We start from the raw sequence: 57,470 nt of genomic DNA on the forward strand, positions 1-57,470 counted from the left end.
ACAAGAAAGCCCGATTCGAAAGAGTCGGGCTTTTTTACGTCTGCAGGAAAGTGAAAGTATTAGCCGTCAGTCGTCAGCTATCAGCTGCACAGCGTTAACCTGACCATCGTAGCGTGGGTTGAGTATCACGAAGCCCATGGGCAAAGTAGCGCAACGACTCTAAATACAAGCAAGCCCGATTCAAGAGTCGGGCTTTTACGGGTGTAAAGGAAGCATCCTTAAAACAGTCCATAGGCTTCAGTTTCTTGCTCTTGAGCGCTGCTAGATGGTTCAAGCTCTTTGGGCTTAAATATTGCGCTAGGATCAATAAGTACACTATGTTTATCAGCGAGTTTGATCAGTCCATACATCATGCTTCTTGTTTGGGGGTCAATATCAAAACCAACTTCGGTAAGCTTATCTAGTGGTTTAATATCTTCTTGTTTATATTCAATATTATCTTCAACCTTATCAACTAATAGGCCTACATGAGGGGTCATGCCATCTTTAGTGGTAAACACAATAATAGGTTTATAATCTAAAGTGATTTGTTCTATTGCAGAGTCGAATAAACGCTCTAGGTGAATAAGATCATGTCGCCTTATAATCTCAAGTTGAGTACTAACTTGTTTGCTGTTGCCTTTTTTATATGCATCTATTGCACTGGTCAATTTGTGTAGAAGCGATTTAAACGGGTCATCAAAGCGTGACATAGTATTTTTTAATTCATCGTTATCTGTTTTAAACTCTGTATAAAACTGTTCAAAATCAGTAAGCTCATACTGATTCGCCTTTAACGAGCTTTGCGAAACGAGTAGTTCTTGCTCTAATTTATTAAACCAAGCAATTAGTTGTTTTTGCCAAGATTTAAGTTGCTTTAAAGCATCTAAATTACTGCGCTCAGTAGATACTCCATTTAAAATGATTCCAAGATCAAATACAGGGGTTGGGATCCCCATATAATCTTTAACGCCCAAAAAGCTTTTATTATCGTTAGGTAACACCGTGAGGTTATTATTAAATTGTTCCGTTAATAAGATATCAAGAATCTTAAGTGAAATGGTTTTATAACCCACTTTAAAGTTAATTAAGTCCATAGTTTCCTCACATACTTAGTTTGTATATTAAGGATAGAACAATATTTGGAAGGTACTTATTTATTCACATAATAAGAGCGATATACATTACGCTTATTTTTATTTTTTGTATCAATAAAAAACTTTTTGATTATTTTATCATTTATTAACAGTGAATTAAGCTCTTTCAATAGGCACGAGTGTTGAAGCGGTAATTTGCAGTTTGCTGCAGCCCTACTAAATGCCATTGCATTAATATAACCTTCAAAATGAAGACGGTTGGGTTTTGTAATCTTGTTTGCTTGCATATCGGCCAAAAATTCATTACAAAAATTATCATTACATGTGAGTGGATTAGGAACAATTTCTGTAACCATAATATGTGAGGGTGTGGTTACTTCACCAAATAAGTCAAAGCTAGGTACAAAAGAAACACTGGTATAGTCTGGGGCAAAATTCTTCGCATGTGCACTGTTTATAAATTCACCAAGTGGTGCGTAGGTGCCAACTAAACAGATAGCTGTCACCCCACTGGTTTGTAAGGCATTAAGCGCTGATGCTACATCATGACTATTACGTTGATAACGCGCTACTTTTATAGGCGACAGATCATATTTTGCTAGTTCTTTCCTTAGTCCCGATTCTACGTACAAGCCAAACTCATCTGCTTGAATAAATAGCCCTATCTTTGTATGTTTGCGCTCCTCTACTAAGTATTTAATTTGCTCTGCGGCTTCGTCATTGTAGCTTGCTCTTAAATTAAATATGTTAGCTCGTGATTTATCATGTAGGAAGCTCGCCCCACTAAAAGGCATTAAGAACGGAATTTTTGATTGCTCTAGTAAAGGTATAATAGCATGGCTGGTTGGGGTGCCCATGGCACCAAACAATGCATCGACTTTGTCGGAATAAATAAAAGTACGGGTATTATTAACAGTTTGTTTTGGTTCGTAATTATCGTTAGCAACTAGAAGCTGTATTTCTGCGCCATTTATTCCGCCGGCATTATTAACCTTGTTAAAGTAAATGCTACTGCCTTTATACAATTGTTGACCAATATTTTGAGCCGGTCCGCTAAGCGCTGTAGACATGCCAAGTTTAATAACTTTGCTATTATCTTGCTCTGCAAAAGCTAAAGGCTGCCCTAGGGCTATTGCAATGAGGGCAATACTAAGGTGTATTATTATGCGAAGTGCGTTCATACCAGTTATTTACAGCCTTTTTTAATAATATATTAAACGGCTTTATGCCATTCACACCTAACTCGGTTTGGATATTTTTAGGTTTCCAATTTTGTAATACTAGCCTAATAAAAACAGATTGGAAATTATCCTCATCATTTGGCAAGCTAGAAGGAGATGCCCAAAAGCTTCGCCATAGTAAAGGTTTAATATTAAATAGCTGATAGTCACTTGTTAACATAGATTTTAATCTTGATTGATCAGCTATGCTATTGGTATGAGTATTAAAGCGTGAAACAATTTTTGCTACCAGTTTATAATCTAGCTGACTAAAATGGCTGGGCAATTGCAAAGGAAAATCAGCTTCGAACTGGGCTGTTAATTGTTCTAGTAGTTGGTCATTTTTAGTTAAGCTCTTAATAACTAATGCGCTATGTTCACCCGTTGCCTTATCTTTTTGAAAACCCAGCTTAACCAAATTAAAGTCATTATTTTGCCAAAAACTAAGTAATTGCGCATTAGCACCAAAGCTAGCACCAAACCAATCACACTCGTTCTGTAATTGCTGTTCACAGTAATGAAGTAATTGTGTTCCTAGGTGCTTATTGTGCTGCTCTGGGTCAATGGCAATTCGCACCACGCGAGCGCAGTATTGTTTTAATACCTCAGGGTTAAAGCTTAATTGTGCAAGGCTTTGCGCCATTAAGTGCCCTTGAGGGCGGCGCTTACCTTGCACTACTTCATCACTCAACGATGTAGTAAAGCCACCTTCTATCGCTACTAAACACACACCAAGAATATTATCACCTTGTTGACAAACAAATAGGCGTTGCCCAGCGGCATCTAGTAAGTGACGTAAGTCATTCACACTGGTTTGATAATGTGCGAGTGTTAGTAAGCCAACAACTTGATGAAGCAGTGGCTCGTCGTTAGTAAGTTGATTTGCTTGCAGATGCTTAAATTGTAGGGGAGCAGTATTCAAACTAGCGCTGTGATGTTCTGCATCCAAAGCTAAGAGTGTACGAAGGTGCAGCTCTAAAGGATCGTGCTTTGCAAAACGGATTGGCTGCTCAAGACTGATGCTACGCATGTTTTTAAAATGCGTTTTGAGGTAACGAGTAAACTTTAAAATATAACCGCGACCATTACCTTCATAGCCAATCATAGTGCTTGAAAAGACCACGCGAGGATAAAGGTGAAGAATTTTTATGAGAATTGGAACAGGGATTGCTGCTGCTTCATCAATTAATAGCAAATCGCACTGCGGTTGTTCGTTCAGTAGTTGATCAGGCGCCACATAGTGCATGTTTGCAATGTGTTTATCGCCAGCTCGATAATCTATATCAAGCTCACTCGCTAAGTGCTTAAAACTACTGTGCAAAGCACGAAATTGCATAGAGCAAATAAGTATGTTTTTATCGCTGAGTTTACTTGCTGCAATACCTAATGCGGCTGATTTTCCTCTTCCCCGATCTGCATTAATTAATAATGGTCGATTTGCTCGTCCGTTTGCCGTTTTTATTATTAATTCAATACACTGTTGTTGCTCGGTAAAGTCAATTTCACCAGTTGATAGATTCGTATCGGTAATACACTGCCAACCATTTTGCTGGCTAAAATGCAGTAAAGTAGTTTTGCTTAGTAAGTGAGCTAAGCGTTGATTAAAAAAGCTGTAAGGGTGCATTTGCCCAAAAGATTGAAATAAGGGAAGGGCATCATCACACCAGTGTTCAAGTTCTTTAAGTTCGGGTAGCAATATAATTAAAAAACCACCTGCTTGCACAACGCCACTGAGCGCGGCTAGTTTATCTGGCACCAGTCCACTGTAGCCGTCATAAACAGCATGGGCGCACTCTTGCCCTAAAATTTGGTGGGTATGCTCTGGCCAATGTGCATTAATTAAATGAGTGCTTTTAGACAGCACAAAAGAAGGGTGCTGCAAATGAGCAAGCAACTGAGTACATTGCTCATAACACCAATTTTTATCGCCTGTAAGCAGCAGTAACTGGCGATGTTTCGCATACGCAAGTTGTTGCTGTACACGCTCTACAACGTGGTTAAACGGCTTGTAATCTTGCATAAGCTGTTACTAACCACTTACTGCCTAAGTCGTCAAAGTTAACTTGTACGCGAGATTGTGCGCCACTGCCTTCGTAGTTGAGTACGGTGCCAATACCAAACTTTGCATGCAGCACGCGTTGACCTAAGTTAAATCCGCTTTCTTCAAATGCAGCATGGCTAACCGATGCGCTAAAGCGACCGGCTGCAGGCGGGCGAGACACTTGTGTTTTAATACGAATTTCTTCTACGCAGTCTTCGGGTATTTCACGTAAAAAGCGCGATGGGCTGTGATATTTCTCTTGGCCATATAAACGGCGGCTTTCGGCATGGCTTATATACAGCTTATCCATAGCGCGGGTCATACCCACATAACAAAGGCGGCGCTCTTCTTCTAAACGGCCGGTTTCTTCATTACTTTGCTGAGATGGAAACATACCTTCTTCAACACCGACCATAAACACTAAAGGAAACTCCAAACCTTTAGCTGAGTGAAGCGTCATCATTTGTACGGCGTCTTCATGCTCATCGGCTTGGCCTTCGCCAGACTCAAGTGAGGTGTAAGCTAAAAAGCCTTGTAGTGGCGAGCTAAACTCTTCCTCTTCAGGGAGTTCATACTGATCGCAGGCACTAATTAATTCTTCTAAGTTTTCTACTCGAGCGCGGCCTTTTTCGCCTTTTTCAGCCTGATACATAGCCATTAACCCTGAGGTTTGAATCGCGTATTTAGCTTGCTCATGCAGCGTTAAGTCACTAATTTTATCTTCAATATGCTCAATAAGTTCGACAAACTTGGCAACTGCTCCAGATGCTCGACCCGATAAATGCTGTTGTTCTACAATGGCTTTAGCAGCATACCAAAGCGGCAAAGATTCAGCGCGAGCGCAGTCACGTATATGGCTTAATGTTTTGTCGCCAATCCCACGGGCTGGGGTATTAATTACACGCTCAAATGCGGCATCATCTTGGCGGTTACCCACTAAGCGTAAGTATGAGAGGGCATCTTTAATTTCTTGACGTTCGAAGAATCGCATACCACCATAAATTCGGTATTTTAAACCTTCTTGTAGCATCGCTTCTTCAAGTACCCGCGATTGCGCATTACTACGATACAAAATAGCCGCATCCTGTAGCGCATTTCCGGCATTTAGCCAGCTGCGTAATTTGCTACTCACAAAGCGCGCTTCATCTAGCTCGTTAAAGGCGGCATAAATAGAAATTGGTTCGCCGTCGTTACCGTCAGTCCACAAGCTTTTACCCATACGCTCGGAGTTATTTTGTATAAGTGCATTAGACGCTTTAAGAATAGTGGCAGTCGAGCGATAGTTTTGCTCAAGGCGAATCGTCTCTGCATCAAAGTCTGTTAAAAAGCGTTTGATATTTTCAATTTTAGCGCCACGCCAACCGTAAATACTTTGGTCATCATCACCTACAATCATGATGCTACTAGTGTCGCCCGCAAGTAGTTTTAACCATGCATACTGAATAGTATTGGTATCTTGAAACTCGTCTACTAGCATGTGTGCGAAGCGCTGCTGATAATGACGAAGCAGGGTTGGGTTGTTTTTAAGAACCTCATAGCTACGTAGTAATATTTCAGCAAAATCAACGAGGCCTGCTCTATCGCAAGCTTCTTGATAGGCTGCGTAAACGCGCAGCATCATTTGCTCGTTAATATCGTATGCCTGAATATCTTTAGGGCGTAAAGCTTCATCTTTTTTAGCGCTTATGTACCAACCAAACTGTTTGGCTGGCCATTTTTTATCATCAATATTCATCGATTTTAACAAACGCTTGATCATACGAAGCTGATCGTCAGAGTCTAAAATTTGAAAGGCTTCAGGTAAATTTGCTTCACGGTGATGTGCCCGTAAAATTCGGTGCGATAAACCATGGAAAGTACCAATCCACATGCCGCCAACAGGGGCTTTTAGAGTTTCTTCAACCCTTGAGCGCATCTCTTTAGCGGCTTTATTGGTAAAGGTTACCGCAAAAATACTGTAGGCAGAGGCTTGCTCTACTTGCATTAACCAGGCAATACGATGAACCAATACTCGAGTTTTACCTGAACCTGCTCCTGCTAATACCAGCATGTTTTGTAATGGCGCTGCAACGGCATCGCGTTGTTTATCATTTAAGCCATCGAGTAATTCTGAAACGTCCATCGTTACGCCTTTTTAATCAATAATGAGAGCAGTATAACAGGTGTTTTTGTTAGGCTAAATAAAATACTGTTTTTATAAACAGCTATTTATAAAATAGGTATTTAAGTTGTTGAATAGTGAACAGTATAAACTGAGCAAGTAACTAAAATAGCTATTTAAAATTGCTAATTTGACTTATTTTTGGCAAAAAATACTAAAGCGATAAATTCGTAATAATTTAACTGTATGATTTGTAAGCCTTAATAAATTGGCATAAAGTGTGTAGTATAAATAATAAGTACAAATACAAAATTAATTAAACTACAGAGGTTAGTATGTCTCAACAAGGTTCTGGCGGAAATGTAATAGCCGCTCTATGTAATATTTTTTTCCCGGGTTTAGGGCAGTTGGTGCAGGGTCGTATTTTACCGGCGCTGGTGTTTGCCATTTTGGTTTTTGGCGGTTACGCGTTATGGTTCTTAGTTGTTCCTGCTATTGTTGGAGCCGTATTCCATTTATGGGCAATTATTGATGCTGCCCGCTATCGCTCAGGCGGTTAGCTATATTGATGATACTGAAATAGCGCCTTGCGGCGCTATTTTTGTATCTGGCTTGCGTTATTCATAACTGACTAGGTTATAATCTGTTGTAATTAGCAGTACTGGAATAAAGTTATGGAATACCAATTTATTCGCGACCCTATTAGTGGGTTAAGAATTAAAATAAGCAGCGAGCATGCGATTATAGGCCGTTGGTTAAATGAAGAAATAGGCAAAGACAAAGTGGCTATGGTGCTGGCGCTTATTAGCTCGGTGAGTTCAAGCTTTGAACCGTTAACACTTAAAGGCCAAGAAATTGACCTGATCCTTTCTAAAGATGAAGCGTTATTTGAAGCGCATGCGCTGCATCAAGATAACGAAGATATATTAGCCTACCAAGATGACGAATTAATGCTTGAAGAGAATGATTTAAGCAGTGGTTGTGGTTTTGAAGACTTTGTTGACCTGATCAACTCATGGCATGAGTTTTCGGCTGGTCGTTAAGTTATATTATCTGTATTATTACCCTAATTATAAATCCAACAGTGGAACCAATATGTCTGCGAATTTAAACAAGCTAGTTGTTATGCTAGAAATGCAAAATGCCATGAATACTAAAGTACATGAGCAATGGTTTAGCCAAGGCTTCGAATGGTACAGAGCTATTTGGGTTGAATGTGCAGAAATGTTAGACCATTACGGTTGGAAATGGTGGAAAAAACAAACACCAGATACTGAACAGGTGATTTTAGAGCTGGTTGATATTTTTCATTTTGGCTTATCGTTGCGTATTGACGGTGAGACTAGCTACGAGCAAATAGCAACAAAACTACAAGCCGAAATGAGTGCACCACAACAAGGTGATGACTTTAAACAAACGCTTGAATTACTAGCGGCCAGTGCTGTTGCCAATAAAACCTTTGATGCAGCCGCCTTTGCTGGTTGTATGGCGCAAATAGGCATGGATATTGATGATTTATACCGTGGTTATGTAGGTAAAAATACGCTTAACTTTTTCCGCCAAGATCATGGTTACAAAGATGGCAGCTACATTAAAGTATGGCATGGTCAAGAAGATAACGAACACTTAGTAGAAGTAGTTAAAAGCCTTGATACTGAACATGCAGATTTTGCAAAACAGGTATATCAAGGCTTAGTAGCGCGTTACCCAAAAAGCTAATTATATAATAGCGCGGTAGTCGGTTACGCTTAAGTAATCGCTTATATCGTTATGTGGTTGCTGGCTATTAGGGTTAGCAACCGCAAGTAAATGCTCAATGCCGTATTCTCGTGCGGCATGTAATACCGGTAAACTGTCATCTACAAATAAAGTGCGGCGTTTATCAAACCCTAAGTCCTCTTGCACTTTATGCCACAAGCTTTGTTGCTCTTTACTTACTCCATATTCATGAGTCGATACCACCCCGTCTAAATAGTTATCAATAGCGGTATGTTCAAATTTAAGCATTACGCATTCAGGATGGGCATTGGTAAGTAAAATGAGCTCTTTACCTGCTCGTCTAAGTTCAGTTAAAAAATGCGGAACGTCTTCACGAATTTTGATTAAGTGGGCAGACTGGCGCTTTAGTTCGAGAATAGGTAAGTTTAGCTGTGCTTCCCAATAGTCAGAGCAGTACCACTGAATTTTGCCACTCACAGCCTGATAGCGTTTTAAGATATCTGCGCGGGCTTCCTCAAAACTGATATTTTGAGCCAGAGCATGTTGTTGGGGTACAACATTGAGCCAAAAGTCAGTGTCGTAATGTAAATCAAGTAAAGTTCCATCCATGTCGAGTAATACAGTATCGATTTTTGACCAGTTGAGCATGATGTATCCTTGTGAAAACTACTTTTTGAAATGAATAAGTTGCGATGAAGTAGATTAATGAACTTTGTTAATTGAGTTATTAAGGTATAAATCCGACAATATTATATTAAGAGCGTATTCGTGGCCTAAAATAAAGAATTAACCTTAGCTAAACCCGAGAATTATTTGCTCAATTAAATTGCTTTTAATTCAAACTGAAACTCGCATCTTATACTCATTTGGGTATATGATTAGTATAACTGCAATGATAGCAAATTGATGCCCATGACACAGAAAAAGCACCCAACACCACCACAAATTCTCAGTAATAATGTTGTCGCTAAAAGTCGCTTATTTACTGTGGAGTCTTTAGAACTAAAATTTTCAAATGACGAAGAGCGTCAGTATGAACGAATTCGCGGCGGTGGCCGTGGAGCCGTTATGATTGTACCTATGACCACTGAAAATGAGTTATTACTGGTTCGTGAGTATTGTGCAGGCACCAATGACTATCAGTTAGGGTTTCCCAAAGGGCTGATTGACCCAGGTGAAACGCCTGAACAGGCTGCAAACAGAGAGCTCAAAGAAGAAATTGGCTTTGGCGCTGAATACTTTAAACCGCTTAAAACGGTCACTATGGCACCGAGCTATTTTAACGCAACCATGCATATTTTGTTTGCTAAAAATTTATATCCTGAAACCTTATTAGGCGATGAGCCTGAGCCCTTAGTGGTGGTGAAATGGCCACTTTCACAGTGGCAGTCGTTATTAGAACAACCTGACTTTACTGAAGCACGTAGTGTTGCGGCTCTGCTATTATTAGATAAGTATTTAGCCTCAGGAGACATTAATGAATAAACTTCTAGAGCCATGTATTGAGCTTGCGCAAAGTGCAGGGGATGCCATTATGTCTTTGTATAAAAAAGACGATATTGGTCAGCAAGAAAAATCAGATAATACGCCAGTAACAAAAGCAGATTTAGCTGCAAATGATGTGCTCGTGGCGGGTTTAAATGCGCTTGCTCCTGACATTCCAATTATGTCAGAAGAAACCCCCATTCCAGCGTTGCAAGATAGACAACACTGGCAACGTTATTGGTTGCTTGACCCAATGGATGGCACCGGTGAATTTATACTCGAAAGTGGTGACTTTGCCGTTAATATTGCATTGATAGAAAATAATCACCCAGTGTTGGGGGTTATTCATTGGCCAGCAAAGGGCGTGACCTATTATGCAACGGCTAAAAATGGGGCATTTAAGCGTGAAGGTGAGCACGATAAACAAATATTTGTAGCACCGCCCGAGAGTTTAACTTTGGCTGTAAGCCGCCGGCAAAAAATAGAAGCAGTTAGTCAGTATCTAAATGCGCAATTTGCAACGGTGGCTTTAGGTTCGTGTTCACTTAAGGCGTGTATTGTTGCTGAGGGTAAAGCAGATTGTTTTTTAAGAATAGGTCCTACAGGTGAATGGGATACGGGTGCATCGCAGGTTATTGTTGAAGAAGCAGGTGGCTGTATTACCGACGCTGAATTTAATCCTTTAACGTATAACCAAAGAGAAAGTACAGAAAATCCAGATTTTATTGTTATGGGTCATCCCGACTGGGAGTGGCAAAAAATGATAAATCCACATCAGCGATTACTGTAACATCACTGTTTGATGGGTTTTTGTTCACTTAAACGTTTTTAATTAGTAAAACCTTGCATTATAGGTTTATTCCTATATTATAGCGCTCTCTTCGAAACAGGCTTGTGAATAACACAATACTGTTACTAAGAAATTACAGGCGCGGGATGGAGCAGTCTGGTAGCTCGTCGGGCTCATAACCCGAAGGTCGTTGGTTCAAATCCGGCTCCCGCAACCATTTTTATTGAAATTTGGTTTTTGTAAAACTCTAACTTAAGAGCATAAATTAAGTAGTCGATAGACTTTAAATATACAGGCGCGGGATGGAGCAGCCTGGTAGCTCGTCGGGCTCATAACCCGAAGGTCGTCGGTTCAAATCCGGCTCCCGCAACCAATTTTCTTTAGAGGATTGGAAGCCAAGTTGTAATGTAAGCAACTATAAATAAATCTGCAATTTCAGGCGCGGGATGGAGCAGTCTGGTAGCTCGTCGGGCTCATAACCCGAAGGTCGTCGGTTCAAATCCGGCTCCCGCAACCACTGAAATAAACAGTTATAGTAAAGCAACACGCCTAAAGCGTGTTTTTTTATGCCTAAAATTCAGTGAAATGGATAGCTCGTCGGTCTCAGCTCTCCATTAGCCAGCAAAGGTCGTCTATTAAATTCCGGCTCCCGCAACCACTGAAATAAACAGCTATATTAAAGCAACACGCCTAAAGCGTGTTTTTTTATGCCTGAAATTCAGTGAAGTAAATAGCTCGTCGGTCTCAGCTCTTCATTAGCCAGCAAAGGTTGTCGGTTCAAATCCGGCTCCCGCAACCACTGAAATAAATTGTAAGAATGAATCGACACTCTATACGAGTGTTTTTTTATGCCTAAAATTCAGTGAAATGGATAGCTCGTCGGTCTCAGCTCTCCATTAGCCAGCAAAGGTCGTCTATTAAATTCCGGCTCCCGCAACCACTGAAATAAACAGCTATATTAAAGCAACACGCCTAAAGCGTGTTTTTTTATGCCTAAAATTCATATTCCCTCACGCTATTTTTAACACGTATACCTGCTGTTCTTTTCTAATTCTACTTTTTGAAAGTGTTATTGCTGAATATTTAGTATGCTATGCACTAAACTCTTTAAAACTTTTTGTAATCAAAATTATGACTGAACTTTATCACTGGTTTGATTTAATAGGTGTGGCGGTATTTGCTATCTCAGGCACCTTGGTAGCCTATGAAAAGAAAATGGATGGCTTTGGTGTAGTTGTACTTGCAACTGTTACGGCTATTGGCGGCGGTACCGTTCGCGATGTGATACTCGACCAGCCCGTATTTTGGTTACACGACCAAAGCTACTTCTACGCTATTTTGGTGGCGGTTCTGGTTACTACACGACTGATCAATAAGCAAAAATCCATTCCATACTATGTATTGCAAACCGCTGACGCGTTTGGCTTAGCCTTTTTTGCGGTCATGGGAGCGCAAAAAGCGCAATTGGCTGGTATGCCAGATATGACGGTTGTGATTATGGCTGTAATAACCCCCTGTTTTGGTGGGCTTATTCGCGACGTGCTTGCCCGCGATATTCCAATGCTGCTTAAAGGTGAGCTGTATGCTATTACCTGTATTGCTGGTGGCATTGTCTATACATTAAGTATCAACCTATCGTTAACGGTGGAAGTGGCAATGATTCTGAGTATGCTAATGACCTTATTGCTACGCTTTTCGGCGATTAAATGGAAGATTATATTACATGTTTTTAAATATCCTGACTAAACTGGGTTAATACAGCTGTTAACTAGGGCCTGTTGACCTTTGCGGATTAAAGTTTGTTCAAACTAGGGGCGATTTAATCGCGGCGCGAGGTTTGTAACCTAGTGGACTAAGTGAAAACCGAGCAACAAAGAGTAAATCGCCCCTAGGCAGAACCCTTCGGGCAGCGCCTGTTTGGCATTAATGCTGTGTTATCGCCTATTTATGGGGAGTAACCACACGACATAGGCTCTGCCTTGCCTAAATACCAAACAGACTGCTGCAAATTTAACCTTGAAAGGTCAGCAGACCCTAGGATAAGGAATGTCGTTAGCCCGTATATTTTCTCGCGCGCAGGTGGGGATAAACGCCCCCGAGGTGATGGTTGAAGTACATTTAGGGAATGGTTTACCCGCCTTTCATATCGTCGGCTTACCCGAAGCATCGGTTAAAGAGGCCAAGGATAGAGTGCGTAGTGCTCTTGAAAACTCGCAATTTGGATTTCCCGATCAACGTATTACCGTTAATTTAGCGCCTGCCGATCTTCCTAAAGATGGTGGGCGATTTGACCTTGCGATTGCGGTAGGTATTTTGGTCGCATCGGGGCAAATAGTCTGCCCTGATATTCATAAGTATGAATTTTACGGTGAGCTTGCACTTAATGGTGAAATACGTGCTGTAAATGCCATTTTGCCTTCAGTGCTTGGTGCCAAAGAGCAAAATCGTTGCTGTTTTTTGCCTCTTGAAAATGACAGTTTGGCCAGCCTTGTCAGTGGTGTAAAGCGAAAAGCCGTCAGTTCTATACAAGAGGTGTGGGGAGACTTACTCAATCAACAACCTTTACCACTCAATATTGCCTACCCTGATTGCACCCAAGCGCCAGATTTTTTACTCGATTTAAGCGATGTAAAGGGCCAGCCTGGTGCAAAGCGTGTATTAGAAATTGCCGCTGCTGGTGGGCATAACTTATTGTTTTTAGGTCCACCAGGAACCGGAAAATCAATGCTTGCACAACGAATGGCCACCATAATGCCAACCATGTCTGATGATGAAGCCATTGATACTGCTGCTTTATATTCAATTATTGGCCACTCAATTGATTTAACCAATTGGCGTCAGCGACCGTTTCGTAACCCGCACCACACTTGTTCTGCAGTAGCGCTGGTGGGTGGCTCGTCTAACCCTAAACCCGGTGAAATATCGTTAGCGCATAATGGTGTGTTGTTTTTAGATGAGCTCCCTGAATTTGAGCGTAAAGTGCTAGACTCGCTACGCGAGCCAATGGAAACCGGAACAGTGACGATTTCGCGCGCGGCCAGACAAATGGAATTTCCAGCGCAGTTTCAGCTTATTGCAGCACTTAATCCCAGTCCGACAGGGTGTCATCATGATAAACGGGCGACACCCGATCAGGTGATGCGCTATTTATCGCGAGTATCGGGGCCGTTTATTGACAGAATTGATTTGCAAATTGAACTACCAAGGTTGAGCAGCGTGGAGCTACAAGGTACAACTACAGAAGAAACCAGTGCTGAGGTGAGGGCACGAGTAGAAGCAGCTTATGCAGTTCAGCTTAAACGCCAAGGTAAAGTAAATGCGCGGTTAAATAACAAAGAGATGAACTTGCACTGTGAGTTACCACCTGCAGAGCTGCAGTTTTTAGCCAGAGCCAGTGAAAAGCTGGCGCTATCGCCGCGCTCTTATCATAGAGTAATCAAAGTGGCGCGAACTATTAGTGATTTAAAAGGTGCGCCACAAATCAGTTTAAATGAGCTTAAAGAAGCGCTTAATTATCGGGCATTTGAGCGTTTATTATCGCAGTTAACCCAACACTAAGGCTTTAAATTGAAAGCATATAGCCTTTACCGCGAACAGTGACAATACGTTTTTGATCTTTCTCATCGTTCAGCTTTTTACGTAAACGACCCACTAACACGTCTACTGTGCGATCGTTGGGGCTCCAATCGGGCTGGCCAATTTCTTCTGATATTTTTTCACGGGAAGTCGCTTTACCAGCATTACCAATCAAACAAATAAGCACTTTGTGTTCTGCTTCAGTCAGTCGTGATTCAATCCCACTGGCTGTAATAAGGGTGCGATTATCTGGATGAAGCTTAAAATCGGCGTATTCAATAAACTCTTCACTGTCATCGTCGCTGTGATTATTGGCAACTCGTTTGTATAGGGCGCGCATTCTTAGCTCAAGCTCAAGTAAATCTACCGGCTTGCAAATATAGTCATCGGCACCTTGAGCAAGGCCTGCAATTCGATCGGCTTGTGAGTCACGACTCGATAATAAGATAACGCCAATATCGGTGAGCGTATTTAGCTCTTTGGCAAGTTGTAAACCGTCGCGTTTTGGTAGCACAATATCAATTATTGCCAAGGAAATAGTATTGCGCTGACTTACGCGGCTTTTAACAACATTTAACGCATCGGCCCCGGTGGGGTCAACGTCAATAGAAAACTCGGTATTTATAAAATGATTTTGGATGCGCTTTACGAGTAGTTCGTCATCTTCAACCAATAAAACATTAATTGCCATAGTCTGTTATTTTTTTAGTTTCAGCTTTACATATTAGCATCATTGATGGCCTGTATAACACAGAGATCGTTGTTTTTCGGTAACATTATATTACGAATTGGTCTAATAACATTACTTTTGTAATGCGCACTTTTCACTTGAGCGACAAAGTGCGCATTATGGTTACTAATCTTTATACATTGAATCCCACCATTGTGGTTCATTTTTTAAGTTTTTGTCAAAGTAAGCCAACATGGTGTTCCACCAATTAAATCGCTTATCGCGCGCAAATATTTGGTGATCCGCTCCTTTGTACTCTATCATTTCAACGTCTTTATTAAGCAGTTTTAGTGCGGTATACATAGTTAAGCTTTCGCCCACAGGCACATTGGTATCACTGTCACCATGAATAAGCAGTAATGGTGTGGTTACTTTATCAGCATGGAATACAGGGCTATGCTGGCTGTAAAGTTGAGGACTATTCCACGGAAAGCTATTTTTTGAGGCTTCGCCTGAGTATAAATAACCCCACCATCCTTCACCCCAGTATGACGTTAAGTTTGAAATACCGGCATGCGCAATAGATGCGCTAAACATATCGGTTTTGGTGGCAAGCAGCATAGTCATAAAGCCACCATAAGATGCACCAAGATTACCTACTTTACTACTGTCTACAAAATCATATTTAGCTAAAAATGCCTCTGTGCCTTGCATAATGTCATCGGCGGTATAGTCGCCCCAAGCATTTACATGTTGTGCTGAAAAAGTTTGCCCAAAACCCGTTGCGCCGGTTGGTTGTACAACATAAACCACATACCCGTTTGCTGCCCATAAGTTAAAAGGGTAGCGGCCCGTAAACCCGCGTGTTACTGGTGAGGTGCCACCATAATAATAAACAAGAGCAGGGTACTTCTTGGCTTTATCAAAATTGCTTGGCAGATAAACACGGCCAGAGATTTCTACGCCACGCTTATTGGTAAAGTTAAATTCTTCAAGCGCAGGAATAGTCGTATTGGCATATGCAATCTGGTTTGAGTCCCAAATGATCTCTACCTTGTTTTTACTTACGTCTAAGCGCTTGAGTTGTTGAGCGCTCGACGCATTGCTGCCACTAATTAATAACTGGGCATTGCGTGTATTTGAAAAGCTAAATTGCTGCACAATATCAAAGCCTGTATTTAACTTTTTAAAGCGCTGTTTACTCAGGTCAAATAAATACAGTGGTTGGGTATCTTTTTCTGTCACTTTGATTAGCGCATCACCATTGCTTAGTACTTCTAATGTGCCAATTGCGGGGTCAAACTGTTTGCTTAACGCCGTTACTTTTTTGGCATTATCAGTTAGTAAGTACAGCTGGCCATCGTAATTATTAGCCAGCATGTTCTTTGGTAATGTTCTGCCTGCACCATTCTTAAAATCAGGGCCTGCAACAACATAAATATTGTTTGCGGCATATTTAGCTTGATTAAAGGTTTTAAACTTACCTAATGATTTTATGCTGTTGGATTTTAATGTAAGTTCAACCAACTCAGTCTCTGGGTGAGTTGAGGCTTGCATCGCCATTACTGGACGGCTTATTAATAGTTTTCCACGGTTGCTGTTAGCATCTTCAAGTTGATGGCTCAATACGCCTTCAGTTAGGGCTTTGGTTAAACCACTGTTGGTATCGAGTAAATATAATTGGCTAACCGTACGGGCATATGACCAACGATCTTGAAGACCTTTATGGTGCTTGGTTAGGCTGTTATTTTCTTCTAGCGATTTTGACCAACTAAATATAATACTGCTGTCGTTATAAAAGTTGAAATTACTTGCGCCTTCAAGGCCAGAGGCTAAGGTTTTAATTGTTAAGTTTTTACGGTTTAGTTGCTTTAATTCACCGTTTAGTAAATAAACTAAAAATTGGTTATTAGGGCTCCAAATGAACTGACTTGGCTGGGCTGCTTCAAATCGGTATACCGTTTGGTTATTAGTATTTTTAAGCTCGGTTGTGGTAATGGCGTCGTTGCCGGTTTTGTCACTATAGTGCTTGGTTGTACTTAAGTAATGTTTGGCATCAGGCGACAAAGAGAGGGCACTAATAGTTGGGGCGTCAAACAATTGCTTAGCCGATAAGCGCTTGGTTTTATTTGTCGTTAGGGTCACGACGTCAGTTTCTGCTTTTGGCACAAACTCTAAGCTAACATCATTCCAATTAGCAACCTGTTGAGCGATGACGACCACGGTATGTGAGCCGTTATTTAAAGCAAGCTGATAGCGTTGGTTTTCACCAGTTTGCTTCTCACCATTGATAAAAACCTGGCCTTGCTCTATTCCTTTAATGTTTAAGGAGCCTTGAGTAAATCGGTTAGTTTCCAAATTAAATTTAAGTGCTTGTAAACCGCCTAAAGTAAGCGCGTTAATTTTATCAAGTGGTTGCCACTTGTGTTTTTTACCAAATACAACAAAGCTTTCTGTATTTAATTTAAGTTGTGCAATTAGATTATTTATAATCACATCGCTATGGGGTGTGTGAAATGGCTTAGCTTGCATATCTTCTGCAAGAGGACCAATAAATTGGATTTTTGATTGATCGAGTGGGGCGGCTAAGGTCGTTAAACTCAGACTACTTAATGTTAGTAGGGTTGCTAAGTAAGTAAAACGTTTTGCGTAACGATGCCAAGGTGCGCTTAAATTCATTGTTATGCCTATTATTATTGGGTATTTGGCCAAATATAGCATGTATTGTTATGATGCTCATATATCCAATATAGAGGAAAAAAAGTGACACTATTAATCATTTACATGGTTACAGCGATTGTGATTTCGTTTTTGTGTTCAATAATGGAGGCGGTGCTATTAAGCATTTCGCCTAGTTATGTTGCATTGCTGCGCAAAGAGCGTCCAGTGCTGGCGAAGCAGCTTGAAAAGCTAAAAAGTAATATTGATCAGTCATTAGCGGCTATTTTAACGCTTAATACAGTTGCCCATACTGCTGGTGCCGCAGGGGTAGGTGCACAAGCCGCCGTTGTATTCTCAGATGCTGCAGTGGGGATTGCATCTGCAATTATGACTTTATTGGTACTGGTGTTATCTGAGATTATTCCAAAAACCTTGGGTGCCAATTATTGGCGTGCTTTAACACCGAGTGTGACTTATGGTTTACGTATTTTGGTGTTAGTACTTAAGCCGTTTGTATGGGCTGCACAAAAGCTAACCAATTTGATGGGGCAAAAGCATAATGAGGCCTATTATATTCGCCAAGAAATAGAAGCGATGGCCGATATTGGCAGTGAGTCAGGGGCACTTCATGCTGATGAATCAGAGATCATCCGCAACTTACTGCACTTTAGACATGCAAAACTAACCGATTTAATGACTCCGCGTACGGTTATTTTTAAAATTCATAAAGACCTTACTGTTAATCAGTACTTAAGTGAACATGGCTCTTCCTCATTCTCTCGAGTGCTAATTTACGACAAAGATGCTGACGATATCATAGGGTTTGTTCATAAAAACGATATCATGTTGGCATACCACCGCTTAGGTACAGACTACAAAATTAGTAAACTGGTTAAGCCTATTTATACCGTACCGAGTACGCAAAACGTGTCGTCGTTATTACAAACATTACTCACCAAGCGAACCCATATTTGTTTAGTGATTGATGAATACGGTGATGTACAAGGCATTGTAACCCTAGAAGATATGATCGAAGCGTTAATGGGTTTAGAAATTGTTGATGAGCGAGATCAATCTACCAACATGCGTGCCGTGGCTAAACAACGTTGGCATCAACGTTTAGCTGATAGTGAACATATCGTCAGCGCCGACGATAACGAACCTCGTTAGGAGGTCTGTAAATATCAACAGACAAAGGTCAGCAGGCCCTAGTTATTATTTGTTTTAGTGGCTGTTTTTATCCAGTGCTGTGCCCATGAGATAAATTCAGCTTTTGCTTTTGGGCAGCTAAACAAAAATCCTTGTATAGTTAAGTCTGTTTGATAGTGCTTTAGGTAGGCAAGTTCTTCTGGGCGCTCAACACCCTCAGCAACAAGTTGTAGCTGCTCTTGGTTAGTCATATTAATTAATGAGCTGACCACCACTTGCGAAAACTTATCGGTTTCAATATGGCTTATAAAAGAGCGGTCTATTTTAACTTCAGTGAAAGGAAGTTGTTTTAGTTGATTAATATTAGTAAAGCCAGTACCAAAGTCATCCAGCGAAATACCAAAACCAAATATTCTGAATCTATTTAAGGTTTCAAGTTGGGTATAGCTTGAAAGCGCATGTTGTTCGGTTATTTCAACAACCACATCACTGGGAAGCACGCCGTACTTTTGTAATAGCAGCAATAACTTATTAGGGCAGTTCAAATCATTTAACTGGCATGGCGACATATTAAATGACAATTTTAAGCTTTCTCCTAATTGCTCTTTAAGCTGCTTTAAGTCATTGCAGGCTTTTTCAAACAGCGTAAAAGTAATGTCATTGATTAAATCACATTGCTCTGCAAGGCTTATAAAGCGGCTTGGTAAAATAACGCGTTCGTTTTTATTTGAAACAATGCGAGCCAATACTTCAACACTTTGTATTTGGTTATTGTTTATATTTATTTTAGGTTGGTAATACGGTGTTATTTCATTATTTTTTAATGCGTTAATCAGCTTAGCTTTAGTAATTGGGCGCTCTTTTACAAGTGTGTGGCTGTTTAACTGCGCTATTTTGGCAAGTAACGTATTTACCTGATTTAATTGCACAGGCTTGGTAAGGTTACCAATTAAATGCACATTGTGCTGCTTGGCTAGGTCAGCTGCTAGGCTGATTATTTTAGGGTCCATTTCAGAAATAATAACAATCGCACCGCAATAGCCTATTTCACCTAAATTACGGATTAACTCCATACCATCCATTTCTGGCATATTCAGATCAGTAAATATGGCGTCATAAAAGTTTATATCAGGCTTTACTTTCTCTAATGCTGTAACTGCGCTTAAGCAAGTGGTGACTTCTGGCATTTCGAGCTCATTAAAAATCGCTTTCATAACAATTAAAATGGCTTTTGAGTCATCAACAACGAGTATATTTGGCAATTGAGTTCGCATTGGTGTCCTTGGTAGTTGTAGCTTACTTCCTGTAATACTAAAAATAGTCGCTTGAATTGTTTTTGTCAGTATTTCAGGCATTTTTACCTTAAATTGTTGCTAATAAAATGATGCTAGCTCACTCGTGTTTTTTTGGTGGAAAGGTATACTAGCGGCATAATTTATAATGGTTAGAATAATGATAAAAGTCGAACTCTCTCTGGCAGAGCAACCGTTTACGCTAATGATAGCAGAGCAGCAAGTTGTAAAAATATTTCATGATCAGCAAGCGATTGCATTTGAAAACCCACGTGAAAATTATGTCGAGTTTATGCTTGATGAGCAGTTAATTGGTATTGATAGCAGCGAAGTAAGCCAGCAAAGCTTGGCGCTATATGTAAATAATCAGTTTGCAACTCAGTTAGCTTTACCTGCAGCAGCACAAGGCGAACCTAAAAAAGGGTTTTTAGGGCTCGCGGCGCTTGGCTTTAAATTATTTAAAAGTGCTAAAGTTGTTAAAGTGGCGCTTGCCAGTGCATCGGTAGCGGGTTATGCGTGGCTGTTTACCATTGAATTTGCGTTAATGCTGATTGCTTGCCTGGTGGTACACGAATATGGCCACGTACGAGCTATGAAGTATTTTGGCATTAAAACCAAAGGCATTTATTTAATTCCTTTTGTAGGCGGGTTAGCCGTTAGCGACGATAAAATAACTACGCGCTGGCAAGATGTGGTTATATCACTAATGGGGCCTGCCTTTGGTTTGTTTACTTCTGTACTTGGTGTAGTGCTTTATTACGCTACGGAAATGGAAATATTTGCAGGTGTTGCGGTGCTTAGTGCACTGCTTAATTTATTCAATTTACTGCCTATTTTACCGCTTGATGGCGGGCATGTACTAAAAAGCATTAGCTTTTCAATGCGCTCTTGGGTTGGTTTAAGTGTGTGCTTACTAGGTGTGCTATTTGGTTTATGGCTAAGTTACACCTTTGGTTTAATGTTATTAGTGTTCTTTTTATTTGTTGGGGCGCTAGAAATTGTGTTTGAATGGCGCGGCCGCCATTACTCACATTTACTGCCATTAGATAAATATGGACAAGGCTTTTCAGCAGTAATGTATGTGCTGGTAGTTGTAGGCCATGTAGCAGTGATGATGCATTTTGCAGATTCTGAAAATCCAATACTTAGCCTACCGATGACAATTTTATCGAGCTAAAAAAAACAGTATGGCAGATCAAATTTTGCTCACCATGCTGTTTTTTGCACGGTATTTTTTAAGGTTTGTATGGCGATAGCAAGATGTTAGTTTTGGTTTGTTTCTTAATGGGGGAATTGGTATGGTATTATCCCTCAGAATGAAAAATAACAAGAAGCCGTGAGCTGATAAAATTATGGATGATGCGATAAAACAACAAGTAAACCAAAGTACAGTGGAATCTTTATTGTACACGCTTTATTGGTTGGCCTTTTTTTCACTGGCGCTCCCAATGGCTTCATACTTGATTATTTTTTTATCGGGTGGTGGGGCATTATTATTAAATGACATTACTCATTTAGAGCAACTAGATTCGAATCCCGGCTTAGTTTTTATATCTACCTTCCTCACTGCTGTACTTACGCTGCCATTTTTAAAGTCTACTCTTGATGCGCAAAATAAAAGCGAAGTTATTGGGCGTTTAGCAATAGAGAAGGTGGCTCTTTTTCCTTTAATCATTACAGTGCTACTAACAGCGGCTTACGTTTTACTGGAACAATGGCTTTTTGGCTTTATGGAAGTCGCCTTGCCAGGTTTTATGTTAGAAGTTGAAGCACAAACAAACTCGCTTTTAGCTAAAATTATGCTGTTTTTAGCAGCAGTATTTATTGGGCCTATATTTGAGGAAGTAGTTTTTCGAGGAGTTGCATTCTACAGGCTGAAAAAAACAGCCTTGGGAGCTATTGGCGCAATTATTATCCCAAGTATCGTGTTTACATTGTTACATGGGCAGTATGATCAAGTTGAAATTTTTATTTCTCTGTTTGTGTTTTCTTGTTTGATGGGATTAATTCGTCATCTATCGGGTAACTTGTGGTATTGCATTATCGCTCACATGATCTGTAATTTATTAGCACTAGGTGAGATTATTTGGTGAGGTTAAATGACTTATCAGTTAACTTTACTTTCTTACTTAGTTCTTTTGGTTTGCAGCTAGCAAGCGCGATATAAAATCGCGCCTATTTATAACCAAAATACTCACGGATAAAAGCTCAATACCAACGATATAAACACCCCAGTAATAATAAGCTGTACCACGCAAAAACCCATAATATCTTTAGCTTTTAGGCCCGCTATAGCCAATACGGGTAGTGCCCAAAAAGGTTGAATTAGATTAGTCCAAGCATCTCCCCATGCTACAGCCATAGCAACCCTTGCCATATCTGCACCAAGCTCTTGTGCTGCAGGGATAACAATAGGCGCTTGTACTGCCCATTGTCCACCACCTGAGGGCACAAACATATTAACTAACCCCGCACTAATAAAACTGTAAAATGGCAAGCTATCGGCATCAGCGATGGCAATAAAGCCCTGCGATATTTGTTGTGCTAACCCTGTATCGACCATAACCGCCATAATACCGGCATAAAAAGGGAACTGAATTACAATTCCCGCGCCACTTGGAATCGCTTGTTGTAGGCTATTTAGTAAATTGTGGGGGGTCTGATGCAGTGTGATAGCTAAAAATAAGAAAAGCGCTATCACGCTGTTGAGATTTAAGCCGCCACCTGCGATAAAAAAGTAATAACCTAAGTAGGCAAGTCCGAGTAAGCCAATGCCCATGCCAAGCAGTTTGCTTTGCTCTAAATGTTGCGCAGGGCGTGTTATTGTTACTTTATCGGCTAAAGTGTTCTTAAGCAGTGATGGGTCAATATAAACACTGTCTTTTTCACTCGGTAGCATATAACGGTTAACTAACGGCATAATAATAAATAAGCCAATCAGAATCGCAATGTTAAAACCTGCGAACAAGGTTTGCTCGGTGCCAATAATCCCCATTGTTGCCTGTGAAAAATGCCCTTCGCTGGCAATGGTTAGTGGTACGGAACCTGCCAATCCGCCGTGCCATACTACAAAACCTGAGTAAGCACTTGCTACTAATAGCCGATAATCTACTCGAGTTTGTTTGGCAATTGCTTTAGCAAATAAAGCCCCAATTACTAAGCCAAATCCCCAATTAAGCCAGCTTGCTAACAGCGAAATAAATGTCACTAAAATAATGGCTTTTGGAGCCGTATTAGCAAGCGTTGCTAATTTTGTTAATAACTTACTTATTAACGAGGTACTGGCGAGCATGTAGCCTGTTACTAGCACCAACAGCATTTGCATGGCAAAGCTTAGTAAGTTCCAAAACCCGCTACCCCATGATGTGATTACCTCAAGTGTAGTTGCAGGAGTCGCTAAATTCGCAATACCCAAGGTAATAATAGTGAGCATAATGACAAATATAAATGGGTCGGGTAAGTAGCGCTCGACGAGCTTAGTAAACGGGCTGGCAACTTTATTGAGCATAATTAATAACGAGTTAGTGAAAACTTATTTGCTAATTAATCATGAAATCTTAGGATTAGCAAACACAGCTTTGAATAACCACTCAGTAAGGCAGATTTTTTAAAGGTTGCTGATGAGGAGAATGTTACTAGCAAATATTTACCCTGGCAGATATTTGCTAGTTTTATAATTAAGCGTTGCCTAACACATGTTTTAAACGATTTTGTACTTCTTGCACCAGTAAGTCAGGCTGAAATTTTGATAAAAATGCATCACAGCCGACCTTTTCCACCATGGCTTGGTTAAAGCTGCCACTTAGTGAGGTATTAAGTACCACATGTAAGTTTTTTAAGCGGTTGTCGTTACGTATTTCATAGGTTAATCGATAACCATCCATTGAAGGCATTTCGGCATCAGTAATCACCATAAGTAATTCTTTTTCAACATCGCGGCCTTCATCGGCCCAACTTTTAAGCATATTGAGTGCTTCCAAGCCATTACTGGCAGGAACGATTTCGATACCAAGCTGCGATAGCGTATCGCTAACTTGCTTGCGTGCTGTTGGCGAGTCATCAGCATGTAGTATTTTTCGCCCAGAGAATTCGTTAACTATAGTTTGGTCTAACACCCCATCTGAAATATTAACCTCGTACTCAACTATTTCAGCCAGTACTTTTTCTACATCTATAATTTCTACCAAGTGCTCCACGTCGTCGCGCTGTACTTTAGTAAGTGCAGTAATGTAATGATTTTTACCCACTGAGCTGGGTGGTGGCATAATATCAGACCAGGTCATGTTCATGATTTGATCAACCTTACCAATTAAAAAACCTTGGGTGGTACGGTTATATTCAGTCACTACTAAATTACAATCTTCACCATGCTCTTTGTGCGACATAGAAATGGCTTGGCGTAAATCAATCACCGGAATAGATTCACCTCGTATATTGGCAACACCCGTCACCTTAGGGTGAGAGTGCGGTATTTTGCTTAAACGGGGAAGCTTCACTACTTCTTTAATTTTAAATACATTGAGTGCAAATAAATGGCGACTATGTAAATAAAAAAGTAGCAATTCTAAACGATTCTCACCTACAAGCTGAGTACGTTGATCAACTGACGCTAAAACACCTGACATAATAGACCCATTCTTTCCTCATAACTTAATAACTATAGTTTACTCTTATTTTTATTCATAACGAACCGTGAATATTTCGATTACAGTAAAACGTTGCTTAAGTGTTATGATGTGCAGTATCGTGTTACCAAATGATTCAAATAATCAATCGATTAACAAAAAATTATGCATCATATTTTTAAACGTATTGTTGTACTGTTGCGCAGTCACATTGATCAGGTTAGTTGGCAGTCTGTTGTAATTGCAACGTCTTTACACATGCTACTTACTTGGTGCTTATTATTTATGGCTAATGAGCAAGCACTACTTTCGCCAGGGACCTTTTTTTACTACTACACGGTAACCACTTCAACGGTAGGGTATGGAGATTTAAGTCCATCATCTGACTTGGGCCGTTGGATTGTCGCATTAATACAAATACCCTTTGGTTTGGCTTTATTTGGTGTCTTGTTAGGTAAAACAGGGCAAACAGTAACTTACTTAATTAGGCGCGCTATGACTGGTGATAAAAACTTTGCTCACAGTAGTAATCACATTATTATTTTTGGTTGGCATAATGCTCGAACAAAAAAAATGATCGACTATATTTTGGCTGATACTAAACGTACAGACCGCCGTATTTTATTGGCGGTTACTGAACAAATAGAGCATCCATTTTTAAGTAATGAGAATGTTGATTTTGCTCGTTTGACTAGTTTTACCGATTTGGATGAATTAGAACGCGTTGCCATTCGCCATGCCGATAAAGTGATTATTGATGGCCAAGATGACGACCAAACATTTACTACCGCACTGCGTATTAGCCGTTTAGTCAAAGAAGATTGTCACATTAGTGCACACTTTTTTGATGAAACGAAAGTAGAAATGTTATTAGAGCATTGCCACAATGTAGAGTGTAGTAGCACTAAGTCAGCAGAGATTTTAGTGCGCTCAATGCAAGACCCAGGCTCAAGTCGAGTTCAAGAAGAGTTGTTATCTACTTTGCATGGTGATACGCAATTTAGCCTACAAATACCCAGTGATATAAAAACCATGGAATTTGGTAAATTATTTCATCATTTTAAGTACGATCATGATGCAATATTGTTAGGTGTAGCTCATAATTTAAGTGCAAAGAATATGGATTTAAATCCACCTCTAGATTATGCAGTAAATGCGGGTGATATTCTGCATTACATCGCGCAAGAGCGGGTGTTAAGTGGTGAAGTTGATTGGCTTAGCTTGGAAAAATAATGACTGAAGTTGCTTTTTTAATTATTGTTTTATGCGCTTACATTTTTCCTATCATGATAATTCTTAACAGTAAGCGTAGCCAAGGCCATGAAAAAAATGGCTGGCTAGTTGGCGCTATCTTCTTTTCGTGGATAGCGCTGATTCTTTACTTTTCGATTGTGCCCAAGCAAGGGCACGCCAAGAAAAAGTAAAGAATGAGTACCTTTTGTTACTTATTCTAATTGTCTCAGTTTATGCTCAACAAGTGGGTCGTCAGGCACGAGTTGTTGAGCAACTTCTAATAGCTTAATGGCATCATTTGGGCTTTCGTCTTGATGCTTAATAGCTACCTCTATTAAAGGTTGAATATCAATTTTCGCTTGATGCTCTTTAACGTGCGCTGCTTTTTCGTCGATTAAAATAGTGTGAGCCGTACTTAATAACGCTTGGCGATGTGCCGATTTAGCGTTGGCTTTATTAAGTTTTTTATAATAATCCTCTTTTAAACGCAGTGTTTTTGTTTGCAGCCTAAATTGCGCGATGTCGATTTGCTGATCACGAATAAAATCAACCGCTACTTGTTTATAAAAACCAAACTTATTTAAATAGGTGGCGTGAGTGCCGTGACCCATACCAAACACGCGTAAGTGAGTGAGCTGTTTATAGCGTTTAGCATGTTGGCGGTCAATACGATTGGTTGGGTCGTAAATAATGTAACCCTTGGCATCCCCTAAATCTAAATCATGGTAGTCACCTTGCCAGTCATATTGCTGAGCAATTTCAGTACTTGAGCGGTCATCCCAAGGGGCGATAAGTTTGTTTTTGGTGCTAACAGGATGGAAAAGCAGTACTTTATCGAGTTTGAGTAACTTAGCAAATGCACCCACAGCAAAGCCGCCACGACTGAGCCCATAGCCTAACTTAGTTTTAAAAGGAGAGAGTAAAGTTGATAGCTGCTCAATAAAAAAGATTAAATTGCGGTTACGAAACCAATTGCTTTTACCCAAATGCTGAAACGCAATAATATTAACATCTTGCTTTTGCGCTAAATGATAGCCCCAAGGGGCAAAGTCTTCATTTAGATCGCGTTCTTGTATATCGGTGCCCGCAGGAGAAAAAGTAAAAAGTAGGGGTTTAGTGAGGTCAACAAAGTGATATTTTACATACACATCACCGAGTAAATCTCCACCAGAGGTTGGTAGTTTTGCTTGCCTCTCATCATCGCTGAGAGTTAACCATTCATCTAACCAATACAGTAATTTCATTTTTCCTCCAGTAAACGCAAGCCGCAGATCATAACAAATTTGGCCCCATAAGAAAATCGAGCGGTGACATGCTGCGCTGGTGGAGTATTATTTTAATGAAAAAAATGTAGTTATTTTAGTGGCTTATTTCGCCATATTTAAAATTTCATGCCAATCATTTTCGGTCACTGGCATGACCGATAAACGCCCGCCTTTTTTAAGTGCTATATCAGTTATAGCAGTATTTGCTTTGATCGCTTGCAGGCTGACTAAACTACTCAAATGCGCCTGATAGGTTATTTCTACCACAAACCAGCGAGGGTTTTCAGTGGTTGCCTTAGCATCGTAATAGTCGCTACTTAAATCAAATTGCGTTGGATCAGGGTAAGCAGCCTTAGTAACCACACCAAGTCCTGCAACGCCAACCTGTTTGCAGCTAGAATGATAAATCATCACTAAGTCGCCCTGCTTTACATCATCGCGAATAAAGTTACGCGCTTGGTAGTTGCGTACACCTTCCCATAGCGTTGTTTGCTCTGGCGCTTGCTTTAAGTCATCAATTGAAAAGGCGTCGGGTTCGGTTTTAAAAAGCCAAAATGCCATATTAAATTTCCTCAATCAGTGAGTTAGTATTTTTTAACTATTGTATAGTATCATTTATAAATTAGGGGATTGAGGAAGAAATAATGAGCCAAGTATTAGATGATTTATTATCGTTGTTGTCACTTGAAGAAATTGAACAAGGTTTATATCGAGGACAAAGCCAAGATTTAGGTTTTAGAGCGGTGTTTGGCGGTCAAGTTATGGGGCAAGCGCTTTCAGCAGCTAAAGAAACACTGCCTGCGGGGCGTATTGTTCATTCCTTACATTCTTATTTTTTACGTCCAGGCGACGCTGCAAAACCGATTGTGTACGATGTAGAAACTATACGTGATGGTAAAAGTTTTAGCACTCGACGTGTCAGTGCGATTCAGTACGGTAAACCTATTTTTTACATGACAGCGTCGTTTCAAGGTGAAGAGCAAGGGTTATCGCATCAAGCCACTATGCCTGATGTTCCAGCTCCTGAAGAACTGCGTTCTTCGTTAGAGTTTTATCAAGAAAATGCACAGCATATTCCTGAAGCAATCCGTAATAAGTTTATTCGTGAAATGCCGATTGAAATGCGCCCGGTGAACTTTCATAACCCCTTTAAACCTGAAGCCCTAGAACCGGTAAAACATATTTGGTTTAAAGCCAATGGCGATATGCCAGATGATCAACGTATTCATAATTACTTATTGGCGTATGCGTCTGACTTTGAGTTTTTACCAACCGCGCTGCAGCCACATGGTGTGTCGTTTATGCAGCCGAATATGCAAGTAGCGACCATAGATCATGCTATGTGGTTTCATCGTCCATTTAGAATGGATGATTGGATGTTATATACCATTGATAGCCCAAGTGCGAGTTCGGGACGAGGGCTGGTACGTGGGCAGTTTTTTGACCGCCAAGGAAATTTAGTTGCCTCGACGATTCAAGAAGGGGTAATGCGCCAGCGCTAACACTTTAAAATCCACTATATTGAGTTAATTCAATACAGTGGATAATAAGAGTATGTTACTGACATTGAGCGTGAACAATGTCGGTAATTGATTGCCAAATACGTGCTGGCAAGAGTGTTTGCAGTTGCTTGTAGGTCTCGCACAGCTCTTGGCTTCCTTGTAAGCCGCTATCAGATTCACTAATTAGCTTTTGTTCGCGAAGGTTGGAAATAAAACTACTAAGTACCTTCTTATCAAAAAACTCCGGCGTTTTAATACCATGTAACGTACCCAAACGCTGTGCCAACACATAGCTTTCACGTTCCAGTTCTGCTTTTGCAATACCTTGGCTGGTTTGAATAAAGCCAATCACAATCGCATAACGTTGCAGAGTAAAGCTTAATGCACGACCAAGCATTTCGAGTTTGGCAAAGCTATCGTTATTTTGAGTCACTTTAATGTTATCACCATCAAGCTCAATTAAGCCTTGATCGCTAAAGTTAGTTAAAATGCGGGTTACATAGCTTTCATCAAGCTCTTGTAAATACCACTCTTTGGCGAATAACGGATAAAAAGATTTTACCAATTGATGGCAGCGAGTAACGCTACTTTGATGCTGCTTGAATAAATGCAGGGCAACTAAACTCGGCACTGCAAAAATATGCAAAATGTTATTACGATAATAGTTAAATAAGGTTTTTTCTTTATCGTTTATCGCAATAATTTCACCAAACTCATCACTGATCACATCAAACTTATTCAACTTTAAGGCGTGTTCTAGCAGTTGCTCTGGCGTTTCATCGGGTGCGGTTATTTTATTGCTGTAGCTAGCTTCACGTTGTAATCGCAAATAAAACTCAAGCTGAGCTAGCAATTTAGGTTTACTCAATGCGTGCTTATCGTTTACTAGCAGTATCATCGCCAGTAAGTTAACTGAGTTAAGTGCGGCTGCATTGTTAATTTTAACCATAACCTGATCAGCCAGATTAGCCACCTGCGGCCCTAACCATTGTGGCTTTTGCACGTCGGTAGCATGAATTGACTCGCGCCAGTCGGGTTGGTTGTCATTTAGGTATTGGTTAATAGAAATAGGGTCCCCAAAATTTAAATAACCACGACCATAGTTTTTTAAGTTTTTAATCGCTTTAAAAATACCTAATATCGACTCGCCCTTTTTATCATTACCCGCGAGCTCTTTTAGGTAGGTGTTTATTTCCATTACGTGTTCGTAGCCTATGTATACAGGCACAATGGATACTGGGCGATCAATACCGCGCAGCATTGCTTGTAATGTCATGGCGAGCATGCCGGTTTTTGGGGGTAGTAAACGTCCGGTTCTGCTGCGGCCACCTTCGGTATAAAACTTAACCGAATAACCTTTTATAAATAACTGGCTCAAGTACTCTTTAAATACCGCTGAGTAGAGTTTGTTACCAGCAAATGAGCGACGAATAAAAAATGCACCACTGCGGCGGAATATGCCACCTGCAGGGAAAAAGTTGAGGTTGATCCCAGCTGCAATATGCGGTGGTACAAGGCCTTGATGATAAATAGAGTAGGTTAGCAGTAAGTAATCCATATGACTTCGATGACAAGGCATGTAGATTATTTCATGGCCTTTATTGGTTAGGTCATGAATTTGCTCGGTGTACTTTATATCAATGCCATTATAAAGCTTATTCCAAAGCCACGTTAATATACGATCCGCAACGCGGATGGTGGCATCACTATAATTAGCGGCAATTTCATCCAGCAACTTCAAGGCGTTTTGTCGCGCTTGGGCTTGGCTGATGTTTTTTTCAGTGGCCTCGGTTTGAATTGCTTTTTTAATTGTGGGTGATGCTAGTAGTGAGCTAAATAACTGATCACGAGATGGGATTTTAGGCCCTGTAGCAGCCAGCTTTTGACGCTTAAAGTGAACTCGAGCTACACGCAACAGCTTATGAGGAAGTTCATTAACGTCGGCTTTTTCATTAACCAATAAAGATAGGTCGAGTGGCTGGCTAAATCGAATAAAGTTATCTCTTCCTGAAAAAAGTACCACAAAGATTTTTCTAAACCAGCTGGGCGTAAGTGAGTGCGAGAGTAAAGTGCTTAATCCTGGCTTTTCTTTACCCGGCGCTCTGCCCCATAAAATAGTCACAGGCACAACCTGGACATTTTTTTGGCCACTATTTAATAAATGCTCAACAATGTGTTTGCCTTGCGCTAATGCATTGGTAGGTTTTTCTTTATCACCAAATAGCGGGGGAGGGTTTTTAATGCCGATAAAGCGATCTAACGCCTCGTCACCTAATACTTGCTGCTCTGTTGGGTCTGGTAAACCATTTCGTTTACAAACACGTGCCAGTGCCGCTAAATCAAAGCGTGAATTTAAACGCACTATATAAAAGGTCGGGTTTTTAGGGTTTAGCTCAAATTGCTCTAAAGGTTTTTCAGGCAGTACTTTGCTTTTAACAAACAAGCGGCTAATACCACCAGAGATAAGATTTAAACCATAATTTAAAATACGCATTGACTCACCATAAGAGAGTAGTTACCCAAACCAATATGGGTATATAACAGCAAAATTAGCGCATAGGATAACATAATATCTAAAAAATCCCCTGCAGATTAATCGACAAGCTATGACATTATAAAGACACCATCACCTCTATTGCGTTCACTATTAATAAACTTAGCTATTTTTTAAACGACAATAACAAAGTAATAATGTCTAAATAGTTGTTGCATTTATCACCAGTATCATTATAATACGCAGGCTTTCAAAATTCCCTCGGGAACAAGAAAGAATAAATTAAGCTTGGATTTCAAGCTAATAAACAGGAGTTCCGATTTGGAACTCAACGTAGATATAATCAAACAACCGGCATCTTAATTATTAAGATTGTTTCGGTCGTTTTTTTATGCTCTTTAAATGCTCTTTATATTGAGGTTTAAGAATGTCAAATCAACGCATTCGTATTCGCCTAAAAGCTTTTGACCACCGTTTGATTGACCAATCAACGGCGGAAATCGTGGAAACTGCGAAACGCACTGGCGCACAAGTACGTGGTCCAATTCCACTACCTACACGCTTTGAACGTTTTACTGTACTTACATCACCGCACGTTAACAAAGACGCGCGTGATCAGTACGAGATCCGCACCCATAAACGTCTGATCGACATCGTAGAACCAACTGACAAGACTGTAGACGCACTTATGCGTTTAGACCTTGCTGCTGGTGTTGATGTTCAAATCAGCCTGGGTTAATCGGAAGATTAGAGAGGTTTTAGGAAAATGGCATTAGGTCTAGTCGGTCGTAAAGTGGGTATGACACGTATCTTCACTGAAGATGGTGTATCTATCCCTGTGACAGTTATTGAAGCGACTCCTAACCGCATTGCTCAGATCAAATCTGACGCAACAGACGGTTATAACGCGCTTCAAGTAACCGCAGGCACTAAAAAAGCAAGCCGTGTAAACAAAGCAACAGCGGGTCACTTCGCTAAAGCTGGTGTTGAAGCGGGTCGCGGTCTGTGGGAATTCCGCCTAAATGGTGGTGAAGGCGATTTTGAAGTAGGCGCTGAGCTTACTGTTGAATTATTCAACGAAATCAACAAAGTTGACGTAACCGGTACTTCTAAAGGTAAAGGTTTCCAAGGTGGTGTTAAGCGCTGGAATTTCAGCATGCAAGACGCTACACATGGTAACTCTCTATCTCACCGTGCTCCTGGTTCAATCGGTCAAAACCAATCACCTGGTAAGGTGTTTAAAGGTAAGAAAATGGCCGGTCAAATGGGTAATGAGCAAGTAACAACTCAGAACCTTGAACTAGTTCGCGTTGACGCTGAGCGTAACCTGCTTTTAGTTAAAGGTGCAGTACCTGGCGCTATCGGCGGTGACGTTATCGTTAAACCAGCTGTTAAAGCATAAGTCCTGGAGATTTAGTGATGGAATTAGCAATTAAAGACGCTTCTGGCGCTCTTGAAGTTTCTGAAGCTACTTTTGGACGTGAGTTTAACGAAGCATTAGTACACCAAGTAGTTGTTGCATACGCAGCAGGTGCTCGTCAAGGTACTCGTGCTCAGAAGACACGTTCTGAAGTAAGCGGTGGTGGTAAAAAACCATGGGCTCAAAAAGGTACTGGCCGTGCACGTGCTGGTACAATCCGTAGTCCAATTTGGCGTTCAGGTGGCGTTAGCTTCGCAGCTAAACCACAAGACCACAGCCAAAAAGTAAACCGTAAAATGTACCGCGGTGCGATCAAAAGCATCTTATCTGAATTAGTTCGTCAAGAGCGTTTAATCGTTGTTGAAAGTTTTGGTCTTGAAGCACCAAAAACTAAAGAACTAGTTGCTAAGCTTAAAGAACTTGAGCTTAAAGATGTTCTTATCGTGACTGAAGAAGTAGATGAAAATCTTTTCTTATCGGCACGTAACCTGTACAAGGTTGACACACGTGATGTAGCTGGTATCGATCCTGTAAGCTTAATTGCTTTCGATAAGGTACTAATTACAGCTGCTGCTGTTAAGCAACTTGAGGAGGCGCTAGCATGATCCGTGAAGAACGTCTTTTAAAAGTGATCCTTGCTCCACACATCTCTGAAAAAAGCACGATTGCTGCTGAAGAAAACAACACTATTGTTTTCAAAGTAGTAAATGATGCAACTAAAGCTGAAATTAAAGCGGCAGTTGAGAAGCTTTTTGAAGTAGAAGTAACTGGTGTTCGCACACTTAACGTTAAGGGTAAAACAAAACGTACTGGCATGCGTTTCGGTCGTCGTAGCGACTGGAAGAAAGCTTACGTTACTCTTAAAGAAGGTAGCGAGCTGGACTTTGTCGGCGGCGCCGAGTAATAAGGGGAGTTAGAATTATGGCACTTCAAAAGTGTAAGCCAACTTCTGCGGGTCGTCGTCACCTAGTTAAAGTGGTTAACCCAGATTTACATAAGGGTAAACCTTACGCACCACTATTAGAGAAAAACTCTAAATCAGGTGGTCGTAATAACAATGGTCGTATTACGGTTCGTCATATCGGTGGTGGTCATAAGCAGCATTACCGTTTAATCGATTTTAAACGTACTAAAGATGGCATTCCAGCCACTGTTGAGCGTTTAGAATATGATCCAAATCGTAGCGCAAACATCGCTCTTGTATTATATGCAGACGGTGAGCGTCGTTACATTATCGCACCTAAAGGCTTAAAAGCTGGCGATGCAATCCAGTCTGGTGTTGATGCACCAATCAAACCTGGTAATGCATTACCAATGCGTAATATGCCTGTAGGTTCGACTGTTCACAACGTAGAATTAAAACCAGGTAAAGGTGCTCAAATCGCACGTTCTGCTGGTGCATACGTTCAAATCCTTGCTCGTGATGGTCAATATGTAACATTACGTCTTCGTTCAGGCGAAGTTCGTAAAGTTGAATCTGATTGTCGTGCTACGCTAGGTGAAGTAGGCAATGCTGAGCATATGCTTCGTTCACTTGGTAAAGCAGGTGCAAATCGCTGGCGTGGTATTCGTCCGACAGTTCGTGGTGTTGCCATGAACCCGGTTGATCACCCACACGGTGGTGGTGAAGGTCGTACATCTGGTGGTCGTCATCCTGTGTCTCCATGGGGTAAACCGACTAAAGGTGCTAAGACGCGTAAGAACAAGCGTACGGATAAATTTATAGTACGTCGTCGTACTAAGTAATATTGAGGAATAGCCATGCCACGCTCTCTCAAGAAGGGTCCTTTTATAGACCTACACTTGCTGAAGAAGGTAGAGAAAGCTTTGGAAAGCGGTGAAAAGAAGCCAATTAAAACTTGGAGCCGTCGTTCAATGATCATACCTAACATGATCGGATTGACCATTGCTGTCCATAATGGTCGCCAGCATGTACCAGTTTTCGTTTCTGACGAAATGATCGGTCACAAACTAGGTGAATTTGCACCAACTCGCACTTACCGTGGCCATGCTGCGGATAAGAAAGCGAAGAAACGTTAAGAGGGGAAGATAAATGCAAGCATTAGCTAAACATAAATTCGCCTCTGGTTCGGCGCAAAAAGCACGTCTAGTTGCAGATCAGATCCGCGGGTTACCTGTCGATCGCGCACTAGAAATCCTGGCGTACAGCCCGAAAAAAGCGGCTGTATTAGTTAAGAAAGTACTTGAGTCTGCTATTGCTAACGCAGAGCATAACGAAGGTGCTGACATTGATGAGCTACGTGTAACAACGATCTTTGTGGACGATGGTCCAACAATGAAACGTATTATGCCACGTGCTAAAGGACGCGCAGACCGCATCCTTAAGCGTACAAGCCACATCACTGTTGTGGTTTCAGATAGCTAGGAGATATAAGTAATGGGACAAAAAGTTCATCCTACTGGTATTCGCCTAGGTATATCTAAACCTTGGGTTTCTACCTGGTACGCGAATTCAAAAGATTTCTCTGCACAGCTTTTTGGCGATCACAAAGTACGTACATTCCTTACTAAGGAATTGAAAGCGGCTTCTGTGTCTAAAATCGTTATTGAGCGTCCAGCAAAATCTATCCGAGTAACTATTCACACGGCTCGTCCGGGTGTTGTTATCGGTAAAAAAGGCGAAGACGTAGAAAAATTACGTCAAGCGGTAACTAAAATCGCTGGTGTACCTGCTCAGATTAATATTTCTGAAGTACGTAAACCAGAACTAGATGCACAACTAGTAGCAGACGGCATTGCCTCTCAGCTAGAGCGTCGTGTTATGTTCCGTCGCGCTATGAAGCGTTCGGTACAAAATGCAATGCGCATCGGTTCTAAAGGGATTAAAGTTGAAGTTAGCGGTCGTCTTGGCGGCGCAGAAATCGCACGTTCAGAATGGTATCGTGAAGGTCGTGTACCTCTACATACTCTTCGTGCTGATATCGACTACGCAACTTCTGAAGCCTTAACCACTTACGGTATCATTGGTGTTAAAGTTTGGATCTTCAAAGGCGAAGTTATTGGTGGTTTACCACTAGTACAAGAGCAAGAGAAGCCAGCTAAACGCGCACCAAAGAAAGCCAAAAAAAGTGCTAAGTAGAGGTAGCGAGTAATGTTACAGCCAAAACGTACAAAATTCCGTAAAATGCATAAAGGCCGCAACCGTGGTCTAGCGCAAAACGGTAACAAAGTAAGCTTCGGTACTTTCGGTTTGAAAGCTACTGGTCGTGGCCGCATGACTGCTCGTCAAATCGAAGCAGCTCGTCGTGCTATGACACGTCACGTGAAACGTCAAGGTAAAATCTGGATCCGTGTCTTCCCTGACAAGCCGATCACAGAAAAGCCTCTTGAAGTTCGTATGGGTAAAGGTAAAGGTTCTGTTGAATATTGGGTTGCTGAAATTCAGCCTGGTAAAGTACTTTACGAAATGGAAGGTGTTTCAGAAGAGCTTGCTCGTGAAGCGTTTAACCTTGCTGCTCGTAAGCTGCCATTCAAAACAACTTTCGTAACTCGGACGGTAATGTGATGAAAGCAAACGAACTAAAAGATAAAAGCGTAGAAGAGCTTAATGCTGAACTTCTAGGTCTTCTTCGTGAGCAGTTTAACCTGCGCATGCAAGCAAGCACTGGTCAGCTAGCTCAGACACACACGCTAAGAACAGTACGTCGCGATATCGCGCGTGTAAAAACAATTATTAACCAGAAGGCAGGTCAATAATGAGCGATAAAATTCGTACTCTTCAAGGCCGTGTAATCAGCGACAAGATGGAAAAATCTTTCACTGTTGCTATCGCACGTTACGTGAAGCACCCAATCTATGGGAAATTCATCAAACGTACGACTAAGTTACACGTACATGACGAAAATAACACTGCAAAAGCGGGTGACACTGTCACTATCCGTGAATGCGCTCCAATCTCTAAGAACAAATCTTGGACTTTGGTAGATGTTGTTGAACGTCCAAAACAAGCTTAATTTTTAATTAAGTCTGTTTTATAAGAAACCCCAGCTTTTGCTGGGGTTTTTTTTGCGTTTAAAAAAGCGATAAGTTTAAATTTTAAGTCGACGCTCGCAGTGAGCTTACTAGCCGTAACTTAGTTCTAAACCCGAGGGTAAAGAAGTAATCTAAATAAAAAAGCCTTTGCAAATGCAAAGGCTTATGCTTTTCTGCAAAGCCCGAAGCCCGAAGCCCGAAGCCCGAAGCCCGAAGCCCGAAGCCCGAAGCCCGAAGCCCGAAGCTCGAAGCCTTTTACCAAATCATCTCTACAAACTCAGGATGATCGATATACGGGTTACGGTTTCCCTGAAATTCAAACGCTGCTTGGTTGCGGTCTAATTCCATTTGGCTAACAGGATCGTTGTTATGCCACTTTAACAGCATGGCCACAATCCAGCTTTCAAATACTTGGGTACTGGTGCCATTAAGCACGTCATTACTAGCTGCGGTGTTATTTTGCCAAGCACCAATTACGTTTTGATAACGGGTTGCCATGTAAAAATAAGCACGAGCAAAGTCACCTTTAAATTCATCAATAGGTTCAAACACAGTACCGTTGTAATTAATCGTATTACTTGCAGAGCCTAATTTACTGCCGTTGGTTGAGGTAAACGAAGCGCTTGCTACTTCACCGAATGGGAAGTTGCTTCGTTTTGAATTTACATAACCGTCAGTGGCGTAAATATGATGAACATCAGAGTTCATCGGTTCAACTTTTCCACCAAACCAACTTTTAGGGAACGAATGCTCTCGGTTGTAGCAATCTGCCTCACCACTGTAGGTGCCACATTGATCGCTAACGGCTGTGTATGTGTAGCTATCAGAGCCATTGGGCTTCTCGCTGTACATATCTAAAATACTATTATCGTTTTCATAGTATTTATCACGCGCCGATGCGTCGTAAAAATTCCAAATAGCGGAATACCCCTGAGCATTATGATTATTAATAATGTTATAAAGCTCAGTTTTTAGCGTGTAACCAGACAAGCCTTGAGTTGTCACATAGTAGCCGGTTGGCGTCGGTGTTGGCTCAGTGCTTCCTAATGAGAAAGCGGTAGCTTCGGTTGTTTGAAAACTAGCTCCACTGGCGAGCAATGTGCTTTCATTATTCAAGGCGTAGCTACCACTGCCATATGAACAGCAAATACCATCGCCATAGCTGTCATTAATAGTAAATGTATACTCACCATCGGCTACGCATAATTGTTCGGTATATTGGGTGTTTGCAGCATACCCACTTCCGCTTGCAACGACACCGGTTTGGTTGTGCGCTATTTGCCAGCTGGTTTCTTCGCCGTAGTTATCTGTGGTTAGGCTAAAAGTAAGGCCGTTATCTGCGCAGCTTGGAGAGCCACTGCTGTCATTACTAGGCAAGAAGTTATCAACATAAACTAACTCGCTACCATCAAATCCCGTTGTATCATAAAAGCGTAAGCCGACATCAATGGTTTTATTACTATCGGCTGTGTAGCTGTAAGTAATGGTTTGCCATTGGTTGGTTTGTGCTGGATTTGAATAGCCTTGATAACCATCTATCAACAAACGCGCCTTAAGATGGCCTTCGGTATGATACACATCTACTGAGAACTCATAAGTTTTACCCATTTCAACAGCGACTTGCTGCAAAAAATCAGTATTGCTTTGTGTGCCTGTATTAACGCTAATCGCTGCTGCTTGTGAGCCTGTGCTTACGACTGTGCTGTTGGCAGATACGTTAATACCGCTATCAATCACTGTCCACGCATATGGGGTGTTGCCACTGTATTGTTCAAAGTTGCCATTAACCACATTAGCCATCGCGGGTAATGAGGATAATAACAAGGTGCTCAAAAGTAATTTGTTTTTATATATACCGTGTAACATAGGTGTTCCTATTTATATTTTTGCGTAATATACCTTAGAACATTAAGGTTACAAAATTGTTAAATTAAAATTTCATAAAAGACAATAAAACCCTTTTAGGTCTATTTCGCAGGTTTTTAGGTAACTTAATAACTAAATGGAATATCAAAGCAGATTCTATTCTTTTTTTATCTATGCTTAGGCGGCTATCCTGCATACTCAATTAACCTCAACAGAACTTTCTGAGTGAGGTGGCACTCATTTTAAACAATGTGAACAAGCATTGTGTTTAACGTTCAGGGTTATGAGGAAAAATTCATGTTGTTAGGTCAACTCAATGCGCTAGCAAGTCCGCTTTCGCAAGAGCAAGTACAAAAGCTACAAGGTTTAGTGGCTGAGCTTAATCCAATTCAGCAAGCGTGGGTTAGCGGCTACTTAGCTGCTAATGCTAATTCTGCAGCGCTAGGCGCGCCAGCTTCAGGTGCACCTGCAACCTCGGAGGCGGCAGCACTGACCATTTTATATGGTTCACAAACAGGTAATGCCAAAGCGGTAGCGACTAAACTTAAAGAGCAAGCTGAGTCACGCGGCTTAGCAACAAAACTGGTTAGTATGTCAGATTACAAACCGACAGCCCTGAAAAAAGAAAAGTTTTTAACCGTTGTTGTATCGACTTACGGCGAGGGTGAGCCACCAGAAGACGCCGAAACACTGTATGAATTTTTAATTACTAAAAAAGCGCCAAAGCTTGATGGTGTCAAAGTTGCAGTATTAGGTTTAGGTGATTCTAGCTATGAATTTTTCTGCCAAACCGCTAAAGACTTTGAAGAGCGTTTAACTAAATTAGGTGCAGAGGTTATTCATCAACGCGCCGACCTAGACGTTGATTATGATGACGAAGCAGCCACTTGGATTGAGGGCGCATTAAATGCGTTTGAACCAGACTTAAAAGCCCAGCAAGATGCAACTAGCGGTCAAGTTGTATCAATGCCATTTGGCGCTCCTGCAGCAGCGGCTAGTCAGTACACAAAGCAAAATCCGTTTGCGGCAGAGCTAAGCTTAGTGCAAAAAATTACCGGTCGTGATTCAACCAAAGATGTACGCCATGTTGAAATTTCACTAGAAGGGTCAGACATTACGTATACACCTGGTGATTCACTCGGTATTTACTTTTTAAATGATGAAGCCCGTGTAGATGAGCTACTAGCGCAAACGCAAATTGATCCAACTAGCCGCGTTAAACTTGGCGATGAAGAACTCAGCGTACGTGATGCCTTAATTGAAAAACTAGAGCTAACACAATCCTACCCTGGGCTTGTTGAAAAGTACGCCACGGCTACAGGCACGCCTGAGCTGCTTAAACTAGTAGAAGATAAAGGCGCAATGCGCGAATACATTGAGCCTCGTCAAATCTTTGATGTGGTTGCACAAAACCCAGCTAAATTAGAAGCGCAAACACTAGTTGATTGCCTGCGTAAATTACAAGCACGTTTATATTCAATTGCCTCTAGCCAAGCTGAGGTTGAAGATGAGGTGCACTTAACTATTGCATTGGTTGAGTTTGAAGCGTTTGGCACAGAGCACTTAGGTGGTTGTTCAGGGTACTTAGCACGCCGCGCAGAAGAAGGCTGTAAAGTAAAAGTATTCAGTGAACATAACGATAACTTCCGCTTACCAGTAAGCGATGACACACCAATTATTATGGTTGGCCCAGGTACTGGTATTGCGCCATTTCGCGCCTTTTTACAAGAGCGTGATGCACGAGAAGCAACAGGTAAAAACTGGCTGTTTTTTGGTAACCCACACTTTACTCAAGACTTCTTGTACCAAGTAGAAATTCAAGGGTATTTAAAGTCAGGTTTACTAAGTAAGGTCGATGTGGCGTTTAGCCGTGACCAAGCAGAAAAAGTTTATGTACAAGACAAGTTACGTAAAAACTCAAAAGAAGTGTTTGATTGGTTAGAAGCGGGAGCTCATTTTTATGTGTGTGGCGATGCTAACCGCATGGCAAAAGATGTGCACAATGCCTTAGTTGATATCATTAGCGAAAACACTGGTAAAAGCTATGAAGACGCAGAGCAGTACTTAAAAGACTTAAGAAGCGCAAATCGCTATCAGAAAGACGTGTACTAAGTGCACATTGCTTACTTTATAAAAAATAACGCTAACAGCCGTCACTGTAACAAATTTAGGATTAAACATGAGCGAACAAGATAAAAACGTAAAGCTTTCTGATAACGAGCGTTTGAAAAGAGAAAGCAACTTTTTACGTGGCACCATAGAGCAAGATTTAAAAGACGAGATTACAGGTGGTTTTACCGCCGATAACTTCCAGTTAATTCGTTTTCACGGCATGTATCAACAAGATGATCGCGATATTCGTCCTGAACGTGCTAAACAAAAGCTAGAGCCACTGCATAATGTGATGCTACGCGCACGTATGCCTGGCGGTATTATTAAGCCAGAGCAATGGCTTGCAATTGATAAATTTGCTGGTGATAAAACCAGTTATGGCAGTATTCGTTTAACTACTCGCCAAACATTTCAGTTTCATGGTGTATTAAAACCTGAAATTAAAGGTATGCACCAATTGCTTAATAGTGTTGGAATTGATTCTATTGCCACCGCCGGTGATGTTAACCGTAATGTATTATGTACTACCAATCCGGTTGAGTCTGAGTTACATCAAGAGGCCTACGAGTGGGCGGCAAAAATTTCTGAACACTTATTACCTAAAACGAAGGCATACGCTGAAATTTGGCTCAATGGCGAAAAATCTGAAACTACAGAAGAGCCTATTTTAGGTTCAACGTATTTACCGCGTAAGTTTAAAACTACAGTGACGATCCCACCTAATAATGAGGTGGACGTACATGCTAACGATTTAAACTTTGTGGCGATTGCTGAGGATGGCAAACTCGTTGGTTTTAACGTGCTAGTAGGCGGCGGTTTGGCGATGACCCATGGCGATACAGCAACCTACCCACGTAAAGCGGACGACTTTGGCTTTATTAGCCTAGAAGATACGTTAAAAATTGCTGAGCACGTGGTATCTGTTCAGCGTGATTGGGGCAACCGCTCAAATCGTAAAAATGCAAAAACTAAATACACACTCGATCGTGTTGGCACCGAAGTATTCAAAGCTGAAGTTGAAAAGCGCGCAGGCGTGAACTTTGCACCAAGCCGCCCTTATGAGTTTACTCACCGAGGGGATCGTATTGGTTGGGTAGAAGGCATTGATGGTAAGCACCACTTAACCTTATTTATTCAAAGCGGTCGTATTTTAGACTACCCAGATAAGCCGCTTAAAACAGGGTGTCGCAAAATTGCAGAAATTCATCAAGGTGATTTTCGCATGACGGCAAATCAAAACTTAATTATTGCCGGTGTTCCGGCCGATCAAAAAGCAGTAATTGAAGAAATAGCCCGCAATCATGGTTTGATTGACGATAAGGACACTGAGCAACGCAAAAATTCAATGGCGTGTGTGGCATTGCCAACTTGCCCATTAGCTATGGCCGAAGCTGAGCGTTACTTACCGAGTTTAATTGAAAAAATAGAAGGCTTATTAGCCAAACACGGGGTGCCAAATGACAGCATTATTATGCGTGTAGTTGGTTGTCCGAATGGCTGTGGTCGTGCCATGCTAGCAGAAGCTGGCTTGGTCGGCAAAGGCCCAGGTAAGTACAACGTTTACCTTGGGGGGAATACTGAGGGTACACGTATTCCAAAGCTTTACCTTGAAAATGTTGGCGAAGAGGTTTACTTAGAAGCATTCGATAAACTCATTGGGCAATGGGTTAGTGAGCGTAATGATGGCGAATGTTTTGGTGATTTTGTTATTCGCAAAGGTATTGTTGCAGAAGTAAAAGTATCCGTTACCGATTTTTACGCATAATTTAAAAGCAGCGCAAAGCGCTGGTGAGGTTTAAAGTTGACCATGAGTGAATTTAAAAACATATTACAGCTAGATAAGCAAAGCCAACAGGCTATGTTAGCTGATGCGAACGGTTTGCTGGCTGACATGAGCGCAGAGCAGCGCGTTGCATGGGCACTTGAAAATTTGCCTGACACTGCGTTTTTATCATCGAGCTTTGGTATTCAGGCTGCAGTTATGTTGCATTTAATGACTGCACAGCGCCCAGATATACCTGTGGTATTAACCGATACAGGCTACTTATTTCCAGAAACCTATCAGTTTATAGAGCAAATGACTTCGCAGTTATCACTTAACCTAAAAGTGTATAAAGCGCAGCTGAGCCCTGCATGGCAAGAGGCTAAATTTGGAAAATTATGGGAGCTAGGTGAGGCAGGCATTAAGCAATACAACCAGCTCAATAAAGTAGAGCCAATGACACGCGCTTTAAAGGAGCTAAATGCGAGCACTTGGTTTAGTGGCATACGTCGAGATCAATCCTCAAGCCGTGCTGAAAAGCAAGTACTAGAAATAAGCCGAGGTACGGTAAAAGTGTATCCCATTATTGAATGGAATAATCGCGATGTATATCAGTATCTAACAAAGCATAATTTGCCATACCATCCATTATGGGAGCAAGGTTATGTGTCGATGGGGGATGTGCACACCACGCGTAAACTAGAGCCCGGCATGAGTGAAGAGGAAACCCGTTTTTTTGGCTTGAACCGTGAATGTGGCTTACATATTGATGGTGATGGAATTTAATTACCTTATTATTCAAAGCTATAAAATGAAAAAAACGCAGCCTTTGCTGCGTTTTTTATTGTTTAATATTTGCTGAATTGATTCTTTTTTATTATATTGGTTGTGATGATGGATTAAACACACAGCAGGAACGCTATGAAATACTTCACCTATTTAGCAGTGTCAGTGATGATAATTGCTGTTATCGTATTGTTTTATATTAAAAAACCCAATGGCCAGCCTTGGCTAAGCACCTCTCATATTTATAATGAATCAACAGAGATCAAGAATGAAATGATAGCGCTTTCATCTAGCGCGTTAGATAGTATTACCTCAGCAATTACCACAGCGGGTGAAAAAATCACTGGGGCTACCTTTGAGACAGAAACTCCTAAGCCAATTTATAAATGGCAAGACGAGCAAGGACAATGGCATTTCTCAGATGTACCAAACAAGAATGGTAAAAGCGAAGTGGTAAAGCTTAACCCCGCCGATATTAATGTCGTGGTTGCAGAAGATACCGCCATTTTGAGTGGCAGTGCTAAATCAGCAGTCAAGCCTTTTCCTCAGCGAGCGCCTGAGGTATATAACAGTGAATCAATTAATAAGCTGTTTGAAGATGCTGAAAAAGCTAAAAAGAGAATAGAGCAACGCAGTAAAGAGGTCGAAAGTTTTAGCGGCTTTTAGTTTTGAGGTGTTTTTGCTGTGTCTTCAAATAACGCTTTTCTGCTTCCATTAATAATATAGTTAAGTATATTTTTGTGGGCAACGATAAAAGTACGCCAATTGCAATACAGGCAGCTGCAGTAATAATACCTTTAATGCCGAACTGGTTGGTAAAGTAGCTCGATACAATTAAACCATGGCCTGTCACTATTAAGCACAATCCAAGCAAAATCGATGTTTTAAGTAGTCTTATTATTACAATTGAAGACATAACGGCCTCTGCGCAGCGTGTCTTCTTAGTGTATGGAGTCTTTATAAAGCGATATTGATTTAGCGCAAGCATCCATTAATAATATAAAAAAGCCCAGCTCATTACTGAGCTGGGCTGCATTTTCGTTTTAAGTTGTTAGTCGAGCATATTGCGAAGTACGTACTGCAAAATACCACCATGTTTGTAGTAATCCCACTCTTTCGGAGTATCAATACGCACATCGGCACTAAAGCTAACTTGTTTACCTTCACTGTTAGTCGCAATCACACTGACTTCGTCGGTTTTATCGTATAACCCTTGAATATCAAATTGCTCTTGCCCAGTTAAGCCTAGTGATTCATGGCTTTCACCTTCTTTAAATTGTAAAGGAAGTACGCCCATACCTATTAAATTAGAGCGGTGAATACGCTCATAGCTTTGTGCTATCACAGCTTTAATACCGAGTAATAATGACCCTTTTGCAGCCCAATCTCGCGAAGAGCCAGTTCCATACTCTTTACCTGCTAGAACCACTAGTGGTGTTCCACTTTCTTGATATGCCATTGCCGCGTCATAAATACTTTCTAGCTTATCATCAGGTTGAGTGCGGGTAACACCGCCCTCGGTACCAGGGGCTAGTAAGTTTTTAAGGCGCACATTAGCGAATGTACCGCGCATCATTACTTCGTGATTACCACGTCGTGAACCATAAGAGTTAAATTGTGCTTTTTCAACCCCATTTTCTTGTAGGTAAAGCCCTGCGGGTGCCTCTGCTTTAATTGCGCCTGCTGGTGAAATATGATCGGTAGTCACCGAATCACCCAGTTTAGCTAAACAACGCGCACCCTCAATAGTTGGAATACCTGGTGGTTCAACACTCATACCATCAAAGAAGGGGGCTTTTTTGATATAAGTCGAAGCACCGTCCCAATCGTAAAGTTTACCATCAGGTATTTGAATTTTTTGCCAGCGACTGTCGCCATCGTAAACATTGGCGTAGCTTTTTTCGAACATCTCTTTAGTTACCGTACTTTTTACTAGTTCACTTACTTCTTTAACGCTCGGCCAAATATTTTTAAGGTAAATATCGTTACCATGCTTATCTTGCGCGAGTGGCTCGTTGTAAACATCAATATCGGTTCTACCCGCTATGGCATAGGCAACCACTAAAGGAGGCGACGCTAAAAAGTTCATTTTAACATCTTGATGTATGCGCCCTTCAAAGTTACGGTTACCCGATAAAATTGAGCTTACAACTAATTTGTGTTTTTGAATCGCCTCACTAATTTCATCGGCAAGTGGGCCTGAATTACCAATACATGTGGTACAGCCATAACCAACTAAATTAAAGCCAAGCGCATCCAAGTCATCCATCAACCCTGCTTTTTCAAGGTAATCGGTGACCACCTGAGAACCTGGTGCAAGTGAAGTTTTAACCCAAGGTTTTACATTAATACCTAACTGACGTGCTTTTTGAGCTACTAAACCGGCAGCTAAGATAACACTTGGGTTAGATGTGTTTGTACAGCTAGTAATTGCAGCAATAACACAGGCACCATCATTTAACTCAAACTCTTCTCCATTAAAGTTTACTTTTGCTGCGCCCATAAACTGCGCTTCATCGGTAGGCTCATCAGGGTTGGTAGTAGGGCCTTCGCTTTCAATACGCGCTTGCTCTTCATCGCTTTTATCACGACGTGCCATACGCTCGTCTTGAAAGTCTTTTAAGTGCTGACCAATAACCTTGCCGGCTTTATCCAAAGTAATTCTATCTTGCGGGCGTTTAGGGCCTGCTAGGCTTGGCACAACATCATCTAAAGTTAGTTCAAGCTTATCGGTATAATGTGCTTCGTCGCCATCGTTACGCCATAAGCCTTGGTGTTTAGCGTAATCTTCAATTAGTTTAAGCTGCTTCTCATCGCGATTAGTTAAGCGTAAGTAATTAATCGTTTCATCATCAATAGGGAAAATACCACAGGTTGCGCCATACTCTGGCGCCATATTAGCGATAGTTGCTCTATCGGCAAGTGGTAAGTCGGCAAGGCCGTCACCATAAAACTCAACAAACTTACCTACCACACCGTGGTTACGCAGCATTTCAGTAACAGTAAGTACTAAATCGGTTGCTGTAGTGCCCTCAGGTAAGCGACCATTTAATTTAACACCCACAACCTGTGGAATAAGCAAGCTAATAGGTTGGCCAAGCATAGCGGCTTCGGCTTCAATGCCGCCTACACCCCAGCCAAGTACGCCTAAACCATTAATCATCGTTGTATGAGAATCTGTACCGACTAGTGTATCTGGGTAGGCTAACGATTTGCCGTTTTTTGTATCATTAAATACTACGCGGGCTAAATACTCTAAATTCACTTGGTGAACTATACCGGTTGCAGGTGGTACAACTTTTAGGTTATCAAATGCGGTTTGTCCCCAACGTAAGAATTCGTAACGCTCTTTGTTTCGCTCATATTCTAATTTTGAGTTTAAGTCGAATGAACCATCTTTACCGTAACCATCCACTTGCACCGAGTGATCGATTACCAGCTCAGCAGGAGAAAGTGGGTTTATTTTTGCAGGATCACCACCGAGTTTTTCCATCGCATCACGCATGGCAGCTAAATCAACAATTGCAGGGACACCAGTGAAATCTTGCATTACTACGCGGGCTGGAGTGAAAGCTACCTCGGCAGAGGGCTTCGCTTTTGGATCCCAATCTAATAAGGCCTGAATATCTTGTTCTTTAATATTCACACCATCTTCGTTACGTAGTAAGTTTTCTAGCAATACTTTTAACGAGAAAGGCAGGCGTTTGGCTTTATCGCCAAGTCCCATGAGCGAGTTAATATGATACTGCTCGCCATTGATAGTGAGCTGTTGTTGGGTGTCGAAACTATTTTTCATTATTTGTCCCTTCAATAAATTAGATTAATATTCTTGTAAAAGTGACCTCTGTAGTGATTTGCAAAGTATGTACCATGATAAAAAATACCATATTGTATAATTTATTTTGGTCGTTATTTAAATAGAGATGAAGGCCAAAAGTTAAAATTCAAGGGATACTCTGAGTAATAATTGGCCACAAAACTAAACTCAAAAAAGTGCTATTTAAAGTAGTCCTGTTGTTTTAAATAGAAACTTAAATACACCAATGCAATCGCAATTATGGTGACTGCAACAGGCATAAAAATAGCGCTAATACCAAACAAGTTGATGCTATTAATAATCATAAAATTATAGTATTGCTGAGCTAAAACCGCTGCCAAAGAGATTATTAATGTTAATCTGGCTAGAGACTTTTTGAATAACAAAAGTACGCATCCTAATGCGCCGCCAAATACCGCAATAGCAAACGCTAAAGTAGCCCATAAAGGTTGGCTGTTATAAGCAAGTTGTTGTTCTTCAGGTAGTTTACTTATCATCTCTGGAGAGAGAAACAGCTGCATGACAAATGCAAGAATACCTAATATGTTCCATAATAAGGCAGTAATAAGTACGGGTTTTATCCAGCGGTTTGAGGTGTTTTCTGACATGTAAGCATCTATTTTTTATTATTGATATTCTATTAAAGAATAAAAAAGCCAGTGATGCAAACTGGCTTTTAATAACACATATAACTTAAGCAAATGTTAGCCAAATGAAATAGGGCGACGACCCGTTTTTTCATCAACTTTAGGCTTTTTAGTGCGTTTGCGTTTATTTTTAGCCGGCTCTGTTGTTGCTACTGGCGCGGCTTTTTCTGCTGTAACTGTTTCATCAATAACTGGACGTTCTGCTGGAGTGGCATCTTCACTTAACGTTAATTGAAACAACTCGCCATCAAATGCAAGTACATCACCGCTGTATAATTTTTTCCGTTTGATTGTACAAATTTCATGGTTAACACCGACATAGCCTTCGCTAATTAGGTTTTTTGCTTGACCACCACCTTCAACAAGATCTAATACCTTTAATAATTTGCACAGCTCTATAGGCTCTTCTTCTAACTCAACTTCTATATATTCTTCGTTCATCATGTTTCTCAGTGGGGGTGGTATTAGCTGTAGTATAAAGGCTCAGTGGCTATTTTGCACTAAAGTGAGCTTGTTAGGTGAGTTGATTATGTGATTTTTTATGAAACTTTTTATCTCTTTTTATAGTCTTTAAAAAAACTGAAGTAATTCAGGGTTAAGCTTCACGCGAAAAAAATTACACATTGGCACGCTAATTGCCAATATCGGCCGTATAAGAGATTGAATATAAATAATGGAGTAAAACATGGGCATAAGATTAGCGATGAAAAAAGAGCTAATGGGCTTAGAGCATTCAGATCTGTTAACCGCTGATGATGTAAGAGCGCATCTAGCACAACAGGTAAAAGAAGACACTGAACGTGGCTTTTCAGTTATCTCTAAGTTTAACGATACCCATAGCCAGCTAACTAGCGGGCTTAAAACCAAACAAAGTGAGCTAGTATTTGAGCGTCATCGGTTATTTAATGAAGTGCTGTACAAACGTCAGAGTGTCGATGCATGGCTAAATAACCAGACTTCAGGTTAAACAACCAAATAAATTAAGTTGCGATTTTAAATCACTCCTTTAGACCACACTTGTAATCAGCGGGGTGATAATGAAAAATGGAATTTTAGCGTGTGCACTCATGCTATTGTTGAGTGCATGCCAACAGCCTACAGTGTATATATTTAGTAAAGGTTTATCGGACTCACAGCGCCAGCAGTTAGAGGCCGCACTCAAAACACAACCCCTACCTTACGAATATGTTGAACACGACATCCCTCGGGAATTTGGCGTAGCTACTTTACTATTATCAAATGATAGAATTTTACGCCAAGAAACAGAGCAGTTAGCTACTATTATGCAGGGGTTAGGTTATCAACCCGAAATTAGCTACACCACACGCGCAAATCACTTTTATGGTGATGGTAATATTGGTTTTTATCTAAAAAATACTAATGCGGATGACGCTTTTACCATGCCTTCTCGGTTGTGAACAACCCAGTGCGAAAAAGGTGAGTTTAATGACCTAGCCGTCACCTTTACTGATCAACATGCTGAGTTCACATTAATCAGCGGCGCAAAAGTCACATTGAAATGGGAATATTTATACGGCTATTTGGTTATTTACTACAGCAATTATTCACAAACCTACACTCATTCACAGCCATTGGTTGAGACACCTTTTGGCGATAAACCATCAGACACATATACCATAACAGCTCATGTAAATAAGCCAGGCTGGCTTAATTGCTCAATGCAGGTTGTTTATATGGATTAAGTTAACTGTTAACCATGCTCTTCTATATGCTCCGAGAGTTTTGCAATGCGCAGGCTCATACCTTCAATAATACGGTCTTTAATTTTTTCACGTATGACATTAGGTAGGCGGGTAAGGGCATCGGCAGTAATAGCTAGTACTATGGCGCTTTCCTTAGCGCGTGCATTAATACTGCGCTCTCGGTTATTGATAAATGCACCTTCACCAATAAATTCACCAGGCTCTATACTGCCCAGTTCCAGTAAGTGATTGTGCTTAAACACCATTAAAGATCCACTGAGCACAATAAACAGTCGCTTGTCATTATCAAATTCTTTAAATAAAAACTGATTTTTATTTATCAAATAGAGCAAACCAAACGACTCAAGCAGAATTTGGCGCTCATTAAGTGTGAATTCTTTAAAAAAATCTAAGCGATTTATAATCTCCATTTGCTTAAACAAAGGGATGTTCTCAATTAACTTCATTAATAACCTAGGACGCTAGCCTTATAAAATATCAGCTAATATTGCGCTCTTTTAATTTTCGGGTCAACGTATTGCGACCCCAACCAATTTTTACTGCGGCTTCTTGTTTATGGCCAGAACAATTAGCGAGTGCTGTTTTTATTAAGCGGGTTTCTAGCTGGGCTTGAATATCAGGCCAAATATTTTCTTTACCTTGTTTAAACTCTTGATTAAGCCACTGCTGAAATGAATCTAGCCAATCGCCTTCTTGGGTTGCGGCGGCATTATCAATAATTTCAGGAGGTAAATCTTGCTCACCAATCAGCTCTCCAGGCGCCATAACGGTTAACCAGCGGCAGGTGTTTTCAAGTTGACGAACATTCCCTGGCCAATTAAATAAACACAGTTGTTTAATTGCTTTAGGGCTTAATACTTTACTATCTACTTGCAGGTCTTTTGCACTTTTATGTAAAAAGTGTAGCGCTAAGCGCTCTATATCTTCAGGGCGCTCGCGTAAGGCAGGTAAACGTAGGCGAACCACGTTTAAACGATGAAATAAATCATCTCTAAACTTACCTTGCTTTACCAACTCTTCTAAATTTTGATGGGTGGCAGCAATAATGCGTACATCTACTTTTATACTTTGATGGCCGCCAACGCGGTAAAACTCGCCATCGGCTAATACGCGTAATAAGCGGGTTTGTACATCCAGTGGCATATCACCGATTTCATCCAAAAATAAAGTACCGCCATTCGCTTGTTCAAAGCGACCTTTACGCACGCTATCTGCCCCTGTAAAAGCGCCTTTTTCGTGGCCAAACAGTTCAGATTCAACTAATTCTTTAGGGATAGCGGCCATATTAAGGGCAATAAATTGGTTTTCTTTCCGCGGGCTATGGTTATGCAGAGCGCTGGCAACCAGCTCTTTACCAGTACCTGACTCACCATTGATCAGTACGCTCATACTCGATGCTGAGAGTTTACCTATGGCACGAAACACTTCCTGCATAGCAGGGGCCTCACCAATGATATGGGCGCTTTTGGGGGGCGCGCTTTTACGTTTGGTTTTTTTAGTTGAATTAGCTCGATAAGCACTTTCCACCAGTGCAACCGCTTCATTTAAATCAAATGGCTTGGCCAAATACTCAAATGCGCCTTTTTGGAATGCATTAACGGCTGAATCAAGGTCTGAGTGGGCGGTCATAATGATCACAGGTAGCCCCGGCGTTTGCTCTGCTATTAGCTCAAGTAACGCCATACCGTCCATACCAGGCATTCGCACATCGGAAATCAACACGCTAGGTTGACTAAATTTTAGCGCGTTAAGTACGTTTTGTGCATCTGCAAAACTTTCTACTTCAAACCCTGCGCGAGTCAGTGCTTTTTCTAGTACAAAGCGAATTGAGGCATCATCATCTACAAGCCAAGCTGTTTTCATGCAAACTCCAAAGTATTAATCTGTAAACGGCAGATAAATATTAAATTCAGTATGTCCCGGCCAACTATCACATTCGATATAGCCATCATGTTGATCAATCAAGGTTTGCGCTATAGATAATCCAAGTCCCGAGCCACCTTCTTTATTGGTGGTCATAGGGTAAAATAAGGTGTCGCGTAAATTGGCATCAATACCCGGGCCGTTATCCATTACTTGAATAAGGAGTGCCTTTTTAGGGGCTTTGCCAGGACGACGATGCTGGTAATTAATCCGCGTTTTTATTTTTATTTCGCCACCATCTACCAATGCTTGTTGTGCATTACGCACAATGTTTAGCACTACCTGTTGAACTTTGCTCTGATCAATATAAACATCAGGAATACTCGGATCGTAGTCTTTAACTAACCTAATATCGCGGTTGTTATCTAAGGTACTGAGTTTTACAACCGACTCTAATGTTTGATGTATATTGCCATACGATTTTTGCGGCAGCTGATTAGGCCCAAGGAGCCTATCAACTAATTCACGCAATCGATCGGCTTGTTCAATTATCAGTTCTGCACATTGATCTCTTTCTTGCTGATCACCTTCATACTGCAATAATTGCGCCGCCCCGCGAATTCCACCCAGTGGGTTTTTAATTTCATGGGCTAAACCGCGAATTAAGTTGCGTGCAGCTTGGTATTGATGCATTTGATTTGAGACTTGATCGTGCTTTATTTCGTCATCAGTTTGTCGACATTCAAATAAAATATAAAAGGTATCGTTATGCTTTATTCGTCGTGTGCTGACCGCTAACTTTGCATGGCGAGAATCGATAAACACCACGTCAGCTCTATGCTGGTGGCAGTCTACACCATCAAGCAACGAATACTGTGCAATACGTTTTAAGTCGATAGAGTGGTAATTAAATAAATCATCGAACGCTTGTCCTAGTAAGCGCTTTTCGCCTAAACCAAGTAATTCACTGGCACTGGTGTTGGCATAAATGAGCGTAAAGCTTTCATCAAGTAACATTAGGGCGGTGGTTTGGTTTTGCCAAATTATATTTAGTAGCTCTGGGCTAAAATGTGTTTTGTTTATCATTATTGCACCATTTTAGTGCGCCTGGGGAGGTAGGCAAGGTTTTTAGTAAAATATACGCTAATTGTACGTACTTAACTGCAATTACCGACCTATATTAAGGCCTTTGCGATGCATAAAAAATACACTCTCAGGGCTAGTTGCAATTACTTGGTTTTGTTTATTATAAAGTTTAACTTGTAGTGTGTGTTGCCCGCGCTCTACATCTCTTAACGCCAGCGTAGTGGTGTCACTAGGTTCACCAATGGCAACGCCATTTAAAAATAAACCAATGGTAAACCCAGCTTCAAACCGAGGCGCAATCTGAGTTGAAACATACACAGAGCCGGTGTTTTCTCTTATAGTTTGGTTGGGCTCTGGCGAAGTAATACTAATTTTAAACTTTACCGCTGCTTTAGTTGGTGAAGTATCAAGTATGTCAGTATTAGTTGCAGGCATGTTTAAGTGTTGGCTAGTGAGTTTAACCTCTTTAGCACCAGGTTGAGGGGTATCTGAAAAAACCAGTACACCGTTTTTGTCTTTCCATGCGTAAATTTTTTTATTATTTGCATGGCTATTAAGGCTTATCATTAAAGCTATTAATAGCAACAAAACCTTACCTATCATCCTGCTAACCTGCATTGTTTAAACTTATTTCACTTTAGTGTAGAACCGTTAAATTTACCATAAAAAAAGCCCGCAGAGCGGGCTTAAAACACACATTATTTATCGGTTAATAAATTAACAGCTGTAGTACATTTCAAACTCAACTGGGTGAGTTGTCATGTTAAGTTTTTCAACTTCTTTTGACTTAAGTGCAATGTAAGCATCAATTAGGTCATTAGTGAATACGCCACCTTGGTTTAAGAACTCACGGTCTGCATCTAATGCCGCTAGTGCTTCATCTAATGAGGCTGCCACTGTTGGAATTTCTGCTGCTTCTTCAGCTGGTAAGTCGTATAAATCCTTATCCATAGCATCGCCAGGGTGAATTTTGTTTTTAATTCCGTCAAGGCCAGCCATAAGCATTGCTGAGAATGCAAGATATGGGTTAGCAGTTGGATCTGGGAAGCGCACTTCAATACGACGACCTTTTGCAGATGGAACCACTGGAATACGAATTGATGCTGAACGGTTACGTGCAGAGTATGCAAGCATTACCGGTGCTTCAAAGCCAGGTACTAAACGTTTGTACGAGTTAGTTGACGCGTTAGCAAAAGCGTTGATTGCTTTAGCATGTTTGATGATACCACCAATGTAGTAAAGCGCGTCTTCAGAAAGACCGCCGTACTTATCACCTGCGAATAAGTTTACGCCGTCTTTAGCTAAAGACTGGTGACAGTGCATACCTGAACCGTTATCGCCAACAACAGGCTTAGGCATAAAGGTTGCTGTCTTTCCGTATAAATGAGCCATGTTGTGAATAACATATTTCATTTCTTGGATTTCGTCTGCTTTTAAAACCATAGTGTTAAAGCGAGTTGCGATTTCATTCTGACCAGCAGTTGCCACTTCGTGGTGATGTGCCTCAACAACTTGGCCTAGCTCTTCAAGAACTAAACAAGTTGCAGAACGCCAATCTTGGAAATCATCAACAGGTGCAACCGGGAAGTAACCGCCTTTAACACCTGGACGGTGGCCTGTATTGCCATCTGCATATTCTTTATCTGAGTTCCAAGCTGCTTGCTTAGAATCAATTTTATACATTGAGCCTGACATGTCAGACTTGTATTTAACATCGTCAAATACGAAAAACTCTGGCTCTGGACCAAATAAAACTGTGTCAGCAATACCAGTAGAGCGCATGTACTCTTCAGCGCGTTTAGCTACTGAGCGCGGGTCGCGCTCATAACCTTGTAATGTAGAAGGCTCAACCACGTCACAACGAACGATTAGCGTTGTTTCTTCTGTGAAAGGGTCAAGCTTAATTGAATCTGCGTCAGGTAATAACACCATGTCTGATTCATTAATGCCTTTCCAGCCAGCAATTGAAGAACCGTCGAACATTTTTCCATCTTCAAAAAAGTCTTCATCAACTTGATGATGAGGAATAGAAACATGTTGCTCTTTACCTTTTGTGTCAGTAAAGCGTAAATCAATGAACTTAACGTCATTTTCTTTAATAAAATCTAAAACCGATTGTGACATGTGTCCTCCAACTATTGGGTTTTATTATTGCTGCTTAGATACTTTAAATACTAACAAGCTGATTTTATGCCACTATTATAATCTATTGTTTTTTATGTAAAAATATATAAACAACATAAAGATGATATAGATTAAGCACTATTTTGGTGCGTAATAATTCCAAAAAGGTGCAACATTTACAGAGTCATAATTGCTTGCAAATTAATCACCTTAGACTAACACAAAGAAAATGCAAAATACGCAGTAAAGTCGCTTTAAATTAACTCAAAACCACCTTTTGAGATAAATTTATAAAAATTAATCATTAAAATTAATTATTTTAAAACAAAGGGTTAATTATTTTATTGAGAAAGTTTGAAATTTTATTTTGGATAAACTTTCATCCATTCCATTTATAGGGGATAATATGCGCCCTTTTAAATCCTATGCTGGGACATCTCGTGAAAGCGCAGGTGAGTACGTATAGCCCCCTGCAGGATCAATGAGATCAATTTCTCTGAGTGAACATATGAGTATCGAAAAGTTAAGAAATATAGCAATTATCGCCCACGTTGACCACGGTAAAACAACACTGGTTGATAAACTACTTGAGCAATCAGGTACATTAGAAACACGCGGCGGTAATGAAGAGCGCGTGATGGATTCAAACGACATTGAAAAAGAACGTGGTATTACCATTTTAGCGAAAAACACCGCTATATCTTGGAATGATTACCATATCAATATCGTAGATACTCCTGGACACGCCGACTTCGGTGGTGAAGTTGAACGCGTACTTTCGATGGCTGACTCAGTACTACTACTTGTTGACGCTCAAGAAGGCCCAATGCCACAAACGCGTTTCGTAACGCAAAAGGCATTCGCGCAAGGCTTAAAGCCAATCGTTGTTATCAATAAAATTGATAAGCCAGGTGCTCGCCCTGATTGGGTTATGGATCAAATCTTTGATTTATTCGACAACCTGGGCGCAACTGATGAGCAGTTAGATTTTAAAGTAATCTACGCATCAGCAATCAATGGTTGGGCTACATTAGATTTAGACGAAGCATCAGATAACATGGAACCTATGTTCAAGATGATCGTTGACGAAGTATCACCACCGGATGCAGATCCTGAAGGTGACTTCCAAATGCAGATTTCACAGCTTGATTACAACTCTTATAAGGGTGTAATTGGTATTGGTCGTATTAAACGTGGTTCTGTTGCACCTAACCAACAAGTTACGGTTATCAGTGCAGACGGCACAACTCGTAACGGTAAGATTGGTTCAGTACAAAGCTACTTAGGCCTTGAACGTATTGAAACTGATAAAGCTTACGCTGGTAACATCGTAACAGTAACAGGTTTAGGCGAGCTTAAGATTTCAGATACGCTTTGTTGTCCAAACAACGTTGAAGCATTGCCACCACTAAGTGTTGATGAGCCAACAGTAACAATGACGTTCTCTGTAAACAACTCTCCTTTCTGTGGTAAAGAAGGTAAGTTTGTAACATCACGTAATATTCGTGAGCGTTTAGACAAAGAATTAGTACACAACGTAGCACTTCGTGTTGCAGATACAGATAACCCAGATAGCTTCCGTGTATCAGGTCGTGGTGAATTACACCTAGGTATCTTAATCGAGAACATGCGTCGTGAAGGTTACGAGCTTGCTGTATCTCGTCCAGAAGTAATCTTACGTACTGTTGATGGTGTGTTAGAAGAACCGTATGAAACACTAACAATTGACTGTGAAGAAGAGCATCAAGGTTCTATCATGGAGCAAATTGGTCTTCGTAAAGGTGAGCTAACTGACATGGCACCAGATGGTAAAGGCCGTATGCGTATGGACTTCATGATCCCAAGCCGTGGCTTAATCGGTTTCCAAACTGAGTTTATGACATTAACGTCGGGTTCTGGTTTACTTTACCATACATTCGATCACTACGGTCCGCACAAAGGTGGCGAGCTAGGTGTTCGTAAGAACGGTGTAATGATTGCAAACGCAACAGGTAAAGCACTTACTAACGCATTATTTAACTTACAAGAGCGCGGCCGTCTATTTATCGGTCACGGTGTTGAAGTTTATGAAGGTATGGTTATTGGTATTCATAGCCGTGATAACGACCTTACAGTTAACGCACTTAAAGGTAAGCAACTTACAAACGTTCGTGCATCTGGTACAGATGAAGCACAAACACTAACACCAGCACTTAACTATTCACTTGAGCAAGCGCTTGAGTTTATTGCTGATGATGAGTTAGTAGAAGTAACACCTGAGAACATTCGTATTCGTAAGCGTCATTTAACTGAAAATGAGCGTAAACGTGCGGGTCGTGCTCCTAAGTCATAATCTATTAATTTAGAATAATGATTTTAAAAGCCGCTGTATTGCAAAATACAGCGGCTTTTTTGTTTTTAAAGTAAGAGAAGCTTTAGCTTTTATGTAGTCAGGATAAACAAGATAAAACAAACTAGATAAAGTTAGCTCCAAAAATATCAGGCAATTATTTCTCTTTGAAAAGAGTGCGCTTTTTTACCGCTTAGTAACTAGCTCACTTAAAAAATAGTAATAACTATAAATAATACTCAGTATGTTCAGGTTAATATTGGTGTCCACAGATTGAACAATCCGATCTAATACAATTACTTACACTATCTTGTAGAGCAAGTTGTTAAAGTAATAATGTTTTTTAAACTCATACAAATTAAGGGAATAATGTTGGTTAAAGTAATACTTATTGTGATAACTGTACTTTTATCTGGTTGTACTTCGTCACAAGCCATGAGCTCTGGGTGTGATTTTGTTACAGGGGCTGCGAACAGTAATGAACGTCATAAGCCTGCTGGTGATCTTAATAGTAATAAAAAAAATCAAAAAGTAAACGTGATTAATGGGCTTTTGAATATGTTAATTGGCCCAATCGGTCGCTCTCTCAATGATGATGAATGCAGTAGTAAAGAGCAAGAGTATGTATACCCAAATAACAGCTTATAAAATAGACGTTTTGCTTTTTAATGTTTCCGTTATGTTGGGTTTCGCTTTGCTCAAGCCAACCTATGGTTTCAATTATCTTATTGGTAGTAAAGTGATTTTTCCAAACACATCAGCATCTATATAGCCAAGGTTGCGACTGCCGTTAACAGGCTGTACTTCATGTGAACCCATAAAGTGCTCACGAACTTTACTGCCGTCGTTATCGCAATATGCGAGCATAAAGCCAATAACTTGTTTTTCAGTTAATTTAAGCGGAGTGTTTTGTACGCCTTGTTGGAAATCGTTTGGGTAGAGTTTTATCGCCACTTCCCACGTGATGTTATAGGGCGCAGTGGTATTGCGTTTCCAGTTACTAACTAAGTGGTCGGTATATAAATGCGCTTTTTTATCAGGC

General features: G+C 40.8%; 55 protein-coding genes, 3 tRNA genes and 1 pseudogene (1 of these 59 running past the window's edge). 35 read left to right on the plus strand and 24 right to left on the minus strand.

The features are described from left to right. Nucleotides 1-218: 218 nt before the first annotated feature. Genes PUND_RS00615 through uvrD form a run of 4 tightly spaced genes read right to left on the minus strand, consistent with a single transcriptional unit; the run spans nt 219 to nt 6,459 of the window. A complete protein-coding gene (locus tag PUND_RS00615; protein WP_010391890.1) occupies nt 219-1,076 on the minus strand; it encodes a methyl-accepting chemotaxis protein in 858 nt (285 codons plus the stop codon). 56 nt (nt 1,077-1,132) lie between these two features. After that, nucleotides 1,133-2,257, minus strand: a complete 1,125-nt coding sequence (locus PUND_RS00620) for an ABC transporter substrate-binding protein (RefSeq protein WP_010391893.1) — start codon at nt 2,255-2,257, stop codon at nt 1,133-1,135. Continuing rightward, entirely contained in the window at nt 2,226-4,316 is a 2,091-nt protein-coding gene (locus PUND_RS00625) for a GNAT family N-acetyltransferase (protein ID WP_010391896.1), read from the minus strand. The genes PUND_RS00620 and PUND_RS00625 overlap by 32 nt, the downstream gene beginning before the upstream one ends. Beyond that, nucleotides 4,294-6,459 (minus strand): DNA helicase II, encoded by a 2,166-nt coding sequence (gene uvrD, locus PUND_RS00630; protein WP_008108265.1) that lies wholly within the window; start codon nt 6,457-6,459, stop codon nt 4,294-4,296. The genes PUND_RS00625 and uvrD overlap by 23 nt, the downstream gene beginning before the upstream one ends. A gap of 314 nt (nt 6,460-6,773) precedes the next feature. On the opposite strand from uvrD, the gene PUND_RS00635 reads away from it, so the two are divergent. The 3 genes from PUND_RS00635 to PUND_RS00645 all read left to right on the plus strand — a co-directional run bounded on the left by PUND_RS00635 (nt 6,774) and on the right by PUND_RS00645 (nt 8,157). Then, complete coding sequence (locus PUND_RS00635) at nt 6,774-6,998, plus strand: hypothetical protein (RefSeq protein ID WP_010391902.1); 225 nt, start codon at nt 6,774-6,776, stop codon at nt 6,996-6,998. A gap of 114 nt (nt 6,999-7,112) precedes the next feature. Beyond that, nucleotides 7,113-7,481 (plus strand): YacL family protein, encoded by a 369-nt coding sequence (locus PUND_RS00640; protein WP_008108271.1) that lies wholly within the window; start codon nt 7,113-7,115, stop codon nt 7,479-7,481. Nucleotides 7,482-7,533: 52 nt separating this feature from the next. Then, on the plus strand, nt 7,534-8,157 hold the full coding sequence (locus PUND_RS00645) for a dUTP diphosphatase (protein ID WP_010391905.1): 624 nt from the start codon (nt 7,534-7,536) through the stop codon (nt 8,155-8,157). Here the strand turns inward: PUND_RS00645 and yrfG are convergent, their stop codons facing one another. Beyond that, nucleotides 8,158-8,805: a GMP/IMP nucleotidase gene (gene yrfG, locus PUND_RS00650; RefSeq protein ID WP_010391908.1), complete on the minus strand. Its 648-nt coding sequence runs from the start codon at nt 8,803-8,805 to the stop codon at nt 8,158-8,160. Between the two features lie 264 nt (nt 8,806-9,069). On the opposite strand from yrfG, the gene nudE reads away from it, so the two are divergent. The 7 genes from nudE (at nt 9,070) to PUND_RS00685 (ending at nt 13,990) form a co-directional block, all read left to right on the plus strand. Continuing rightward, on the plus strand, nt 9,070-9,642 hold the full coding sequence (gene nudE / locus PUND_RS00655; protein ID WP_021033097.1) for an ADP compounds hydrolase NudE: 573 nt from the start codon (nt 9,070-9,072) through the stop codon (nt 9,640-9,642). Then, nucleotides 9,635-10,432, plus strand: coding sequence for a 3'(2'),5'-bisphosphate nucleotidase CysQ (gene cysQ, locus PUND_RS00660; protein ID WP_008108277.1), 798 nt, complete (start codon nt 9,635-9,637; stop codon nt 10,430-10,432). The genes nudE and cysQ overlap by 8 nt, the downstream gene beginning before the upstream one ends. A gap of 140 nt (nt 10,433-10,572) precedes the next feature. Further along, nucleotides 10,573-10,649, plus strand: a tRNA-Met gene (locus PUND_RS00665). A 79-nt stretch (nt 10,650-10,728) separates the two neighbouring features. Then, nucleotides 10,729-10,805, plus strand: a tRNA-Met gene (locus PUND_RS00670). A gap of 67 nt (nt 10,806-10,872) precedes the next feature. Further along, a tRNA-Met gene (locus PUND_RS00675) sits at nt 10,873-10,949 on the plus strand. A gap of 614 nt (nt 10,950-11,563) precedes the next feature. Continuing rightward, a complete protein-coding gene (locus PUND_RS00680) occupies nt 11,564-12,178 on the plus strand; it encodes a trimeric intracellular cation channel family protein (RefSeq protein WP_008108278.1) in 615 nt (204 codons plus the stop codon). Nucleotides 12,179-12,478: 300 nt separating this feature from the next. Next, entirely contained in the window at nt 12,479-13,990 is a 1,512-nt protein-coding gene (locus tag PUND_RS00685) for a YifB family Mg chelatase-like AAA ATPase (protein WP_010391917.1), read from the plus strand. A gap of 4 nt (nt 13,991-13,994) precedes the next feature. Here the strand turns inward: PUND_RS00685 and PUND_RS00690 are convergent, their stop codons facing one another. Together PUND_RS00690 and PUND_RS00695 are read right to left on the minus strand one after the other, a co-directional pair. After that, the gene (locus PUND_RS00690; RefSeq protein ID WP_008108280.1) at nt 13,995-14,699 is read right to left on the minus strand and encodes a response regulator transcription factor; all 705 of its coding nucleotides are present in this window, start codon (nt 14,697-14,699) and stop codon (nt 13,995-13,997) included. 165 nt (nt 14,700-14,864) lie between these two features. Next, on the minus strand, nt 14,865-17,357 hold the full coding sequence (locus PUND_RS00695) for an alpha/beta hydrolase family protein (RefSeq protein ID WP_010391919.1): 2,493 nt from the start codon (nt 17,355-17,357) through the stop codon (nt 14,865-14,867). A gap of 84 nt (nt 17,358-17,441) precedes the next feature. Here PUND_RS00695 and PUND_RS00700 point away from each other — a divergent pair, with 84 nt between their 5' ends. Continuing rightward, on the plus strand, nt 17,442-18,509 hold the full coding sequence (locus PUND_RS00700) for a hemolysin family protein (protein ID WP_010391921.1): 1,068 nt from the start codon (nt 17,442-17,444) through the stop codon (nt 18,507-18,509). A 38-nt stretch (nt 18,510-18,547) separates the two neighbouring features. On the opposite strand, the gene PUND_RS00705 is transcribed toward PUND_RS00700, so the two are convergent. Then, the gene (locus tag PUND_RS00705; protein ID WP_010391923.1) at nt 18,548-19,762 is read right to left on the minus strand and encodes an EAL domain-containing response regulator; all 1,215 of its coding nucleotides are present in this window, start codon (nt 19,760-19,762) and stop codon (nt 18,548-18,550) included. A gap of 178 nt (nt 19,763-19,940) precedes the next feature. Between PUND_RS00705 and PUND_RS00710 the strand changes: the two genes are divergently transcribed. Both PUND_RS00710 and PUND_RS00715 read left to right on the plus strand, forming a co-directional pair. After that, entirely contained in the window at nt 19,941-20,957 is a 1,017-nt protein-coding gene (locus PUND_RS00710; RefSeq protein WP_010391925.1) for a metalloprotease, read from the plus strand. Between the two features lie 175 nt (nt 20,958-21,132). Then, nucleotides 21,133-21,873 (plus strand): CPBP family intramembrane glutamic endopeptidase, encoded by a 741-nt coding sequence (locus PUND_RS00715; RefSeq protein ID WP_010391928.1) that lies wholly within the window; start codon nt 21,133-21,135, stop codon nt 21,871-21,873. Nucleotides 21,874-21,974: 101 nt separating this feature from the next. On the opposite strand, the gene PUND_RS00720 is transcribed toward PUND_RS00715, so the two are convergent. Then, a complete protein-coding gene (locus PUND_RS00720; protein WP_010391931.1) occupies nt 21,975-23,288 on the minus strand; it encodes a short-chain fatty acid transporter in 1,314 nt (437 codons plus the stop codon). Nucleotides 23,289-23,457: 169 nt separating this feature from the next. After that, complete coding sequence (locus tag PUND_RS00725; RefSeq protein ID WP_010391933.1) at nt 23,458-24,405, minus strand: chemotaxis protein CheV; 948 nt, start codon at nt 24,403-24,405, stop codon at nt 23,458-23,460. 165 nt (nt 24,406-24,570) lie between these two features. Here PUND_RS00725 and PUND_RS00730 point away from each other — a divergent pair, with 165 nt between their 5' ends. Together PUND_RS00730 and PUND_RS00735 are read left to right on the plus strand one after the other, a co-directional pair. Beyond that, nucleotides 24,571-25,638 (plus strand): potassium channel family protein, encoded by a 1,068-nt coding sequence (locus PUND_RS00730; RefSeq protein WP_010391935.1) that lies wholly within the window; start codon nt 24,571-24,573, stop codon nt 25,636-25,638. Then, nucleotides 25,638-25,829 carry a hypothetical protein gene (locus tag PUND_RS00735; RefSeq protein ID WP_010391937.1) on the plus strand — a complete coding sequence of 64 codons (192 nt, stop codon included), beginning with the start codon at nt 25,638-25,640 and terminating at the stop codon, nt 25,827-25,829. The genes PUND_RS00730 and PUND_RS00735 overlap by 1 nt, the downstream gene beginning before the upstream one ends. A gap of 21 nt (nt 25,830-25,850) precedes the next feature. On the opposite strand, the gene PUND_RS00740 is transcribed toward PUND_RS00735, so the two are convergent. Next, nucleotides 25,851-26,882 (minus strand): hypothetical protein, encoded by a 1,032-nt coding sequence (locus tag PUND_RS00740; protein ID WP_010391939.1) that lies wholly within the window; start codon nt 26,880-26,882, stop codon nt 25,851-25,853. A 123-nt stretch (nt 26,883-27,005) separates the two neighbouring features. After that, on the minus strand, nt 27,006-27,464 hold the full coding sequence (locus PUND_RS00745; protein WP_010391941.1) for an EVE domain-containing protein: 459 nt from the start codon (nt 27,462-27,464) through the stop codon (nt 27,006-27,008). A gap of 83 nt (nt 27,465-27,547) precedes the next feature. On the opposite strand from PUND_RS00745, the gene tesB reads away from it, so the two are divergent. Further along, the gene (tesB, locus tag PUND_RS00750) at nt 27,548-28,405 is read left to right on the plus strand and encodes an acyl-CoA thioesterase II (RefSeq protein ID WP_010391943.1); all 858 of its coding nucleotides are present in this window, start codon (nt 27,548-27,550) and stop codon (nt 28,403-28,405) included. A gap of 55 nt (nt 28,406-28,460) precedes the next feature. Here the strand turns inward: tesB and plsB are convergent, their stop codons facing one another. Beyond that, complete coding sequence (gene plsB, locus PUND_RS00755; protein ID WP_010391947.1) at nt 28,461-30,899, minus strand: glycerol-3-phosphate 1-O-acyltransferase PlsB; 2,439 nt, start codon at nt 30,897-30,899, stop codon at nt 28,461-28,463. 427 nt (nt 30,900-31,326) lie between these two features. Here plsB and rpsJ point away from each other — a divergent pair, with 427 nt between their 5' ends. From rpsJ to rpsQ, 11 genes are read left to right on the plus strand one after another with little or no spacing between them, the layout of a single operon-like run. Continuing rightward, a complete protein-coding gene (rpsJ, locus tag PUND_RS00760) occupies nt 31,327-31,638 on the plus strand; it encodes a 30S ribosomal protein S10 (RefSeq protein WP_002957900.1) in 312 nt (103 codons plus the stop codon). Between the two features lie 27 nt (nt 31,639-31,665). Then, a complete protein-coding gene (gene rplC / locus PUND_RS00765) occupies nt 31,666-32,301 on the plus strand; it encodes a 50S ribosomal protein L3 (RefSeq protein WP_008108338.1) in 636 nt (211 codons plus the stop codon). Between the two features lie 17 nt (nt 32,302-32,318). Beyond that, a complete protein-coding gene (rplD, locus tag PUND_RS00770) occupies nt 32,319-32,924 on the plus strand; it encodes a 50S ribosomal protein L4 (protein ID WP_008108340.1) in 606 nt (201 codons plus the stop codon). Continuing rightward, entirely contained in the window at nt 32,921-33,223 is a 303-nt protein-coding gene (gene rplW / locus PUND_RS00775; RefSeq protein WP_006791359.1) for a 50S ribosomal protein L23, read from the plus strand. Before rplD ends, rplW begins: the two co-directional genes overlap by 4 nt. Before the next feature lie 17 nt (nt 33,224-33,240). Next, nucleotides 33,241-34,065, plus strand: coding sequence for a 50S ribosomal protein L2 (gene rplB, locus PUND_RS00780; RefSeq protein WP_007376192.1), 825 nt, complete (start codon nt 33,241-33,243; stop codon nt 34,063-34,065). Between the two features lie 15 nt (nt 34,066-34,080). After that, on the plus strand, nt 34,081-34,359 hold the full coding sequence (gene rpsS / locus PUND_RS00785) for a 30S ribosomal protein S19 (protein WP_004588689.1): 279 nt from the start codon (nt 34,081-34,083) through the stop codon (nt 34,357-34,359). A gap of 13 nt (nt 34,360-34,372) precedes the next feature. After that, nucleotides 34,373-34,705 (plus strand): 50S ribosomal protein L22, encoded by a 333-nt coding sequence (gene rplV / locus PUND_RS00790; protein ID WP_004588690.1) that lies wholly within the window; start codon nt 34,373-34,375, stop codon nt 34,703-34,705. A gap of 12 nt (nt 34,706-34,717) precedes the next feature. Continuing rightward, the gene (gene rpsC, locus PUND_RS00795; protein WP_008108350.1) at nt 34,718-35,419 is read left to right on the plus strand and encodes a 30S ribosomal protein S3; all 702 of its coding nucleotides are present in this window, start codon (nt 34,718-34,720) and stop codon (nt 35,417-35,419) included. Nucleotides 35,420-35,431: 12 nt separating this feature from the next. After that, nucleotides 35,432-35,845 (plus strand): 50S ribosomal protein L16, encoded by a 414-nt coding sequence (gene rplP / locus PUND_RS00800; RefSeq protein WP_008108352.1) that lies wholly within the window; start codon nt 35,432-35,434, stop codon nt 35,843-35,845. Next, entirely contained in the window at nt 35,845-36,036 is a 192-nt protein-coding gene (gene rpmC / locus PUND_RS00805) for a 50S ribosomal protein L29 (protein ID WP_008108355.1), read from the plus strand. Before rplP ends, rpmC begins: the two co-directional genes overlap by 1 nt. Beyond that, nucleotides 36,036-36,293, plus strand: a complete 258-nt coding sequence (rpsQ, locus tag PUND_RS00810) for a 30S ribosomal protein S17 (protein WP_008108356.1) — start codon at nt 36,036-36,038, stop codon at nt 36,291-36,293. Before rpmC ends, rpsQ begins: the two co-directional genes overlap by 1 nt. A 274-nt stretch (nt 36,294-36,567) precedes the next feature. Here the strand turns inward: rpsQ and PUND_RS00815 are convergent, their stop codons facing one another. Continuing rightward, entirely contained in the window at nt 36,568-38,178 is a 1,611-nt protein-coding gene (locus PUND_RS00815) for an endonuclease (protein WP_010391975.1), read from the minus strand. A 297-nt stretch (nt 38,179-38,475) separates the two neighbouring features. Between PUND_RS00815 and PUND_RS00820 the strand changes: the two genes are divergently transcribed. From PUND_RS00820 to PUND_RS00835, 4 genes are all read left to right on the plus strand, one after another. Then, nucleotides 38,476-40,290 carry an assimilatory sulfite reductase (NADPH) flavoprotein subunit gene (locus PUND_RS00820; RefSeq protein ID WP_010391978.1) on the plus strand — a complete coding sequence of 605 codons (1,815 nt, stop codon included), beginning with the start codon at nt 38,476-38,478 and terminating at the stop codon, nt 40,288-40,290. 67 nt (nt 40,291-40,357) lie between these two features. Next, nucleotides 40,358-42,055 carry an assimilatory sulfite reductase (NADPH) hemoprotein subunit gene (cysI, locus tag PUND_RS00825; protein ID WP_010391980.1) on the plus strand — a complete coding sequence of 566 codons (1,698 nt, stop codon included), beginning with the start codon at nt 40,358-40,360 and terminating at the stop codon, nt 42,053-42,055. A gap of 42 nt (nt 42,056-42,097) precedes the next feature. Beyond that, a complete protein-coding gene (locus tag PUND_RS00830; RefSeq protein ID WP_010391982.1) occupies nt 42,098-42,838 on the plus strand; it encodes a phosphoadenylyl-sulfate reductase in 741 nt (246 codons plus the stop codon). Between the two features lie 135 nt (nt 42,839-42,973). Next, nucleotides 42,974-43,504: a DUF4124 domain-containing protein gene (locus PUND_RS00835; protein ID WP_010391984.1), complete on the plus strand. Its 531-nt coding sequence runs from the start codon at nt 42,974-42,976 to the stop codon at nt 43,502-43,504. Here PUND_RS00835 and PUND_RS00840 read toward each other — a convergent pair. The 4 genes from PUND_RS00840 to PUND_RS00855 all read right to left on the minus strand — a co-directional run bounded on the left by PUND_RS00840 (nt 43,491) and on the right by PUND_RS00855 (nt 47,743). Then, entirely contained in the window at nt 43,491-43,754 is a 264-nt protein-coding gene (locus tag PUND_RS00840; protein ID WP_041709663.1) for a hypothetical protein, read from the minus strand. The two genes, PUND_RS00835 and PUND_RS00840, sit on opposite strands and share 14 nt — an antisense overlap. Before the next feature lie 135 nt (nt 43,755-43,889). Beyond that, nucleotides 43,890-46,634: an aconitate hydratase AcnA gene (gene acnA, locus PUND_RS00845; RefSeq protein ID WP_010391988.1), complete on the minus strand. Its 2,745-nt coding sequence runs from the start codon at nt 46,632-46,634 to the stop codon at nt 43,890-43,892. Nucleotides 46,635-46,834: 200 nt separating this feature from the next. Further along, nucleotides 46,835-47,263 carry a hypothetical protein gene (locus tag PUND_RS00850; protein WP_010391991.1) on the minus strand — a complete coding sequence of 143 codons (429 nt, stop codon included), beginning with the start codon at nt 47,261-47,263 and terminating at the stop codon, nt 46,835-46,837. 96 nt (nt 47,264-47,359) lie between these two features. Next, on the minus strand, nt 47,360-47,743 hold the full coding sequence (locus PUND_RS00855; protein ID WP_008108378.1) for an RNA-binding S4 domain-containing protein: 384 nt from the start codon (nt 47,741-47,743) through the stop codon (nt 47,360-47,362). Between the two features lie 244 nt (nt 47,744-47,987). Here PUND_RS00855 and PUND_RS00860 point away from each other — a divergent pair, with 244 nt between their 5' ends. Together PUND_RS00860 and PUND_RS00865 are read left to right on the plus strand one after the other, a co-directional pair. Next, complete coding sequence (locus PUND_RS00860) at nt 47,988-48,269, plus strand: hypothetical protein (RefSeq protein WP_008108379.1); 282 nt, start codon at nt 47,988-47,990, stop codon at nt 48,267-48,269. Nucleotides 48,270-48,339: 70 nt separating this feature from the next. Next, a pseudogene (locus PUND_RS00865) lies at nt 48,340-49,005 on the plus strand (hypothetical protein). Between the two features lie 8 nt (nt 49,006-49,013). Here PUND_RS00865 and PUND_RS00870 read toward each other — a convergent pair. From PUND_RS00870 to glnA, 5 genes are all read right to left on the minus strand, one after another. Beyond that, a complete protein-coding gene (locus tag PUND_RS00870) occupies nt 49,014-49,472 on the minus strand; it encodes a Crp/Fnr family transcriptional regulator (protein ID WP_008108381.1) in 459 nt (152 codons plus the stop codon). A 31-nt stretch (nt 49,473-49,503) separates the two neighbouring features. Next, nucleotides 49,504-50,889, minus strand: a complete 1,386-nt coding sequence (gene ntrC, locus PUND_RS00875; RefSeq protein WP_010391999.1) for a nitrogen regulation protein NR(I) — start codon at nt 50,887-50,889, stop codon at nt 49,504-49,506. A 15-nt stretch (nt 50,890-50,904) separates the two neighbouring features. Then, nucleotides 50,905-51,975: a nitrogen regulation protein NR(II) gene (gene glnL, locus PUND_RS00880; RefSeq protein WP_010392001.1), complete on the minus strand. Its 1,071-nt coding sequence runs from the start codon at nt 51,973-51,975 to the stop codon at nt 50,905-50,907. An 81-nt stretch (nt 51,976-52,056) separates the two neighbouring features. Continuing rightward, complete coding sequence (locus PUND_RS00885) at nt 52,057-52,578, minus strand: DUF4124 domain-containing protein (protein WP_010392002.1); 522 nt, start codon at nt 52,576-52,578, stop codon at nt 52,057-52,059. Nucleotides 52,579-52,692: 114 nt separating this feature from the next. Next, entirely contained in the window at nt 52,693-54,099 is a 1,407-nt protein-coding gene (gene glnA, locus PUND_RS00890) for a glutamate--ammonia ligase (protein ID WP_010392004.1), read from the minus strand. Nucleotides 54,100-54,607: 508 nt separating this feature from the next. Here glnA and typA point away from each other — a divergent pair. Both typA and PUND_RS00900 read left to right on the plus strand, forming a co-directional pair. After that, a complete protein-coding gene (typA, locus tag PUND_RS00895; RefSeq protein ID WP_010392008.1) occupies nt 54,608-56,431 on the plus strand; it encodes a translational GTPase TypA in 1,824 nt (607 codons plus the stop codon). 390 nt (nt 56,432-56,821) lie between these two features. Beyond that, entirely contained in the window at nt 56,822-57,076 is a 255-nt protein-coding gene (locus PUND_RS00900; RefSeq protein WP_235575580.1) for a hypothetical protein, read from the plus strand. Between the two features lie 72 nt (nt 57,077-57,148). On the opposite strand, the gene PUND_RS00905 is transcribed toward PUND_RS00900, so the two are convergent. Continuing rightward, nucleotides 57,149-57,470, minus strand: partial view of a CBM9 family sugar-binding protein gene (locus PUND_RS00905; RefSeq protein WP_010392013.1) — the final stretch only. It continues 407 nt past the right edge of the window; only the last 322 of its 729 coding nucleotides appear in the window; the start codon falls outside the window, past its right edge — the gene reads right to left on this strand; its stop codon occupies nt 57,149-57,151.

Origin of the sequence: Pseudoalteromonas undina (assembly GCF_000238275.3) — a bacterium.
Taxonomy (GTDB): Bacteria; Pseudomonadota; Gammaproteobacteria; order Enterobacterales; family Alteromonadaceae; genus Pseudoalteromonas; species Pseudoalteromonas undina.

Bases quoted from the DNA above. Each gene is read 5' to 3' on its own strand.
- PUND_RS00855 (WP_008108378.1), bottom strand. From the start codon at position 47,743: ATGAACGAAGAATATATAGAAGTTGAGTTAGAAGAAGAGCCTATAGAG.
- PUND_RS00615 (WP_010391890.1), bottom strand. From the start codon at position 1,076: ATGGACTTAATTAACTTTAAAGTGGGTTATAAAACCATTTCACTTAAG.
- PUND_RS00815 (WP_010391975.1), bottom strand. From the start codon at position 38,178: ATGTTACACGGTATATATAAAAACAAATTACTTTTGAGCACCTTGTTA.
- rplD (WP_008108340.1), top strand. From the start codon at position 32,319: ATGGAATTAGCAATTAAAGACGCTTCTGGCGCTCTTGAAGTTTCTGAA.
- PUND_RS00860 (WP_008108379.1), top strand. From the start codon at position 47,988: ATGGGCATAAGATTAGCGATGAAAAAAGAGCTAATGGGCTTAGAGCAT.
- rplW (WP_006791359.1), top strand. From the start codon at position 32,921: ATGATCCGTGAAGAACGTCTTTTAAAAGTGATCCTTGCTCCACACATC.
- tesB (WP_010391943.1), top strand. From the start codon at position 27,548: ATGAGCCAAGTATTAGATGATTTATTATCGTTGTTGTCACTTGAAGAA.
- rpsQ (WP_008108356.1), top strand. From the start codon at position 36,036: ATGAGCGATAAAATTCGTACTCTTCAAGGCCGTGTAATCAGCGACAAG.
- rplC (WP_008108338.1), top strand. From the start codon at position 31,666: ATGGCATTAGGTCTAGTCGGTCGTAAAGTGGGTATGACACGTATCTTC.
- typA (WP_010392008.1), top strand. From the start codon at position 54,608: ATGAGTATCGAAAAGTTAAGAAATATAGCAATTATCGCCCACGTTGAC.
- rpsJ (WP_002957900.1), top strand. From the start codon at position 31,327: ATGTCAAATCAACGCATTCGTATTCGCCTAAAAGCTTTTGACCACCGT.
- PUND_RS00645 (WP_010391905.1), top strand. From the start codon at position 7,534: ATGTCTGCGAATTTAAACAAGCTAGTTGTTATGCTAGAAATGCAAAAT.
- PUND_RS00635 (WP_010391902.1), top strand. From the start codon at position 6,774: ATGTCTCAACAAGGTTCTGGCGGAAATGTAATAGCCGCTCTATGTAAT.
- PUND_RS00820 (WP_010391978.1), top strand. From the start codon at position 38,476: ATGTTGTTAGGTCAACTCAATGCGCTAGCAAGTCCGCTTTCGCAAGAG.
- yrfG (WP_010391908.1), bottom strand. From the start codon at position 8,805: ATGCTCAACTGGTCAAAAATCGATACTGTATTACTCGACATGGATGGA.
- rpsS (WP_004588689.1), top strand. From the start codon at position 34,081: ATGCCACGCTCTCTCAAGAAGGGTCCTTTTATAGACCTACACTTGCTG.
- PUND_RS00835 (WP_010391984.1), top strand. From the start codon at position 42,974: ATGAAATACTTCACCTATTTAGCAGTGTCAGTGATGATAATTGCTGTT.
- cysI (WP_010391980.1), top strand. From the start codon at position 40,358: ATGAGCGAACAAGATAAAAACGTAAAGCTTTCTGATAACGAGCGTTTG.
- PUND_RS00830 (WP_010391982.1), top strand. From the start codon at position 42,098: ATGAGTGAATTTAAAAACATATTACAGCTAGATAAGCAAAGCCAACAG.
- uvrD (WP_008108265.1), bottom strand. From the start codon at position 6,459: ATGGACGTTTCAGAATTACTCGATGGCTTAAATGATAAACAACGCGAT.
- PUND_RS00850 (WP_010391991.1), bottom strand. From the start codon at position 47,263: ATGTCAGAAAACACCTCAAACCGCTGGATAAAACCCGTACTTATTACT.
- PUND_RS00720 (WP_010391931.1), bottom strand. From the start codon at position 23,288: ATGCTCAATAAAGTTGCCAGCCCGTTTACTAAGCTCGTCGAGCGCTAC.
- PUND_RS00705 (WP_010391923.1), bottom strand. From the start codon at position 19,762: ATGCGAACTCAATTGCCAAATATACTCGTTGTTGATGACTCAAAAGCC.
- rplB (WP_007376192.1), top strand. From the start codon at position 33,241: ATGGCACTTCAAAAGTGTAAGCCAACTTCTGCGGGTCGTCGTCACCTA.
- PUND_RS00735 (WP_010391937.1), top strand. From the start codon at position 25,638: ATGACTGAAGTTGCTTTTTTAATTATTGTTTTATGCGCTTACATTTTT.
- rplV (WP_004588690.1), top strand. From the start codon at position 34,373: ATGCAAGCATTAGCTAAACATAAATTCGCCTCTGGTTCGGCGCAAAAA.
- PUND_RS00870 (WP_008108381.1), bottom strand. From the start codon at position 49,472: ATGAAGTTAATTGAGAACATCCCTTTGTTTAAGCAAATGGAGATTATA.
- PUND_RS00840 (WP_041709663.1), bottom strand. From the start codon at position 43,754: ATGTCTTCAATTGTAATAATAAGACTACTTAAAACATCGATTTTGCTT.
- PUND_RS00685 (WP_010391917.1), top strand. From the start codon at position 12,479: ATGTCGTTAGCCCGTATATTTTCTCGCGCGCAGGTGGGGATAAACGCC.
- PUND_RS00885 (WP_010392002.1), bottom strand. From the start codon at position 52,578: ATGATAGGTAAGGTTTTGTTGCTATTAATAGCTTTAATGATAAGCCTT.
- PUND_RS00695 (WP_010391919.1), bottom strand. From the start codon at position 17,357: ATGAATTTAAGCGCACCTTGGCATCGTTACGCAAAACGTTTTACTTAC.
- plsB (WP_010391947.1), bottom strand. From the start codon at position 30,899: ATGCGTATTTTAAATTATGGTTTAAATCTTATCTCTGGTGGTATTAGC.
- nudE (WP_021033097.1), top strand. From the start codon at position 9,070: ATGACACAGAAAAAGCACCCAACACCACCACAAATTCTCAGTAATAAT.
- rplP (WP_008108352.1), top strand. From the start codon at position 35,432: ATGTTACAGCCAAAACGTACAAAATTCCGTAAAATGCATAAAGGCCGC.
- glnL (WP_010392001.1), bottom strand. From the start codon at position 51,975: ATGATAAACAAAACACATTTTAGCCCAGAGCTACTAAATATAATTTGG.
- PUND_RS00680 (WP_008108278.1), top strand. From the start codon at position 11,564: ATGACTGAACTTTATCACTGGTTTGATTTAATAGGTGTGGCGGTATTT.
- acnA (WP_010391988.1), bottom strand. From the start codon at position 46,634: ATGAAAAATAGTTTCGACACCCAACAACAGCTCACTATCAATGGCGAG.
- cysQ (WP_008108277.1), top strand. From the start codon at position 9,635: ATGAATAAACTTCTAGAGCCATGTATTGAGCTTGCGCAAAGTGCAGGG.
- PUND_RS00745 (WP_010391941.1), bottom strand. From the start codon at position 27,464: ATGGCATTTTGGCTTTTTAAAACCGAACCCGACGCCTTTTCAATTGAT.
- PUND_RS00730 (WP_010391935.1), top strand. From the start codon at position 24,571: ATGCATCATATTTTTAAACGTATTGTTGTACTGTTGCGCAGTCACATT.
- ntrC (WP_010391999.1), bottom strand. From the start codon at position 50,889: ATGAAAACAGCTTGGCTTGTAGATGATGATGCCTCAATTCGCTTTGTA.
- PUND_RS00725 (WP_010391933.1), bottom strand. From the start codon at position 24,405: ATGTCAGGTGTTTTAGCGTCAGTTGATCAACGTACTCAGCTTGTAGGT.
- rpmC (WP_008108355.1), top strand. From the start codon at position 35,845: ATGAAAGCAAACGAACTAAAAGATAAAAGCGTAGAAGAGCTTAATGCT.
- rpsC (WP_008108350.1), top strand. From the start codon at position 34,718: ATGGGACAAAAAGTTCATCCTACTGGTATTCGCCTAGGTATATCTAAA.
- PUND_RS00690 (WP_008108280.1), bottom strand. From the start codon at position 14,699: ATGGCAATTAATGTTTTATTGGTTGAAGATGACGAACTACTCGTAAAG.
- glnA (WP_010392004.1), bottom strand. From the start codon at position 54,099: ATGTCACAATCGGTTTTAGATTTTATTAAAGAAAATGACGTTAAGTTC.
- PUND_RS00710 (WP_010391925.1), top strand. From the start codon at position 19,941: ATGATAAAAGTCGAACTCTCTCTGGCAGAGCAACCGTTTACGCTAATG.
- PUND_RS00740 (WP_010391939.1), bottom strand. From the start codon at position 26,882: ATGAAATTACTGTATTGGTTAGATGAATGGTTAACTCTCAGCGATGAT.
- PUND_RS00620 (WP_010391893.1), bottom strand. From the start codon at position 2,257: ATGAACGCACTTCGCATAATAATACACCTTAGTATTGCCCTCATTGCA.
- PUND_RS00715 (WP_010391928.1), top strand. From the start codon at position 21,133: ATGGATGATGCGATAAAACAACAAGTAAACCAAAGTACAGTGGAATCT.
- PUND_RS00640 (WP_008108271.1), top strand. From the start codon at position 7,113: ATGGAATACCAATTTATTCGCGACCCTATTAGTGGGTTAAGAATTAAA.
- PUND_RS00625 (WP_010391896.1), bottom strand. From the start codon at position 4,316: ATGCAAGATTACAAGCCGTTTAACCACGTTGTAGAGCGTGTACAGCAA.